General features: G+C 59.4%; 39 protein-coding genes and 1 riboswitch. Of the genes, 28 read left to right on the forward strand and 11 right to left on the reverse strand.

Features of this window, described 5'->3' with window-relative positions; genetic code table 11:
• The first annotated feature begins 130 nt into the window (after positions 1-130).
• Positions 131-1,291: a DUF2971 domain-containing protein gene (locus B5F98_RS09080; RefSeq protein ID WP_087371629.1), complete on the forward strand. Its 1,161-nt coding sequence runs from the start codon at positions 131-133 to the stop codon at positions 1,289-1,291.
• 84 nt (positions 1,292-1,375) lie between these two features.
• Positions 1,376-1,467: riboswitch (ZMP/ZTP riboswitch) on the forward strand.
• Positions 1,468-1,517: 50 nt separating this feature from the next.
• On the forward strand, positions 1,518-3,182 hold the full coding sequence (locus B5F98_RS09085) for a formate--tetrahydrofolate ligase (protein ID WP_206418106.1): 1,665 nt from the start codon (positions 1,518-1,520) through the stop codon (positions 3,180-3,182).
• Positions 3,183-3,237: 55 nt separating this feature from the next.
• Here B5F98_RS09085 and B5F98_RS09090 read toward each other — a convergent pair whose 3' ends face one another.
• Positions 3,238-4,314: a metalloregulator ArsR/SmtB family transcription factor gene (locus B5F98_RS09090; RefSeq protein ID WP_087371636.1), complete on the reverse strand. Its 1,077-nt coding sequence runs from the start codon at positions 4,312-4,314 to the stop codon at positions 3,238-3,240.
• Positions 4,315-4,567: 253 nt separating this feature from the next.
• On the opposite strand from B5F98_RS09090, the gene B5F98_RS09095 reads away from it, so the two are divergent.
• Positions 4,568-10,279, forward strand: coding sequence for a S8 family serine peptidase (locus B5F98_RS09095; protein WP_158099823.1), 5,712 nt, complete (start codon positions 4,568-4,570; stop codon positions 10,277-10,279).
• Between the two features lie 330 nt (positions 10,280-10,609).
• Here the strand turns inward: B5F98_RS09095 and B5F98_RS09100 are convergent, their stop codons facing one another.
• Positions 10,610-10,783: a 4Fe-4S binding protein gene (locus tag B5F98_RS09100; RefSeq protein WP_087231544.1), complete on the reverse strand. Its 174-nt coding sequence runs from the start codon at positions 10,781-10,783 to the stop codon at positions 10,610-10,612.
• Positions 10,784-10,950: 167 nt separating this feature from the next.
• Between B5F98_RS09100 and B5F98_RS09105 the strand changes: the two genes are divergently transcribed.
• From B5F98_RS09105 to B5F98_RS09160, 11 genes are all read left to right on the forward strand, one after another.
• Positions 10,951-13,029 carry an ATP-dependent Clp protease ATP-binding subunit gene (locus tag B5F98_RS09105; protein ID WP_242961642.1) on the forward strand — a complete coding sequence of 693 codons (2,079 nt, stop codon included), beginning with the start codon at positions 10,951-10,953 and terminating at the stop codon, positions 13,027-13,029.
• Between the two features lie 211 nt (positions 13,030-13,240).
• On the forward strand, positions 13,241-14,455 hold the full coding sequence (locus B5F98_RS09110; RefSeq protein WP_087371646.1) for an argininosuccinate synthase: 1,215 nt from the start codon (positions 13,241-13,243) through the stop codon (positions 14,453-14,455).
• 72 nt (positions 14,456-14,527) lie between these two features.
• Complete coding sequence (argH, locus tag B5F98_RS09115) at positions 14,528-15,916, forward strand: argininosuccinate lyase (protein WP_087371649.1); 1,389 nt, start codon at positions 14,528-14,530, stop codon at positions 15,914-15,916.
• A gap of 13 nt (positions 15,917-15,929) precedes the next feature.
• Positions 15,930-17,165: a bifunctional glutamate N-acetyltransferase/amino-acid acetyltransferase ArgJ gene (argJ, locus tag B5F98_RS09120; RefSeq protein ID WP_087371652.1), complete on the forward strand. Its 1,236-nt coding sequence runs from the start codon at positions 15,930-15,932 to the stop codon at positions 17,163-17,165.
• A gap of 20 nt (positions 17,166-17,185) precedes the next feature.
• Positions 17,186-18,043 (forward strand): acetylglutamate kinase, encoded by an 858-nt coding sequence (gene argB / locus B5F98_RS09125; RefSeq protein ID WP_087231560.1) that lies wholly within the window; start codon positions 17,186-17,188, stop codon positions 18,041-18,043.
• 14 nt (positions 18,044-18,057) lie between these two features.
• On the forward strand, positions 18,058-19,239 hold the full coding sequence (locus tag B5F98_RS09130; protein ID WP_087371655.1) for an acetylornithine transaminase: 1,182 nt from the start codon (positions 18,058-18,060) through the stop codon (positions 19,237-19,239).
• A gap of 25 nt (positions 19,240-19,264) precedes the next feature.
• Positions 19,265-20,176, forward strand: coding sequence for an ornithine carbamoyltransferase (argF, locus tag B5F98_RS09135; RefSeq protein WP_087371656.1), 912 nt, complete (start codon positions 19,265-19,267; stop codon positions 20,174-20,176).
• Positions 20,177-20,209: 33 nt separating this feature from the next.
• A complete protein-coding gene (locus B5F98_RS09140) occupies positions 20,210-20,695 on the forward strand; it encodes a hypothetical protein (protein WP_087371733.1) in 486 nt (161 codons plus the stop codon).
• A 40-nt stretch (positions 20,696-20,735) separates the two neighbouring features.
• The gene (locus B5F98_RS09145; RefSeq protein ID WP_087371659.1) at positions 20,736-21,278 is read left to right on the forward strand and encodes a hypothetical protein; all 543 of its coding nucleotides are present in this window, start codon (positions 20,736-20,738) and stop codon (positions 21,276-21,278) included.
• Positions 21,275-23,005, forward strand: a complete 1,731-nt coding sequence (locus tag B5F98_RS09150) for a hypothetical protein (protein ID WP_087371662.1) — start codon at positions 21,275-21,277, stop codon at positions 23,003-23,005. Before B5F98_RS09145 ends, B5F98_RS09150 begins: the two co-directional genes overlap by 4 nt.
• A 1,226-nt stretch (positions 23,006-24,231) precedes the next feature.
• Entirely contained in the window at positions 24,232-24,483 is a 252-nt protein-coding gene (locus B5F98_RS09160) for a DUF4368 domain-containing protein (RefSeq protein ID WP_087371668.1), read from the forward strand.
• Positions 24,484-24,579: 96 nt separating this feature from the next.
• On the opposite strand, the gene B5F98_RS09165 is transcribed toward B5F98_RS09160, so the two are convergent.
• From B5F98_RS09165 to B5F98_RS09190, 6 genes are all read right to left on the reverse strand, one after another.
• Positions 24,580-24,861, reverse strand: a complete 282-nt coding sequence (locus B5F98_RS09165) for a hypothetical protein (RefSeq protein WP_087371671.1) — start codon at positions 24,859-24,861, stop codon at positions 24,580-24,582.
• Between the two features lie 85 nt (positions 24,862-24,946).
• Positions 24,947-25,198, reverse strand: coding sequence for an IreB family regulatory phosphoprotein (locus tag B5F98_RS09170; RefSeq protein WP_087231569.1), 252 nt, complete (start codon positions 25,196-25,198; stop codon positions 24,947-24,949).
• 332 nt (positions 25,199-25,530) lie between these two features.
• Positions 25,531-26,907, reverse strand: a complete 1,377-nt coding sequence (locus B5F98_RS09175) for an SH3 domain-containing protein (protein ID WP_087371674.1) — start codon at positions 26,905-26,907, stop codon at positions 25,531-25,533.
• A gap of 25 nt (positions 26,908-26,932) precedes the next feature.
• Positions 26,933-27,223: a hypothetical protein gene (locus B5F98_RS09180; protein ID WP_087231574.1), complete on the reverse strand. Its 291-nt coding sequence runs from the start codon at positions 27,221-27,223 to the stop codon at positions 26,933-26,935.
• A 140-nt stretch (positions 27,224-27,363) separates the two neighbouring features.
• The gene (locus B5F98_RS09185) at positions 27,364-27,642 is read right to left on the reverse strand and encodes a DUF1294 domain-containing protein (protein ID WP_087371677.1); all 279 of its coding nucleotides are present in this window, start codon (positions 27,640-27,642) and stop codon (positions 27,364-27,366) included.
• Positions 27,635-29,233: an ATP-binding cassette domain-containing protein gene (locus tag B5F98_RS09190; protein ID WP_087371680.1), complete on the reverse strand. Its 1,599-nt coding sequence runs from the start codon at positions 29,231-29,233 to the stop codon at positions 27,635-27,637. The genes B5F98_RS09185 and B5F98_RS09190 overlap by 8 nt, the downstream gene beginning before the upstream one ends.
• A 379-nt stretch (positions 29,234-29,612) precedes the next feature.
• Here B5F98_RS09190 and rpoB point away from each other — a divergent pair, with 379 nt between their 5' ends.
• The 4 genes from rpoB (at position 29,613) to B5F98_RS09210 (ending at position 39,111) form a co-directional block, all read left to right on the forward strand.
• Positions 29,613-33,365, forward strand: coding sequence for a DNA-directed RNA polymerase subunit beta (gene rpoB, locus B5F98_RS09195; protein ID WP_087371683.1), 3,753 nt, complete (start codon positions 29,613-29,615; stop codon positions 33,363-33,365).
• Positions 33,366-33,383: 18 nt separating this feature from the next.
• Entirely contained in the window at positions 33,384-37,259 is a 3,876-nt protein-coding gene (rpoC, locus tag B5F98_RS09200) for a DNA-directed RNA polymerase subunit beta' (protein ID WP_087371686.1), read from the forward strand.
• A gap of 140 nt (positions 37,260-37,399) precedes the next feature.
• Positions 37,400-37,963, forward strand: coding sequence for a DUF3793 family protein (locus tag B5F98_RS09205; protein ID WP_087371690.1), 564 nt, complete (start codon positions 37,400-37,402; stop codon positions 37,961-37,963).
• Positions 37,964-38,679: 716 nt separating this feature from the next.
• Entirely contained in the window at positions 38,680-39,111 is a 432-nt protein-coding gene (locus B5F98_RS09210; protein ID WP_087371692.1) for a flavodoxin, read from the forward strand.
• A 51-nt stretch (positions 39,112-39,162) separates the two neighbouring features.
• On the opposite strand, the gene B5F98_RS09215 is transcribed toward B5F98_RS09210, so the two are convergent.
• Both B5F98_RS09215 and B5F98_RS09220 read right to left on the reverse strand, forming a co-directional pair.
• On the reverse strand, positions 39,163-39,831 hold the full coding sequence (locus B5F98_RS09215) for a response regulator (RefSeq protein ID WP_087371696.1): 669 nt from the start codon (positions 39,829-39,831) through the stop codon (positions 39,163-39,165).
• 5 nt (positions 39,832-39,836) lie between these two features.
• Positions 39,837-41,453, reverse strand: a complete 1,617-nt coding sequence (locus B5F98_RS09220; protein WP_087371700.1) for a sensor histidine kinase — start codon at positions 41,451-41,453, stop codon at positions 39,837-39,839.
• Between the two features lie 170 nt (positions 41,454-41,623).
• On the opposite strand from B5F98_RS09220, the gene B5F98_RS09225 reads away from it, so the two are divergent.
• From B5F98_RS09225 to atpC, 8 genes are read left to right on the forward strand one after another with little or no spacing between them, the layout of a single operon-like run.
• Positions 41,624-42,325, forward strand: a complete 702-nt coding sequence (locus tag B5F98_RS09225) for a F0F1 ATP synthase subunit A (protein WP_087371736.1) — start codon at positions 41,624-41,626, stop codon at positions 42,323-42,325.
• A 40-nt stretch (positions 42,326-42,365) separates the two neighbouring features.
• Positions 42,366-42,584 (forward strand): ATP synthase F0 subunit C, encoded by a 219-nt coding sequence (gene atpE / locus B5F98_RS09230; protein ID WP_087231601.1) that lies wholly within the window; start codon positions 42,366-42,368, stop codon positions 42,582-42,584.
• A gap of 14 nt (positions 42,585-42,598) precedes the next feature.
• Positions 42,599-43,087, forward strand: a complete 489-nt coding sequence (gene atpF / locus B5F98_RS09235; protein WP_087231604.1) for a F0F1 ATP synthase subunit B — start codon at positions 42,599-42,601, stop codon at positions 43,085-43,087.
• Positions 43,084-43,608 (forward strand): ATP synthase F1 subunit delta, encoded by a 525-nt coding sequence (atpH, locus tag B5F98_RS09240; protein ID WP_087371704.1) that lies wholly within the window; start codon positions 43,084-43,086, stop codon positions 43,606-43,608. Before atpF ends, atpH begins: the two co-directional genes overlap by 4 nt.
• A complete protein-coding gene (gene atpA / locus B5F98_RS09245) occupies positions 43,605-45,125 on the forward strand; it encodes a F0F1 ATP synthase subunit alpha (protein WP_087371707.1) in 1,521 nt (506 codons plus the stop codon). The genes atpH and atpA overlap by 4 nt, the downstream gene beginning before the upstream one ends.
• The gene (atpG, locus tag B5F98_RS09250; protein WP_087371710.1) at positions 45,113-45,991 is read left to right on the forward strand and encodes an ATP synthase F1 subunit gamma; all 879 of its coding nucleotides are present in this window, start codon (positions 45,113-45,115) and stop codon (positions 45,989-45,991) included. The genes atpA and atpG overlap by 13 nt, the downstream gene beginning before the upstream one ends.
• Before the next feature lie 36 nt (positions 45,992-46,027).
• Entirely contained in the window at positions 46,028-47,428 is a 1,401-nt protein-coding gene (gene atpD, locus B5F98_RS09255) for a F0F1 ATP synthase subunit beta (RefSeq protein ID WP_087371713.1), read from the forward strand.
• Positions 47,428-47,832 carry an ATP synthase F1 subunit epsilon gene (atpC, locus tag B5F98_RS09260; RefSeq protein ID WP_087371716.1) on the forward strand — a complete coding sequence of 135 codons (405 nt, stop codon included), beginning with the start codon at positions 47,428-47,430 and terminating at the stop codon, positions 47,830-47,832. The genes atpD and atpC overlap by 1 nt, the downstream gene beginning before the upstream one ends.
• A gap of 55 nt (positions 47,833-47,887) precedes the next feature.
• On the opposite strand, the gene sigK is transcribed toward atpC, so the two are convergent.
• Positions 47,888-48,577, reverse strand: a complete 690-nt coding sequence (gene sigK / locus B5F98_RS09265) for an RNA polymerase sporulation sigma factor SigK (protein WP_087371719.1) — start codon at positions 48,575-48,577, stop codon at positions 47,888-47,890.
• A 163-nt stretch (positions 48,578-48,740) separates the two neighbouring features.
• On the opposite strand from sigK, the gene B5F98_RS09270 reads away from it, so the two are divergent.
• Positions 48,741-49,751, forward strand: coding sequence for a Fic family protein (locus tag B5F98_RS09270; RefSeq protein WP_087371722.1), 1,011 nt, complete (start codon positions 48,741-48,743; stop codon positions 49,749-49,751).
• Positions 49,752-49,774: 23 nt separating this feature from the next.
• Entirely contained in the window at positions 49,775-51,028 is a 1,254-nt protein-coding gene (locus tag B5F98_RS09275) for a DUF4325 domain-containing protein (RefSeq protein ID WP_158099824.1), read from the forward strand.
• Positions 51,029-51,525 lie beyond the last annotated feature (497 nt).

Consider the following 51,525-nt stretch of genomic DNA (forward strand, 5'->3'; position numbering starts at 1 on the left):
TGTGCCTGCTTCCTCAAGCCTATTCTAACAAATTACGACTGGCTGCGTTAGAGGTACCGGGTTTCATATTCCTTTGGTGCCTTGGAGCGCAGCGGAAAGGAATGGTCATAAATATGAAAAATATGAATTAGTGGAACAGGTGCTCAACAGTGAGCGGGTATTTCCCCAGGAGCTGTGCGTGGAGGCCCTGGCAAGGCTGGCGGAGTATGTGGGAGATACAGGGGCAAGCTGCGTTCCCTTCTGTGCGCTGCGCCCCATGAAATGGGAAGCGGCTTCCCAGCAGGTGGAGGCTTTAGTGAATAGCACAAAGTTTCGAGAAATGTACAAAAAGCCAGAGTTAGGGAAAAAATTAGAGGTAGACAAAGAGCGGCAAGGGAAGCTGCTGGCCCATGTCTACCGCCTCCACCACACCATGGAGCAGATCAAAACGACCCTGCGCTTGAAACGAGAGGAGCTGAAGGAAAAACCATGCTGGCACTACACCCGGATGAGCACCATGCAAAAGCTACTCCTGGCCCAGGGGGAACAGCAGCCCAGGTTCCGCCTGTCCAATGTGGCATACATGAATGACTCGGCAGAAGGGGAGCCGTTTGGAACATTGCTGAAGCAGTGCGGGAGCGCCCCAGAGATGTTGCAGGCGTATGGGTTGCTGCCAGGCGGCGAAGTGCCCAACGCCTCCAGCCTGCGCAATGTCTACCTCACCAGCCTTTGTACCTCCGGGGACTACATCTACATGTGGGCCATCTACGCTGACAAGGGTACCGGGTGCAGCTTAAAGTTTGACGAGAACTTTTTTGATGTGAAGGATTCCTACCCCCAGGGCTATATTCCCTTTCACGAGGAGAAAAACAGCTACCCCCTCTACCGAATCGTATATTTACCGGATCAGGACAAGAAAATGGAGTTGGAGGAATCTCTAAAAGAATTAGTGGATGAATTAGTGGGTATTTTAGGGGAAATATATCAGGTGCTTCCAGAGGAGCAACAACAGTCTAAGGGGAAAATGCTGCGGGCCTATATCACTGCCATGCTGGACCAGGTGCGCTATCTCTTTAAGTATGATGAATATTCCAGTGAGAAAGAAGTTCGGTGCCTGGTGGTGACAAGAAAGCGCGAACTGGCGGCGGGAGAGGGTGACACCCCCTACTTATACACGGAGATCGACAAGGAGGTTCAATTGGACGAGGTGCGCTTTGGCCCCAAGGTATTCAAAAGCCCGGAAAAGGAGGCGTGGATGTACGCCACCGACCGGGTGAAAAAGGTGTCCTACTCCAACCGCCACTACCGATGACACAACGCCCCTGCATCCGTTTTGGACGCAGGGGCGTTGTGGGAGATTCCACCCTTGACGCTTTGGGGGGAAAATGGTAAGATAGACACGCTGTATGACTGACGGAAGTGGAGTGACCACGTGGAGTACAGCCGACGCCCATGTGCGCCGTATTGCCGACCGTCTGGGCGCACTCGAAATCAGTGCGCCCTTTTTTGTTTTTGAGGCGCAGGAAGGAGCATGGAAGATGAAAACAGACATTCAAATTGCCCAGGAGGCCCAGATGTTGCCCATCGGACAGGTGGCGTCCATGGCCGGGATGGACGAGAACCTGCTGGAGTATTACGGCAAGGTGAAGGCCAAGATCGACATCACCCCGTTGCGCAATGTGCCCCGGAAGGGCAAGCTGATTCTGGTTACCGCCATCAACCCCACCCCCGCCGGAGAGGGAAAGACTACCACCTCGGTAGGGTTAGCCGATGCCCTGCGCCGCATGGATAAAAACGTGATGCTCTGCCTGCGGGAGCCCTCTTTGGGCCCCGTGTTCGGCGTGAAGGGCGGCGCTGCCGGCGGCGGCTACGCCCAGGTGGTGCCCATGGAGGACATCAACCTCCACTTCACCGGCGACTTCCACGCCATCGGTGCCGCCAACAACCTGCTGGCCGCCATGCTGGACAACCACATTCAGCAGGGCAATGCCCTGGGCATTGACGTGAAGAAGATCACCTGGCGCCGCTGCGTGGACATGAACGACCGCCAGCTGCGCAACATTGTGGACGGCCTGGGTGGCCGGATGCAGGGCGTGCCCCGGGAGGACGGCTTCGATATCACTGTGGCCAGCGAGATTATGGCTGTGCTGTGCCTGGCCACCGGCCTGTCCGACCTGAAGGAGCGGCTGGGCCGCATGATCGTGGGCTACACCTACGACGACAAGCCCGTCACCGCCGCCGACCTGAAGGCCCAGGGTGCCATGGCTGCCCTCTTGAAGGACGCCATCAAGCCCAACCTGGTGCAGACCCTGGAGCACACCCCCGCTCTGGTCCACGGCGGCCCCTTCGCCAACATTGCCCACGGCTGCAACTCCGTCTCCGCCACCGACACCGCTTTGAAGCTGGCCGACTACGTGGTCACCGAGGCGGGCTTCGGCGCGGACCTGGGCGCTGAGAAGTTCCTGGACATCAAGTGCCGGGCTGCCGGGCTTACCCCCGACGCTGTGGTCATCGTGGCCACGGTCAAGGCCCTGAAGTACAACGGCGGCGTGCCCAAGACCGAGCTGGGGGCGGAAAACCTGGAGGCCCTGGAGCGTGGCCTGCCCAACCTGCTCAAGCACGTGGAGAACATCACCCGTGTGTTCGGCCTGCCCGCCGTGGTGGCCATCAACCGCTTCGCCAATGACACCGAGGCCGAGCTGAACCTCATCCGCACCCGCTGCCAGGAGCTGGGGGTCAATGTGGCCCTGTCCGAGGTGTGGGGCCAGGGCGGCGAGGGCGGCCTGGAACTGGCCCAGGAAGTGCTGCGCCTGTGCGACCAGCCCCAGGACTTCCACTACGCCTACGACCTGGACCTGCCCTTGAAGGACAAGATTCAGGCCATTGTGGAGAAGGTGTACGGCGGCGCTGGCGTACACTACACCGCCGCCGCTGCCAAGGAGCTGGCCCGTCTGGAGGCCATGGGCTTTGACAAGCTGCCTGTGTGCATGGCCAAGACCCAGTACTCCCTGTCCGATGATGCCACCCAGCTGGGACGGCCCGAGGGCTTCACCATCACCGTGTCCAAGGTGAAGGTGTCCGCCGGCGCTGGCTTCGTGGTGGTGCAGACCGGCGACATTATGACCATGCCTGGCCTGCCCCGTGTGCCTGCCGCCGAGAAGATCGACGTGGACGAAAACGGCGTCATCTCCGGCCTGTTCTGAGATATAAAATTCGTTTGGCGGCCATCCCCCCACGGGGATGGCCGCCATTTTTGCGTCATTTTTTGCCGAACAGCGCCGCCTGCCGCTCCAAAAACAGCTGGACCTGTTCTTCGTCCAGGGTGTAAAAGGTGCGGTTTCCGTGGATGGTGCACTGCACCAGGCCGCAGTCGGAGAGCTTGTTCATATGGTGGTGGATGGTGTTGCGGCTGAGAGAGAAGCGGGTGGACAGCTCCTGCACATAGGCGGTGCGCCCCCGCAGATAGCACAGAATGTCAAACCGGGTGGAGTCCCCCAACAGACGGTAGGTCTCGCACACCTGGTCCTGGGCGGAGGTACGGCCGCTGACCAGCTCCATGAGCTCCCGCCGCAGCACGCCGCCGTAGATGCGCACCTGGCCGGGGGCCTCGTCAAAGGTCAGGTTGGTGTCCGCCCCGAAGAGGAAGGGGTGAAGGGTGTAGGTGGTTTCCGGGGCGGGGCGCAGGTGGGACAGCTGGGTGAAAAACTCCAGCTGAGACAGGGGGGCGCACTGTTGGAGATAGGGGGCGGCCAGCTCTTCCAGCTGCGCCTGGTGTTCCTCCAGGTGGGCCACAATGGGGCGCAGGCACGCCAAGGCCCGCGCTCCCACCGCCCGGTGTTTGCGGGAGAGCTCCAGCAGGGCCACCTTGGTGGAGTCCGGGGCGTTGAGCCCCAGTACCAGGTCGGTGAAGACCTGGGCGTCCATCCGGCGCTGGTTAGGCAGGTCGTCCTCAAAGATGCTGGCAATGCCCCAGACCACCTCCTCCCGGTCCAGTCCGTCCACCAGCTGGGAGAAGGCCTCCCAATCCCCCTGAAATCGGTCCAGCAGGGGATAGAGGAGGAAGAAGGCGGGAGAGCTGGAGCCGATGGTGTTGTAGGGGAAGCCCTCCAGGTTGCCAAACAGCGCCTGGATTTCCTTTTCCTCAGCAGTGGCCACCCGGTCCAGCTGGTGGGTGAGGGCCTTGAGTCGCTCCAGAGCCTGGCACAGAGCGGGGCTGGGCAGCACCTTGCGCTGCTGAATGCGCTGCTCCATCTGGTCCCAGGTTTTGTTGCTGGCACGCCGTCCCAGATAGGCCAGTGCTTCCAGAATGAGGTTTGGTTTGTGTTGAATTATCATAGAAATTCCTTTCTGCCCCGGAGTTTCAGCTGATACGGTAAGATTGGCTGGGGCTTGCAGTTGACAATTTTTTGGAGAGTTGACAATTTCTCTTGACAAAGAGAATGGGTGGAGGTATCATTTGACCATGACATACGCCTATCGTACAAAATGAACGATGTCTATATGATAGCATGGCAGAGCCCTTTGGGCAATGGGGGTATGTGAGATTCAGATAGAAGGGAGAAGAACAATGGAAAAAGTCAGAAAAAGCATGGCAATGTTACTTGCCGTCATGATGCTGGCTGGCGCACTTCCTGGCGAGGCTTGGGCTGAGGGCACTCAGACCAATGAGCGCACGGTCCAGGCCCAGGAAGTGGAGTCCGAGTCCCGGGTGCAGTACCAGGACGCCCAGGACGACAGCCAGCCCCGATATGCAGAGGATGAGGTGGTAACCGTCATCGTGGAGATGGAAGCTCCTGCTGTGATGGATTACTACCAGGTCAGCAGCTACGCTGCCTCTGTGGGCGACGAGACCAGCGCTGGTGAGGCGGTGTCTGAGTACCTGGCCTCCGCCGATGCCCAGCAGACCACCCAGCAGCTGCTGGACGATCAGCAGGGCATCATCGACCAGGTGACCGCTCTGGCCGCTCAGCAGCCTGCGGTGACCGATGCCACCGAGGAAAACAGCGGTGAGCCGGTTGGTACCATTGTAGGCCAGTGGGCCACTCTGGTCAATGCCATGGCTATCCGGGTGCCCTACAGCGCTCTGGATGAAATTCGCAACCTGGACGGGGTCAAGCGGGCCTATGTGGAGCTGGTGTATGACCGGCCCGAAGAGACCAGCGGCACCGTGGACGGGGACAAGGCCTGGTACTCCTACAGCTATGATAAGGTAGGGGTGGAAGGTGTCTGGAGCCAGGGCTACACCGGTCAGGGTATGCTGGTGGCCGTGCTGGACACCGGCCTGGACCTGAAGTGGGGCGTGACCCAGAACGAGGATGGCACCCAGGGCCGCGGCGTGGTGCGGGTCCACGAGGCCTTCACCGACAACTCCTTTAAAAACGACCCCAGCGATGCCGAGAGCGGCTGGAATCTGCGCTACACCTCTGAGAGCCTGGCTGCCTTCCTGGAGGACAACCAGCTCAACTCCACCACGGGTGCCGATGGCGGCGTGATCGTGTGGGACTACAACGGTCTTTATAAGAACCTCAAGGTGCCCTACGCCTGTGACTACGCAGACGGCGACATCAACGTCCTGCCCACCTCCAGCGACCACGGCACCCACGTCTCCGGTACGGTGGCGGGCTATGCCGAGACCAGCGAGGGCGAGGTCATTTTCTCCGGCGTGGCCCCCGATGCCCAGATCATGATGATGAAGGTGTTCCCCGATCAGGACGGCGGCGCCCAGCAGTCTGTGACCCTCAACGCTCTGGAGGATGCTCTGGCCTTGGGCGCCGACGTCATCAACCTGAGTTTGGGTTCTGACAACGGCTTTGCCGACGACGACACCATGCAGAACGAGCTGTACGCCCGCATTGAGGAGGCCGGCATTGTGCTCATGACCTCCGCTGGCAACAGCAGCTACTCCTCTGCCAGCAACAACTATGGGGACAACCCCCTGACCTCCAACGTGGACACCGCTATGATGTCCTCTCCTGCCATTTACGACTCCAACCTGAGCATTGCCTCTCTGGAGAACTCCATCCAGGTACAGTCCTACCTGACCTGGACCAACGAGGACGGGGAAGTGCGGGAGATCTCCTACACCGACCCCTGGACCGTGGCCATGAAGGCCACCTTCGCCGACGGCAAGGAGTACCCCGTCTACCTGGTAGAGGGCACCGGTACCTGGAGCGACTACAACGCCGTGGGCTGGTACAATGAGTACTCCAATCAAAATGGCAAGACCGGCTTTGCCCTGGTCAAGCGCGGCGACCTGTCCTTTGCCGATAAGGTCACCAACGCCCAGTCCTTCTCCACTGTGGTCCACGGAGAGAAACGGGGCATTCTGGGCGTGCTGATCTATGACAGCGATCCCAATGCCACGGAACTGATCAACATCAGCGTGGAGAACACCAGCCTCACCAGCGCCTTTATCAACGGCCAGGACGGCGCTGCCATGGAGGCTGCCCTCAAGGCAGGTCAGTCCGTGAACATCGTGGTTCCCGAGGACGACAAGGCCGTGGAGAGCCCCACCGATGGTCAGATGTCCACCTTCTCCTCCTGGGGCGCCGGTCCCAGCCTGGAGCTGAAGCCTGAGATCACCGCCCCCGGCGGCAACATCTGGTCCACCATCATTGACCAGCTGAACACCGCCGACCAGGGCTACACCGGCAGCTACGGCATGATGAGCGGTACCTCCATGGCCGCCCCCCACATGACCGGTATTGCCACTCTGGTGCGCCAGTACGTGCAGTCCAGCGCAGCCTTTGCCGGCAAGGAGCCCGGTGAGGTGGGCGACATCGTCAACCAGCTGCTGGTGAGCACCGCCGTGCCTCAGACCGATACCAATGGCGTGTACTACTCTCCCCGTCAGCAGGGCGCCGGTCTGGTCAACGCCACCGCCGCCGTGGAGACCCCTGCCTACGTCACCGTGGACGGTCAGAACGTGGGCAAGCTGGAGCTGTTGGACGACCCCGACCGCACCGGCAGCTACGACATCACCTTTGATGTACACAACATTTCCGACAAGGCCGTGACCTACAATGTGGCCATCACCCTCATGCGCCCTGCCACCGAGACGGTGGACAGCGCCTGGGGTGAGCGGGACACCATGATGCACCAGGACGTGGTCATCAAGACTGTGGAGCTGGGCCAGGTCACCGTGGAGGCGGGCCAGACCGTCACCTTCTCCAAGACTGTGACCCTCACCGACAGTGAGAAGGCCCAGCTGGACCAGCTGTTTGAAAACGGCGTGTATGTGGAGGGCTTTGTCTCCCTCACCGACACCGCCGGCACCGCTCCTACCCTGGGCCTGCCCATGCTGGCCTTCTACGGCGACTGGACTGCCGCCCCCATCTTTGACCAGGGCGACTGGACCGACGAGGCCGAGGACGGCGAGAACGTGATGAACAACGAGTCCACCTGGGGCGTGTCCCTGATGGGCTGCACCATGATCAACTGGAGCTCCGGGGGGATCGTCGGCTACCTGGACCTGGGCCAGAATCCCTTTGACTCCGACGCTGTCATGAACCAGACCCTCTATCACGAGGAGAACATCACCATCTCGCCCAACGGAGACGAGTACTTCGACCGCATCGACGACTACATTCTCTATCAGCTCCGTGATGCCAAGATGATTGTGGTGCGGGTCACCGATGCCGAGACCGGTGAGGTGTACTTTGCCGACTGGAACTCTTACATCACTCGTACCCTGTACAACGCCTCTTACGCCACCGCCATTCCCCAGAGTGCCATGTACTACGGCCTCATTCCCACCTGGGACGGCACCGACCAGGAGGGCAACGTCCTGCCCAGCGGCACCCAGTGCAAGTATGAGATCATCGCCTATGGCGAGGGTGACTACGGCGACAAGGTGTACAACGAGGAAGTGGGCTATGACATCACCAACTTTGACGCCGTGGCCGCTGGGGAGCTCACTCCCACCTTCAACGGCCATGAGATGGACATGACCGGCGACGTGATCTCCTTCTCCGTCACCGTGGACACCGTGGCCCCCGAGCTGGAGAACAACACCGTCTCCATCTACGAGAAGAATGGCCGCACCTACATGACTGGCACCGTCTATGACGAGGACGGCTCTCTGGCCAATATCGAGGTCTCCCCCTATGTGGTCCGTACCTATAAGGACGGCTACGGCGATCCCAACTACTCCGAGGTGGGCGTGGATGCCACCAACGCCTTCCTGGTGGAGAACTTCTATGACCCCGCCGTGAAGACCCACACCTTCACCGTGGACGTCACCGAGTACGCCCACACCGTTGAGAGCTATCCCGGCGAGAACAGCTGCTATGACTTCGAGTGGACCGGCAACGTGCTGGTGTCCTGCGGCGACTACGGCGCCAATGACCGCAGCTATGCCATCACCGTGGATTCCACCCAGGGCCTGGTGCTGTCTCAGACCTCCGCTCTGCTCCATCCCGGCAGCACCTTCGACCTGAGTGTCATCGACAACACCGACCAGGAGGGCGCTATGACCCGTACCTCCAGCAACCCCGAGGTGGTCACCGTTGACGATTACGGCCATGTCACTGCGGTGGCTCCCGGCCAGGCCGTGATCACCGTGGCCAAGGGCGACGCCAGCGCTACCTGCGTGGTGGCGGTGGAGGAAGTGCCCACCGTGGTGGAAGACTTCGACCTATCCATCCAGAGCTTTGACGGCCTGAAGCCCGACGGCCAGGTGGTGGTGAAGGTGGAAAACCTCCAGCCCGCCAATGTGGATCTCTCCGAGATTCGCTGGACGGTGTGGGAGGATGAGGACTACGCCGAGGACTATGCTGAGGGTCTCATTGATGTGGACCAGTACACCAGCGATGGACTCTCCGGCGTGCTCTACCTCACCGTGTCCACCTCTCAGGAGGGCCTGGAGCTGCCCGAGGGCAACGGCCGCCTGGATGTGACCCTCAACGGTGTCACCCGTTCCATGGACATCAACTGGGACGACATCTACACCACTTCCGATCAGGACGACCTGGTCTCTGACATGGCCATGGGCGACCAGGTGGTATACGTGGATCAGGGCCAGACCGCCGAGCTGGTGGCCAAGTATCGCCAGAACAAGCTCCACGAGACCAGTGAAGTGCTCACCGAGCTCACCGGTCTGCAGCTGGACGGACCCGACTTCTACTATGTGGGCGGCACCTATGATGGCACCCTGGTCAACGAAGAGGGATATGAGCTGCCCGAGGAAATCCACCTGTACACCCGGTACAACTACGCCGACGGCTCCACCTACGATGTGGAAATCGTCAACTACAGCTGGTACCATGCCTATGACTATGACCCCGAGACCGGCGTGCTCCACGTCAATTACGCCCCCAACGGTGCCAACAACAACCTGGTAATCAAGGCAGAGGGTGTGGAATCCCAGGGCGCTGAGGCTGGCACCATGTCCGGCCAGACCTGGACCCGTCCCGATTCCCTGTATGGTCCCTTTGACTGGACCGTCACTTCCGGCAACGGCGAGCTGACTCAGGGTACGGTAGAGGACAACTGGGGCCAGGAGATCAATGCGGCTCTGTACACCCCCTCCGAGCCCGGCGTGAGCTACATCACCGCCACCACCAAGGACGGCCAGTACTCCGTCAATTTCGCCGTGGTATGCCAGGGCGTGATGGCTGATACCTTGGATTTGGACACCCACAGAATGGACCTGGAGGCTGGCCAGAGCCAGACCCTCACCGCCACTCTGAGCCCCGAGCCCACTCTGGCCGAGGATGCCCAGGTGCGCTACATCAGCTTCAACCCCGATGTGGCCTCTGTGGATGAAAACGGTGTGGTCACCGCCCACAAGGAGGGCTATGCCTACCTGAAGGTGGAGAGCGTGGCCGACAACCAGGTCACCAGCTACTGCGTGGTCAAGGTCACCGGTAACATGTATCAGGTGAAGTTCGTGGACGACACCGGCAACATCTACAAGCTGGTGGAAGTGGCCGAGGGCAGCTGCGTGTCCAAGCCCCAGGACCCCGTGCGGGAGGGTTACACCTTCGACGGCTGGTTTATGGACGAGGACGGCACCCAGGCCTACGACTTCAACACCCCTGTGGATGCTGACCTGACCCTGTACGCCCACTGGACCAAGGAGGACACCGAGCCCACCCCCAATCCCGGTGGTGACGGCGGCTCCCAGGGCGGCGGCAGCGGTACCGGCGACGGTTCCCAGACCGGGGGCAACACCAAGCCTGACGGCTCCGTCCCCGGCACCGGCGACGAGAGCAACCTGATTGTGCCCATGGCCACTCTGGTGTGCGCCATGGCAGGCGTGGCCGTGCTGAGCGTGGTACGCCGCAAGGAAGAGGACTAAAACCGAACTTCCAAAACGCATAAAGGCGGGGCCGGATTTTTCCGGCCCCGCCTTGTTTATGGTTGAAACAGCAGATTTTCTTTTGAATGATAAAAGCCCTCGGCAGAGTTTCCCCGCCCTGAGGGGCGGGGAAATAAAATGAAATCTGTTTTTTCCGGGGACATGCGCCTCGGGAAAAACACTTCTCAGCCCGCCAGTGTGGAATTGGGTCGCCCTTTGACCCAATTATGCATGCAGCGGGCTGCATCCCCTCGAAAAAATGCTGGCATTTTTTCGAAAAAGTAGGCCGCACAGCCAAAGCTGTGCGGCCTACTTTTTTGCAGACTGAAATTAGTCGGCGGGAGCGATGGCGCCCACGGGGCAGGTGCCGGCGCAAGCGCCGCAGTCGATGCAAGTACCAGCGTCGATCTGCATGTGATCGTCACCCATGGAAATAGCGCCCACGGGGCAAGCGGACTCGCAGGAGCCGCAGGACACGCAGGTGTCATTGATTGCATGTGCCATGTAAAATACACCTCCATCATTAGAGTTAGAACCATTCTCATTGTAGCATAACTGGCGAAAAATGCAACAAGGAATTTTGGGAAATGGACGAGGGAGAAAAATCTGGCCACAGGGGTATAAACTGGGGAAAAGCAACCCATGATTGGAGGGAAGACAGGAGGGATTCCATGGAAGACAGGAAGGAATGGAAGGAACGTTCCCCAGTGGGGAAGAAGGGCGGCCTGCCCCGGGATTCTGCGGGGTGGGGCGGAGAGATGCAAGCCACCCGGGCGGAACGGGCCAGAGTGCGGGAGGGTGGGGAGACCAAGCTCACCGACCGCTACTCCCGGGACCTCACCCGTATGGCGGCCATGGGTGCCCTGGACCCTCTCATTGGACGGGACGAGGAGGTGGGCCGGGTGGTGCAGATCCTCTCCCGGCGCACCAAAAATAACCCTGCCCTGGTGGGAGAGCCGGGGGTGGGCAAAACCGCTGTGGCTGAGGGACTGGCCATGCGCATGGCTTCCGGACAGGTGCCCCCGGTGCTGCGGGGCAAGCGACTTTTGTCCCTGGACCTGGTGTCCATGGTGGCGGGCACCAAGTACCGGGGTGAATTTGAAGACCGGGTGAACCAAATCCTGGCGGAGGTGCACCGGGCGGGCAACGTCATCCTCTTTTTGGACGAGCTGCACAACATTGTGGGTGCTGGCTCGGCGGAAGGGGCCATTGACGCCGCCAACATCTTAAAGCCCGCCCTGGGCCGGGGTGAAATCCAGGTGGTGGGTGCCACCACCCTGGAGGAGTACCGGAAGTATATTGAGAAGGACTCCGCCCTGGAGCGGCGGTTCCAGCCTGTGCGGGTGGGGGAGCCCACCCCGGAGCAGACCCTGGAGATCTTGAAGGGCATCCGCCCCCGGTATGAGGCCCACCACGGCATTGTCATCACCGACCGGGCCCTTCAGGCGGCGGTGGAGCTGTCCCGGCGCTACCTCCCCGACCGCTTCCTGCCGGACAAGGCGATTGACCTCATGGACGAGGGGGCGGCCAAGCTGCGGATGCAGGGGGAAGTGCCCCACTCCCTGCGGGGCCTCATGGGCCGCATTGAACAGGCCGCCCGGGAGCGGCGGGCAGCCGCAGCGGAGCAGAATTACGAGCGGGCCGCCATGCTCCGGGACGCCGAGTGGGACTTCCGGGGGGAGCTGGAGCGGAAGCTGGCCCGGAAGCAACTGGCCCCCCACCAGCAGCTGGAGCCGGAGCACATCGCCTCGGTGGTGGCCCAGTGGACGGGGATCCCGGTGGAGACGGTGACCAAGGGGGAGGCCCGGCGGTTGCTGGAGCTGGAGGACGAGCTGCGGGCCCGGGTGGTGGGCCAGGACCAGGCGGTGGCGGCGGTGTCCGCCGCCATCCGCCGCAGCCGGGTAGGACTCAAGGAGCCCAACCGCCCGGTGGGGGTGTTCCTCTTCCTGGGCCCCACCGGAGTGGGGAAGACCGAGCTGTGTCGGGCTCTAGCCGCCGCCCTCTTCGGCAGCGAGGAGGCCATCGTCCGTTTCGATATGTCCGAGTATATGGAGAAGCACTCGGTGTCCCGGCTGGTGGGTGCGCCCCCCGGCTATGTGGGCCACGAGGAGGGGGGACAGCTCACCGAGCGGGTGCGCCGCCGCCCCTGGTCGGTGGTGCTCTTTGACGAGCTGGAAAAGGCCCACTCCGATCTGCACAACATCCTGTTACAGGTCATGGAGGACGGGGTGCTCACCGACGGACTGGGGCGAAAGACGGACTTCCGCAACACCGTGGTGGTGATGACCTCCAACGTGGGGGCCCGCCACATGGTCAGCCACACGCCCCCCATGGGCTTTGCCGGGGGAGACCTGGACGCCTACCGCACCCGGGCCGTGATGGAGGAACTCAGACGCCAGTTCCCGCCGGAATTTCTCAACCGCCTGGACGAGGTGGTGCTCTTCCACCGCCTGGACCAGCCCCACTTGGAGCGCATCGCCGGGCGGCTGCTGGGTGGCCTGGAGGGCCGTTTGGCCGCCCTGGGGGTGGGCCTCAAGGCGGACGAGAAGGCGGTGTCCCTGCTGGCCAGCCCCATGGAAGAGCGGGAGCGGGACCAGGGGGCCCGCCCCATCCGCCGCTCGGTGCGCCGCCGGGTGGAGGAGCCCGCCGCCCAGATGCTCCTCTCCCGGGACCTGGAGCGGGGAGACGTGCTGTGCCTGGGGGTGGAAAAGGAGCAGCTGGTGCTCCACCGGGAGAAAAAGCAAATCTGAATGCGCAGCGGGCCGTCTCTCCAGTGAGGTGGCCCGCTGTCTTTGTATGAATATGCATATATACGTGAATAAACCCCGGATATTGTGGAATATTACCCATAGAATTTTGGGAACAATTGAATAGTTATGCAAATTTGGGGTTGCAATTTTCCAGGAGAAGGGGTATACTCTACTTCACTAAGACAGAGAAACGCATTGGAGGAATGCAACCATGGCAGAAGTGAAAAAAGTAGTGCTGGCCTATTCCGGCGGCTTGGATACATCCATCATCATCCCCTGGCTGAAGGAGAACTACGGCAACCCTGAGATCATCGCCGTGTCCGGCGACGTGGGCCAGGGCACCGAGCTGGACGGCCTGGAGGAGAAGGCCATCAAGACCGGCGCCTCCAAGCTGTACGTGGAGGACCTCACCGACGAGATGGTGGACGACGTGATCATCCCCTCCATGATGATGGGGGCCAAGTATGAGGACTATCTGCTGGGCACCGCCTTCGCCCGGCCCATCATCGCCAAGCGTCTGGTGGAGATCGCCAAGGCCGAGGGCGCCGACGCCATCTGCCACGGCTGCACTGGCAAGGGCAACGACCAGGTGCGGTTCGAGCTGGCCATCAAGCGCTTTGCCCCTGAGATGACCATCATCGCCCCCTGGCGGGAGTGGGACATCAAGGGCAGAGAAGAGGAGATCGCCTACGCCGAGGCCCACAACGTGCCGTTGAAGATCAGCCGGGAGACCAACTACTCCAAGGATAAGAACCTGTGGCACCTGTCCCACGAGGGCCTGGACCTGGAGGACCCCGCCAACGAGCCCCAGTACGACAAGCCCGGCTTCCTGGAGATGGGCGTGTCCCCCGCCATGGCCCCCGACCAGGCGACTTATGTGACCATCGACTTTGAGAAGGGCTGGCCCGTGGCGGTGGACGGCCAGAAGATGAAGGCCAGCGACATCATCCGCAAGCTCAACGAGCTGGGCGGGGCCAACGGCATCGGCCTGCTGGACATCGTGGAGAACCGTCTGGTGGGCATGAAGGACCGGGGCGTGTACGAGACGCCCGGCGGCACCATCCTCTACCGGGCCCACGAGGTGCTGGAGATGATCACCATCGACAAGGACACCAAGCACATGAAGCAGAAGCTGGCCATCGACTTTGCCGACCTGGTGTACAACGGCAAGTGGTTCACCCCCCTGCGGGAGGCGCTCCAGGCCTTCGCCGTCAAGACCCAGGAGTACGTCACCGGCACCGTGAAGCTGAAGCTGTACAAGGGCAACATCATCACCTCTTCCGTCACCTCTCCCTGTTCTCTCTACTCCGAGAACCTGGTGACCTTTGAGGAGAGCGACTACAACCAGGACGACGCCACCGGATTCATCAATCTGTGGGGTCTGCCTGACACCGTGCAGGCGCTGCGGGAGCAGGGCAAGCTGTAAATCAGAGTTACACGCAGGGGCGGTTATCCTCCGCCCCTGCTGTGGTTTATTTTTCCGAAAGGCTGTGTTATTATGAAACTATGGGCAGGACGCTTCCAGAAGGAAACGGATACACAGGTCAATGACTTCAACTCCTCCATCACCTTTGACGCCCGCCTCTATGAACAGGATATCCGTGGCTCCATTGCCCACGCCACCATGCTGGGCCGTCAGGGCATCATTGAAGAGCACGAGGCGGAGAAGATTGTGGAGGGTCTGAAGGCCATTTTGGAGGACATCGAGGACGAGAAGGTGGAGTTCTCTCTGGACAACGAGGACATCCACATGAACATCGAGGCCCTCCTCACCCAGCGCATCGGCCAGACGGGCAAGCGTCTGCACACCGGACGCAGCCGCAACGACCAGGTGGCCACCGACTTCCGCCTCTATGTGAAGGAGCAGATTCCCACCATCATCGACATGATTGTGGATTTGCAGAAGGTACTCATCAAAAAGGCCAAGGCCAACGTACATACCGTCATGCCCGGCTACACCCACTTGCAGCGGGCCCAGCCCACCACCTTCGGCCACTACATGATGGCCTACGCCAACATGCTGCGCCGGGATGTGACCCGGCTGGAGGACTGCCTGGAGCGCATGGACGAGTGCCCCCTGGGCGCTGGCGCCCTGGCCACCTCCACCTATCCCGTGGACCGCTTCCAGACCGCCGCCGCCCTGGGCTTCACTAAGCCCTGTGACAACTCCATGGACGCTGTGTCCGACCGGGACTACGCCATCGAGCTGCTGTCTGCCCTGTCCATCCTCATGATGCACCTGTCCCGGTTCTCCGAGGAGATCATTCTGTGGTGCTCCTGGGAGTTCAAGTTCGTGGACCTGGACGACGCCTATTCCACCGGCTCCTCCATCATGCCCCAGAAGAAGAACCCCGATGTGGCCGAGCTGGTCCGGGGCAAGACGGGCCGGGTGTACGGCTCCCTTATCACTCTGCTGACCGTGATGAAGGGTCTGCCCCTGGCCTACAACAAGGACATGCAGGAGGACAAAGAGCCGGTGTTTGACGCCATCGACACCGTGGAGCTGTGCGTGCCTGTGTTCGCTGCCATGCTGGACACCCTGACCGTGCGGCCCAAGAACATGTCCAAGGCGGCCTCCGGCGGCTTCATCAACGCCACCGACTGCGCCGACTACCTGGTGAAGAAGGGCATGCCCTTCCGGGAGGCCTATATGATCGTGGGCCGCCTGGTGAATATGTGCATCAAGTCCGGGGAGAGCCTGGACACCCTGCCGTTGAAGGACTTCCGCTCCATCAGCGCCCTGTTTGACGAGGACGTGTACGAGGCCCTCCAGCTCAAGACCTGTGTCAACGGCCGCACCGTGTACGGCGGCCCCTCGGAGGAGTCTGTCAACCAGCAAATTCAGCTCATGGAGGAGTTTGTCGCCCTCCACAGTCCAAAGCAATAAGGAGAGATTGCATATGAAAACCATTTCCGGCGGTGTCACCGCCCCCAAAGGCTTCCGGGCCGCTGGGGTGTACTGCGGGGTCAAGGCCAGCCATGCAGGGGTGCCCGGCACCCAAGGCAAGCCCGACCTGGCCATGATTGTGTCCGACTGCGAGTGTACCGCCGCCGCCACCTATACCCTCAACCGGGTGAAAGCCGCCCCTCTCTATGTGACCATGGGCCACCTGGAGGACGGGGTGTGCCGGGGCATTGTGGCCAACAGCGGCAACGCCAACGCCTGTGCCCCCCTCAGCCACGAAAACGCCGAGAAGATGTGTGAGCTGGCCGCCGCCGCCACCGGGCTCAAGCCCCAGGACTTCGCCGTGGCCTCCACCGGCGTCATCGGCCAGACCCTGAACATCGCCGCCATCGAAAAGGGAATGCCCATGGTGGCCGGGGAGCTGTCCTACGAGGGCTCCGACGCCGCCGCCCACGCCATCATGACCACCGACACGGTGAAAAAGGAGATCGCCGTCACCGTCACCATCGGCGGAAAGCCGGTGACAGTGGGCGCCATCGCCAAGGGTTCCGGCATGATTCACCCCAACATGGGAACCATGCTGTGCTTCATCACCACCGACTGCGCCATTACCTCCGAGATGCTCTCTGATGCCCTCCACGACATTGTGCCCCGCACCTTCAACCGGGTCACCGTGGACGGAGACACCTCCACCAACGACATGTGTGTGGTGCTGGCCAACGGCATGGCGGAGAACACCCAGATCGAGTGGAAGGACGACGACTACACCCTCTTCTACAAGGCCCTGTATCAGGTGTGCGAGACTATGGCTCGGTCCATCGCCGGAGACGGCGAGGGGGCCAGCCGCCTCATCACCTGCACCGTCACCGGGGCACGCAGCGAGGAGACCGCCGAGCGTTTGGCCAAGGCCGTGGTGGGCTCCTCCCTGGTGAAGGCCGCCATGTTTGGCGCGGACGCCAACTGGGGCCGGGTGCTGTGCGCCATGGGCTACTCCAAGGCCCCCTTCCGTCCCGAGTATGTGGACGTGTCCTTCTCCTCCGACCAGGGCGAGATTCTGGTGTGCCAGCATGGCACCGGGGTGGACTTTGACGAGGACCTGGCCAAGAAGATTCTGAGCCAGGACGAGGTGGTTATCGCCGTCAACCTCCACGAGGGAGACGACCAGGCCACCTGCTGGGGCTGCGACTTGACCTATGAGTATGTAAAAATCAACGGAGATTACCGCTCCTGATAAAAACGAAGGTGCTGAACATGGCTTATACACTGGCAGACCGGGCCCAAGTGCTGGCTGAGGCTCTGCCCTACATTCAGAAATACAACGGCAAGACCATTGTGGTGAAGTACGGCGGCAACGCCATGATCTCTCAGGAACTGCGCTGCGCCGTCATTTCCGACATCATCCTCCTGTCCCTGGTGGGCCTCCACGTGGTGGTGGTCCACGGGGGCGGCCCCGAGATCAACCAGATGCTCAAGCGCCTGGGCAAAGAGGGGAAGTTCGTGGACGGCCTGCGCTACACCGACGAGGAGACCATGGACGTGGTGCAGCAGGTGCTGTGCGGCAAGGTGAACAAGGACCTGGTGGCCACCCTCAACCGTATGGGTGGCCGGGCCCTGGGGCTGTGCGGCATGGACGCCCAGCTGTTCCAGGCGGTGCAGCTGGACGAGAAATACGGCCTGGTGGGTGAGATCACCGGGGTGGACCCCAAGGTGGTGCAGGACGCCCTGGCCCAGGGATATATCCCTGTGGTGTCCACCGTGGCCCAGGGTACCGACGGCAACACCGCCTACAACATCAACGCCGACACCGCCGCTGCCAAGTTGGCGGTGGCTCTGGGGGCGGAGAAGTTGGTGCTGCTCACCGACGTGCGGGGCCTGCTGCGAGACCCCAAGGATGAGTCCACCCTCATCCATTCCGTGGGGGTGTCTGAGATTCCCGGCCTCATCAAGGACGGCATCATCAGCGGCGGCATGATTCCCAAGATCGACTGTGCCGTGGAGGCGGTGCGCTCGGGGGTCAACTCCACCGTCATCCTGGACGGACGCATTCCCCACTCTATTTTGATCGAATTGCTCTCCGACGACGGAGCGGGCACCATGCTGGTGCGATAAAGGAGGAGAAACCCATGAACACTCAACAACTGATGGACTTGGACCATCAATACCTGGTACAGACCTATGGCCGCAACCCCATTGCCCTGGACCACGGGCTGGGGGCCACCATGTATGACTTGGAGGGGAAGGAGTACATCGACTTCGCCTCTGGCATCGGCGTGCTGTCTCTGGGCACCGCCCACCCCAAGTGGCTGGCGGCGGTGACCATGCAGGCGGCCAAGCTGGGCCACGCCTCCAATCTGTACTACACCCAGCCCTATGCCCAATTGGCGGAGAAGCTGTGCACCCGATCCGGCATGTCCGCTGCCTTCTTCGGCAACTCCGGCGCCGAGGGCAACGAGGGCATCATCAAGCTGGCCCGCAAGTATTCCTTTGACAAGTACGGCAAGGGGAGAGGCACCGTGATCACCCTCAACCGCTCCTTCCACGGCCGCACCATCACCACTCTGGCCGCCAACGGCCAGGAGGTATTCCACCAGTATTTCTTCCCCTTCACGGAAGGATTCCGCAGCGCCGACCCCACCATGGAGGCCATCCAGGAGGTGGCGGGCCACGACGTGTGCGCGGTGCTGCTGGAGCTGGTGCAGGGCGAGGGCGGCGTGCTGCCCATGGACAAAGAGTTTGTCCAGCAGCTGGCCCAGTTGTGTGAGAAGCGGGACTGGCTGCTGCTGGTGGACGAGGTGCAGACGGGCATTGGCCGCACCGGCACCCTCTTTGCCTTCCAGCAGTACGGCATTCAGCCCGATGCCTGCTCCTTTGCCAAGGGCATCGCCGGGGGCCTGCCCATGGGCGGCTTCCTGGTCAACGAGAAGTGCCGCAACATTCTGGGCCCCGGCACCCACGGCTCCACCTTTGGTGGCAACCCGGTGAGCGCCGCCGCTGGCTGCGCTGTGCTGGAGGTGCTGGACGACGCCACCATCGCTCAAGTCAAGGAGAAGGGCGCTTACATTCGCCAGTCCATTGAGGATATGCATCTGCCCTGCCTGGGTAAGACCCGGGGCCTAGGGCTGATGATTGGCATTGATGTGGCGGAAGGCTACAACAACAAGGAGCTGTGCGCCAAGCTCAACGTGGGGGGCTTGCTGACCCTCACCGCCGGAACCGGGCTGCGGTTCCTGCCCCCGCTGCTCATCACCCAGGAGGAGATGGACAAGGGCCTGAGTGTGTTCCACGACGTGCTGTCCAAGGTATAATATGGTTCCCAGGGAGGTTCGAAGAATGAAAAAGGATTTACTCAAGCTGTTGGATTTGAGCGGGGAGGACATCAAGGAGATTCTGGACACCGCCGACCAGATGAAGTACAGCCAGAAGCATGGCATTCCCCACGATGCGCTGCGGGGCAAGACCCTGGCCATGATCTTTGAGAAGAACTCCACCCGCACCCGTGTCTCCTTTGAGGTGGGCATGTACCAGCTGGGCGGCCACGCCCTGTTCCTCTCCGGTAAGGAGAGTCAGATTGGCCGAGGCGAGCCCATTGAGGACACTGCCCGGGTGCTGGCCCGCTACTGCGACGGCATCATGATTCGAACCTACTCCCAGGAGGAGGTGGAGGCCCTGGCCAAGTACGCCTCCATCCCCGTCATCAACGGCCTCACCGATTTTGCCCACCCCTGCCAGGTGCTGGCGGACCTGATGACCATCCGGGAGAAGATGACCCGGCTGGAGGGGCTGAAGATGGCCTTCATTGGGGACGGCAACAACATGGCAAACTCCCTCATTGTGGGCGGCCTCAAGTGCGGCATGGATGTGTCCGTGGCCTGCCCCCAGGGGTACGACCCGGACCCCCGGGTGCTGGACTTTGCCGCCACCGTGGAGGGGCCCAAGTTCCAGCTGTGCCGCAAGCCGGAGGACGCCGTGGTGGACGCCGATGTGGTGATCACCGACGTGTGGGCCTCCATGGGCCAGGAGGAGGAGCGGGCAGAGCGGGCAAAGGCCTTTGCCGGGTACTGCATTGACGACAAGCTTCTGTCTCTGGCCAAGCCCGGGTGCATGGTGCAGCACTGTCTGCCCGCCCACCGGGGGGAGGAGATCACCGCCGAGGTGTTCGAGGCCCACGCCGACGAGATCTTCGAGGAGGCGGAGAACCGGCTCCACGCCCAGAAGGCGGTTATGTACCTGCTGATGAAATAAAAAAATTTGTCCGATTGGCCTTTTCGTAAAAGTATGAAAACAATCCGACAGATTGCCACGGAATGCGGCGTGTCTGAACAGGCGGTGCGGGCATGGAGCAGGCGAAACAATGTTGCGAAAGATGCGAAAGGAAGTTTCGCAATCGATGAAAGCGTAAAAACCGCTATTTATCAGCATTATCGGGTAGTTGAGGGAAACGAAGTTTCGCAACCTGCGAAAGAAAGTTGCGAAACTTGCGAAACCTCCGAAACGGTCTTGATTGCCATGATTCAAAAGGAATTAGACCTGAAAAGTGAGCAGCTCGCCGTGAAGGACAAGCAGATTGAAGAACTGAATGCAAGGCTGGCAGAGAGCAATGCCGCCCTTGTCGCTGCACAACAGACCGCACAGGCGGCACAGGCGCTTCATGCGGGGACAATTCAGAAACAGCTTGTCGAAGGCAGTGCGGCCTGTGCAGATCAATCCGAACAGGAGCCGCAGGAAAAAAGAAAATGGTGGAGCAAGCTGTTCAAAGGTTAAACGGATAGGAAAATAGAAAATCCAATTTAGGAGGGGCTATATGAAACGATACATAAGCGTGTTCTTGGTTCTTCTCTTATGTTTTTCTTTTTCAGGCTGTGGAAATAAGAGTGAAGAACTGTTTTCCACCTGGATCGTCGGCAATGCGGAATTTTCCGTTCCCATTGACAGCATGCCCATGAACATGAGGGAGGAGGGTGTGGAATACTGCGGGTTTCAGGCCGGAGAGCTGTATGTTCTGGTGAGTGCCGTTCCTCTGAGGGGGCTGTTTTCCCTGTCAGATTTTGATAAGGAGGACGCGGACGCCTATCTGGAGGAGTTGAAGGCGCCGGATAAATACGGATACGCGCCGGTGACAGCGGAGCTGATCATCGCCGGGGAGCTTCCCTATTATCTGCTGGGCTATTCCTACGAGGATACGGGAAGCTGGGTTGTCTTTCATACCATCCTGGATGGTATGGCCTACGATTTCTGCGGTTGGCGGCCCGGAGACCGGATCGTGGAGGAGGATATAGAATTCTTGTGGGGAACGGCTTCGACCTTAGAATCGATTCCGTTGGAAATGGAGGAGACGGAAGAATGAAAAGAACAGGAAAGATGAGAAACAGGAAAAAGTGGATTTCTGCCTTTCTGTCAGTTGTTTTATTGTTGTCCACTCCTGGAATGCAGGCGGGAGCGACGGAGGCGTCCTCCGAGACAATAGAGGAACCGGGGCAGATAACTGGGGTGGAAGATGCGCAGGAAGTTCCGGCGGAGGAACCAGCGCCGGAAACGCCGGCAGAGGACCCGGTTTCGCCTTCTGCCGGAGCGCCTGCGGATCAGTTTGCCCCGCCGGAGCCGGACCCTAATCTTCCGGCCAACACTCCGGCAGAACTGCTTCCGGTGCGGTACCTAAATCCGGGGTCCGCCGATCTGGATGATATATGTTCAACGGTAACTTTGAGCGATGGCCAAAAAGTATCCTTGACAGACAATGCATACGGGTATTATTTGGGAAATGGTATGTATTTTTTCCTGAGTATCAATTCGAGCAACAACTATGGAGTCAAGTCCCCGGACAGTCCTTATGACGATGGCGAAGTAGACGAACTGATCGATATGGCGATGCAAACCGGAATCGTGACGCCAAGAATGCTGTGCGCAAATCCGGAGGAACTGGCGGTTTATCAAATGTATGTGGGAGAAGATACCGCAATCGTAGGCGCTAAGTACATTGCCAGTTGGTATCATGATGGAAGAGATAATGATGGAGCGTCTTTTAATCAGGAGCTGGGCACAGATGTAGGGCCTGGGAATGATGTTCTCTATGATGACGGCATGATCAAAAGAACTTCTTTCGTAGGAGAATACACAACGGACCGGGTTGGACTACAGGATATGCAGGTCTTTGGGTATGACGCGTCATGGGAGGTTGATTACGAGCAGTACAAATTTTTGTTCGGCGCAGAGCCGCCCTTGCCGCCGGGCTGGCGCTACGGCACCGAGGAAGAACTGAAAACTGCGTGGCTGGAAGCCAATAGCGTTATGTACCAGGTACAGGATCTGGGAATCCCCTCTGTAGAGCGTGAACTGTTGGAAAGTAGGCTTAGACTCATCAATTATAAACTGAAAAACAAGCCGGAAGACTGGTCCCAGGAAAAATGGGAGGCTTTTCAGGCCGCCAGGGAGAACGCGCAAAGAGTGAGCCAAAAGGAGAACGCCACGGCGGAGGAGTATTCCATCGCCAGGGAGGCGCTGGACAACGCGTACGCGGATGCTGTGTACGAGGGCTCCGAAGAACAGATAAGGAGCGGAAAAGCCGGGGTCACGGAAGAGCAGAAGGAGAATTACCGGAATATGGTAAGGGACTATCTTGATAAGCTGAGGAATCCAAGAAGCGACGAATTTAAAGCGGTGTCAGGTAAATTTGGCGTTTCCGGACGGAAGGTGGACGCGACTGCGACAGCGACCGAAACGGTGGGGGCGCTCTACAATGTGAGCCAGACGCGCCCGGCTACTCAGGAGAATGCCCAGGCGATCATTGATTTCAGCAGCAAGATGGTAGAACTGTTCGGAGAGGGCTGGTCCGCCCTTGTGGGGATATTTACGAAGCCGCTTCACCCCTTTGTGGGGGACAAGATCAACGCCGGTGCGGATTACGTTGTTGAGACAAATACTGCGGGAGTTGCTACGGTCCAGCAGGGGATACTCAATAAGCACACCACGTCAGCCCGGGTGGATCAGTGGCTGAACGAGAACCCGGGGGCGATTGATGGGGTCAATGATATTATGGTTCCAGAAGGTGTGCGGCAGCAAAACGGTGGAAGATAAAGAATTGGAATAAGATAGCGAAAAGGCGTTGAGAATGATGTGCTCAACGCCTTTTCTGCGTTTGTTTTCGGCTGTATCAGGGAAAAAATAACGGTTTACCCGTTTATATTATGAACGGGTAAACCGTTATAAGTAAAGTAGTTTGTATATGTTATTGACTTATTCGGTGCTTTGTGGTAAAAGAACAGCATTCCAAAATCTCTATTTGAGAAGTCAAAACAGGCTTGATACACCTGTATGATGTGCGGACTTGCCCCAGTAGCCTTTGCGAAATCGTGGGAAAGCACATCATTGACCGGGCATGAGTAATCCTTTTGAAAGTGCCTGTAAGGAAAATGTATCGTGAATGTAGCCGACATACTGACAAAGTGCCGGAGAGCTGGTTCCTCTAAAAAGAACCCGACAGATCTTCCACTGCTCGTAGAAAGGGAATAAAGGGAGCTGCACACATAAGCAGTAAAAAAGTGTTTGGGGAGCAATCCCAACAGTCACACATAAGACTATAAAAAGTGTATTTGCCGAATGCCGTGTCCCGATGGGCGGGCAGGAGGCGGCTCAGCTTCAACGAAAATCAAAATATGAGGGAGGCGGTTTTCTTGGGAAGAAGAAACAAGGAGTATTCCAAAACCCTGCACCAGCAGGCGTATGACTGCCTGACTGGTATGCAAGCCTTTGGCGAAAGCAAAAGGGAAGCAAAGGACACGGAAACGGATAGGGAGAAAATTTTTTCTTACCGAGGACGAAATGAATCGTATCAATGCGCTTGACAGGAATGAAAAGCACGATTGGTATTAAAATGGTGGAAAGCAGTTTTTTGTAAACTGAATAAATAAAGTAGTATGTCCAGCTTTCTGAAAAATATACAAAAATTTATTTAGGAAATATTGACAAACAGTTATTCTATCAAGTATAATAAAATACTCTCGCAGGAGAGGAATAACTGAATATCTTTCTTCACAGATTTTGGATAGACGGCTTTCAGCCGGACAACGCCTGCGGTATGCTAAGAGAAAATACCGCCGCTTCTGAAACTGCTTTGGACTGTCGGCAGTCGGAAAAGCGTAAAGGACAGTTTCGACTTTGAATTTCAAAGCCGGTTACATGAATGTGAAGCCACCACCGCAAGGGATAGGTCTATCCTTTTGCGGGAAGTCGGCACGCATTTGTGTGCCGGCTTTTTTGTTGCCCGAAAGCCGGTTACAACTGAATGACCGGCTGGATGGGATATGGATTTAAGGCTGCTGCTCCGAACACTTCGTGAAATGACCGACATAAATGAACTTACTCCAATGCTTGTAAACTCGTTGATTGAGCGTATTGAAGTTCACAACAACGATAAGTCAGGCGGTCACTGCTATGTGAAGGTGGATATTTACTTCACGGCGGCAGGGATGATAGACATTCCCACCGAACAGGAAATCCTTGCTATGATGAAGGAAATACGGGAAAACCCGCAGGACTTCCGCTTTGTAGCATAACAAAAGAATACGGTGCAACCCATTTTACTGAGTTACACCGTACCTACTACATAAATACTTCCTTATCTGGCCTTGGCATTAGGGAAAGCCTATTTTTTATTTGCGGTATAGGTAAATCCACTGATAGCCCAGATAGCTGAGCGAGCCCGACCGGATGGGCACTCGCAGGGGGTTAAACGCCCGGTAGGGCTCCCCCAGGCGGCAGACGTAGGTCACACCATCCACCTCAATCACCGGCTCCATGCCCGGCTCCAGCAGGGTGACCCCCTTGCCCTCCTGGGTGAAGTGGAGAATCAGCTGGTGAGAGAACTCTCCGGGGGTGGTGATGGGGTCGGTGGGCTCAATGTACATGTCGTGGTTGTAAGGCAGTAGTTTCATTGCAATACCTCCCGGCCATGGCACAACGAAAAAACCCGCAAAAAAGGTGTGGCCCTTTCTTGCGGGTTTGCGTACAGGGCTCAGCTCAAATGCCCAGATAGCTCTTCAACAGCGTCTGCAACAGCTCGTCCCGGTCCAGCTTGCGAATCAGAGCCCGGGCGTTGTTGTGGTTGGTGATGTAGGTGGGGTCTTCACTGAGGATGTAGCCCACCAGCTGGTTGATGGGATTGTAGCCCTTCTCCTGCAAGGAGGCGTAGACGGAACTGAGGATGGAGTGAATCTCGTCGTCCTTGTTCATATTGACGCTGAACTTGCGGGTATAATCAATATCATTCATTGGGAGCACCCCCGATAAAAATCTTCCAATCCGATTCATCGGATGAAAGTATTGTACCCCAAACGGGGCGAATTGTAAAGAGGGAGGAGGAAAAAACCCGTGGCAACCCAGGAAATGGATTGCCACGGGAAATAACTTGAAAACGCTTTTTGTGTAAAAAGCCTCGCAGAGTTCCGTCGCCCGCAGGTGACGGAATAAATTGAGATTTCGTATTTTCCCAGGACATGTGCATGGGAAAATACACTTCTCAGGCCGCAAACGTGCGAGCGCAAGCGAGTGCGATGCAGCGGACTGCAACTCTCTCACGAAAATGCTCGCATTTTCGTGAAGCGTCAGCCCATACGCTTGACTGCCACCACGTAGTTGCTGTAATAGCCGCCGAACAGAGTGTCGGTGCGCACGGTGTTGCTGGTGGTAGAGGCGTGGAGCACGGTGTTGTCGCCGATGTACATCAGCACGTGGGTGGTGGGCAGGGTGCCGCCAGAGTAATCGTACTTGGAGTCGAAGATGTACACCAAGTCGCCGGGCTGCATCTCGTCCACGGAGACGAACCGACCGCTGTTGTAGTACTGGCTGGAGGAAGTGCGGGCGATGGACACGCCCAGCTGGTTGAACACGTAGTAGAACAGGCCGGAGCAGTCAAAGCTGTTGGGGCCGGCGGCCCCGTACACGTAGGGCTTGCCCAGCTGCTGCTTGGCCAGGGCCACAGCCTGCTCCCCGATGGAGGAGGTGGAGCTGTTGCCGCCGTCGTTGTTGCCGCCATCCTTGATGGAGACGTACTCAGCGCTGACGTAGCCCACGCCGTTCTTGTAGGAGATCTTGTACCAGCCGTTGCTGCTGCCCAGGATGGTCACAGAGTTGCCCTTGTACAGCAGGCCCAGACGGGAGTAGCCGGTGCCAGCACCGGAGCGCACGTTCAGGGCGTCGGCGGTGATGGTGCCGATGGACTGGGTGTCGTTGCTGCCGGAATCGGAGCCGCCGGAATTGCCGGAGTTGCCGTCATTCCAGGTGATGTACTCAGCGCAGACAAAGGCGCTGCCGCTACCGTAGGAGATCTTGTACCAGCCATTGCCGCAGTCGGCCAAAATGGACACGGAGTTACCGTTGTACAGGTAGCCCACACGGGAGTAGCCGGTGCCAGCGCCGGAGCGCACGTTCAGGCAGGCGGTGTTGACGGTGCCGGTGCCAATGGGGCTGGAACTGCCGGAGTCGGAGCCGCCGGAGCTGCCGGACACCTTCACCCACTCAGCGGACACGTAGCCGGAGTAGCCGGCGCCGGTGATCTTATACCAGCCGTTGCCGCAGTCCTCCTGGATGATCAGAGTGGTGCCCTTGTACACCAGGCCCTTGCTGGCGTAGCCAGTGCCGGCGCCGGAGCGGACATGGAGGGCGTCGGCAGTGACGGTGCACTGACCCACCACAGCCTCGCTGCCGGTGAGGGTCACGTCCAGCCAGTCGGCGGACATGTAGCCCACCTGATCGCCGTACTCCACCTTGTACCAGCCGTCCAACTCCTCCAGGAGGGTGACGACGCTGTTGTGGGGGGCCAGGGTGAGAATGCTGGAGTTGGTGTTGGCCTGGCTGCGCAGGCGCAGGGCATCTGCCGTCACGGTACCGGTGCCAATGGAAGCCATGGCAATGCCGGTGGTCATGACCAATGCAAGGCCGGTGATGGCGGCGACCTTGATCAGTCCCTTCTTACTGTGCATGGGTTTCAGCCTCCTGTTGGTTTGGTTATTTTCCAGACAGAGCACGCATCAGCCAGATGGAGCCCATGTCGATGGCAGAGAACAGATCGGGGAGATCGGACTTCTTCACCACACGGTCCCGGCTCTTCAGGTCGGGGTCGGTGAGCTGAAGCTCCAGATGGACCTTGTCGGCAATCTCCAGATCGCCGGACTTGGTGGTGCTCATCACCTGGATCATAATGATATACTTATCCGCCATGGACCCGTAGTAGATCAGGTTGTCCTTGCGGCGCAGGGGATGTCCCTTGTACATGAGAGTGCTGGATTTATCAGCCATGATAGCCTCCTTAGAAGTATGCGAAAGATTCATTGTAACCAATTTGTAACTATTGTAACTCTTTGTTTCCCCTTTGTCAACCATAGATATTGTCGAAAAAGGCCCTCCTGCCACTTTTTTCAGGGCAGAAGGGCCTTTTATCAAGTTCGCATCAGAACCACGGCGAAAAGCACCGCATCCAGGATAACCAGCAGGGGGACTGTCACATAGAACTTGGGCTTTCGGATTTTGTGGTGAAACAGGTACATGCCTACAAGCCCCCCCACGGCCCCGCCCGCCAGGCAGGCAAAGAGGAGGGAGGCCTCGGGAATGCGGCGGCGGCCCAGCTTGGCCATGAGCTTGTCCCAGCCGAAGAGGAGCAGGGTGAAGGCGGAGAGTACCCCCAGCCACACCAGCACCAAGTAGACAGGCTTAGTCATGGTGGAGCTGAGACTCCAGGTAGTCCTCATAGCTCATGCGCTTGTCAATGAGCTTGCCATCGGGGGTGAAGTCGAAGATCCGGTTGGCCACGGTCTGCACCAGCTGGTGGTCGTGGGAGGACACCAGCACGTTGCACTTGACGGACTCCAGGCCGTTGTTCAAAGCGGCGATGGACTCCAGGTCCAGGTGGTTGGTGGGCTGGTCCAGCAGCAGCACGTTGGCTCCGGACAGCATCATGCGGGAGAGCATGCACCGCACCTTCTCGCCACCGGAGAGCACCTTCACGGGCTTGAAAATGTCGTCCCCGGAGAAGAGCATCCGGCCCAGGAAGCCCCGGAGGTAGCTCTCGTGCTGGTCCTCGGAGAACTGGCGCATCCAGTCCAGGATGTTCAGGTCACAGTCGTTGAAGAAGGGGGAGTTGTCCTTGGGGAAGTAGGAGAAGGTGGCAGTCTGGCCCCACTTCACGGTGCCCTCGTCGGGCTCCCACTCGCCGGTGAGAATCTTAAAGAGGGCGGTGTGGGCGTTCTCGTTGTCGCCCACGAAGGCGATCTTGTCCCCGTGGCCCACGATGAAGGACACCTTGTCCAGCACCTTCACGCCGTCCACGGTCTTGGACACATCGGTGACGAAGAGAATGTCCTTGCCCACTTCCCGGTCGGGGGAGAAGCCCACCCAGGGATAGCGGCGGGAGGAGGCGGGCAGCTCCTGCACGGTGAGCTTGTCCAGCAGCTTGCGCCGGGCAGTGGCCTGCTTGGACTTGGACTTGTTGGCGGAGAACCGGGAGATAAACTCCTGCAACTCCTTGATCTTGTCCTCGTTGCGCTTGTTCTGCTGCTTGATGAGGTTCTGCACCAGCTGGGAGGACTCGTACCAGAAGTCGTAGTTGCCCACGTACATCTTGATCTGGTTGTAGTCAATGTCCACGATGTGGGTGCACACGGTGTTGAGGAAGTGACGGTCGTGGCTGACCACGATGACGGTGCCGTCGTAATCCAGCAGGAAGTCGTTGAGCCACTCCACGGCGGCAATGTCCAGGTTGTTGGTGGGCTCGTCCAGCAGCAGGATGTCGGGGTTGCCGAACAGGGCCTGAGCCAGCAGCACCTTCACCTTGAGACGGGCGTCCAGGGTCTCCATGTTGTAGTCGTGCAGGTCCACCCCAATGCCCAGGCCCTGGAGAATGCGGCTGGCGTCGGACTCGGCCTCGTAGCCGCCCATCTCGGCGTACTCTGCCTGGAGGTCCGCGGCCCGCAGGCCGTCCTCGTCGGTGAAGTCCTCCTTCTCGTAGAGGGCGTTCATCTCCCGGCCAATCTCGTACAGGGTCTGGTTGCCCATGATGACGGTATCCAGCACGGTGTAGGCGTCATAGGCGTTCTGGTCCTGCTTGAGCACGGACATGCGCACCTTGGGCAGGATGGACACCGAGCCGCTGGTGGGCTCCAGCTGGCCGGAGAGGATTTTCAGAAAGGTGGATTTACCAGCGCCGTTGGCGCCGATGATGCCGTAGCAGTTGCCCCGGGTGAACTGCAGGTCCACGTGGGAGAACAGGGGGGCGCCCTGATAGCTCAGGGACAGATCAGAAACAGTAATCATGTGGGACTCCTTTATGGTAATTCAATGGTTTGTAGACACACTCCTCTACATCCTACCATATGTAACGGGAAAATGGTAGAGTGAATTTTAAGGGATTCCGGAGGGAATCGGGGAAAAGAGACAAAAAACAAGCGGGGATTTCTCCCCGCTTGTGGCTTTTGTTCATGTGTCAGCCCTTGACAGATGCGCAATCCTATGGTATCATTAATTGCTTTTAACATATGGTCAAAAGCCCGGAGAATACTCCCCCAGGCTAAGCACAGTATACCAGACCATACCAGGAAATGCAAGAGCGAATTTTCCAATTGTGACAACAACCCCGGGTGTGCGCGACTGCGCCCACCTGCAAAATTCTTACGAAGTGGAGCGTGATCAGCAAATGGCAAGAGCGGTCAAAGACGTCTATTACGGCAAGACCTTGCGCAAGAGCTTCGCCCGCAGCGAGGAGATTCTGGAGATGCCCTACCTGCTGGAGATCCAGAAGTCTTCCTACAAGTGGTTCTTTGAGACCGGGCTGCAGGAAGTGTTCAACGACGTGGAGGCCATCACCGACTATGCCGGGAACCTGGAGCTGAGCTTTATCGGCTTCTCCATGGACGACCCCCCCAAGTACACCATTGAAGAGTGCAAAGCCCAGGACGCCACCTATGCCGCCCCCATTAAGGTGCAGGTGCGTCTGCGCAACAAGGAGACGGGCGAGATCAAGGAGCAGGAAATCTTCATGGGCGATTTCCCCCTGATGACCGATGCTGGCACCTTCGTCATCAACGGCGCTGAGCGTGTTATCGTCTCCCAGATCGTGCGTTCTCCCGGCGTGTACTACGCCAAGAACGCCGACAAGGCCGACAACATCACCTACGCCTCCACCGTGATTCCCTATCGCGGCGCCTGGCTGGAGTATGAGACCGACCTGTCCGATGTGTTCTATGTGCGCATCGACAAAAACCGCAAGCTGCCCATTACGTGCCTCATCCGTGCTGTGGGTCCCAAGACCGACGCCGAGATTCTGGACATGTTCGGCGAGGACCCCCGTATTCTGGCCACTCTGGAGAAGGACTCCTGCAAGACCTATGAGGAGGCCCTGCTGGAGATCTACCGCAAGATGCGGCCCGGCGAGCCCCCCACGGTGGACTCCGCCGAGAGCCTGCTCAATGCGCTGTTCTTCGATCCCCGCCGCTACGACCTGTCTGCGGTGGGCCGCTATAAGTTCAACAAGAAGCTGACCATGTGGACCCGTCTGTCCGGCCAGAAGCTGGCCGCCCCCGTGGCCGACCCCTCCACCGGTGAGATCGTGGCCGAGGCTGGCGAGGTTCTGACCCGCGAGCGTGCTATGGAGCTGGACCGCCTGGGCGTCAACGAGGCCTTTGTGGAGGTGGAGGACCTGCACACCGGCACCCACATCGTCAAGGTGTTCTCCAACGGCATGGTCAACATGGCCGACTTCGTGGACTTCGACCCAGAGACCGTGGGCGTGTCCGAGAAGGTGCGCTTTGTGGTGCTCAAGGAGCTGCTGGCCAAGCGAGACGAAGAGGGCCTCTCTCAGGAGGACTTCGCCGACCTCATCCGGGAGCGCATGACCGACCTCATCCCCAACCACATCATTGTGGATGACATGATGGCCTCCATCAACTACCTCAACTGCCTGGCCTTCGGCGTGGGCACCCCCGACGACATCGACCACCTGGGCAACCGCCGTCTGCGCTGCGTGGGCGAGCTGCTGCAGAACCAGTTCCGCATCGGCTTCACCCGCATGGAGCGTGTGATTCGGGAGCGTATGACCATCCAGGACCTGGACATCGTCACGCCCCAGTCCCTCATCAACATCCGTCCCGTCACCGCCGCCATCAAGGAGTTCTTCGGTTCCAGCCCCCTGTCTCAGTTCATGGACCAGACCAACCCCCTGGCCGAGCTGACTCACAAGCGCCGTCTGTCCGCTCTGGGCCCCGGCGGTCTGAGCCGTGACCGCGCCTCCTTCGACGTGCGAGATGTTCACTACAGCCACTATGGCCGTCTGTGCCCCATCGAGACGCCCGAAGGTCCCAACATCGGCCTGATCTCCTACCTGGCCTCCTACGCCCGCATCAACCGCTACGGCTTCATCGAGGCCCCCTACCGCAAGGTGGAGCGTATCTATGACGAGAACGGCAAGTGCGTGGCCGCCCGGGTCACCGACCAGGTGGAATACATGACCGCCGACGTGGAGGACGAGTTCAACGTGGCCCAGGCCACCGAGCCCGTGAACGAGGATGGCACCTTCATCAACCGCCGTGTGGCCTGCCGTCACCGCAACGAGATCATCGAGGTGGACTTCAACCAGGTGGACTACGTGGACGTGTCCCCCAAGATGATGGTGTCCGTGGCTACCGCCATGATCCCCTTCCTGCAAAACGACGACGCTAACCGTGCTCTGATGGGCGCAAACATGCAGCGTCAGGCCGTGCCTCTGCTGACCACCCAGGCCCCCATCGTGGCCACCGGTCAGGAGTACAAGAACTGCCAGGACTCCGAGGTGGTTGTGCTGGCCGAGGGCGACGGCGTGGTCACCAAGGTGGACGCCACCGCCATCACTGTGCGCTACGACGCCGGTGAGACCAAGACCTACAAGCTCACCAAGTTCCTGCGCTCCAACCACGGCACCTGCATCAACCAGCGTCCCATCGTCTCCGTGGGCGATCGGGTGAAGGCCCGGGACACCCTGGCCGACGGCCCCTCCACCTGCGACGGCGAGATCGCCCTGGGTAAGAACATCCTCATGGGCTTTATGACCTGGGAAGGTTACAACTACGAGGACGCCATTCTGCTCAACGAGCGGATGGTGAAGGAGGACGTGTTCACCTCCATCCACATTGAGGAATATGAGACCGAGGCCCGTGACACCAAGCTGGGCCCCGAGGAGATCACCCGTGACATCACCAACGTGGGCGAGGACGCCCTGAAGGACCTGGACGAGCGCGGCATCATCCGCGTGGGTGCCGAGGTCCACGCTGGCGACTACCTGGTGGGTAAGGTCACCCCCAAGGGCGAGACCGAGATGACCGCCGAGGAGCGCCTGCTCCGGGCCATCTTCGGTGAGAAGGCCCACGAGACCCGCGACACCTCCCTGAAGGTGCCCCACGGCGAGTGCGGCATCATCGTGGATGTGAAGGTGTTCACCCGTGAGGAGGGCGCTGAGCTGGCTCCCGGCGTCAACCAGGTGGTCCGCGTCTACATCGCCCAGAAGCGTAAGATCAGCGTGGGCGATAAGATGGCCGGTCGTCACGGTAACAAGGGTGTTGTGTCCCGCATCCTGCCCCAGGAGGATATGCCCTTCCTGCCCGACGGCACCCCCCTGGACATCGTGCTGAACCCCCTGGGCGTGCCTTCCCGAATGAACATCGGTCAGGTGCTGGAGGTCCACCTGGGCTACGCAGCCAAGGCTCTGGGTTGGAAGGTGGCCACCCCCATCTTCAACGGCGCCGACGAGAAGGACATTGCCGATACCCTGGAGCTGGCTGGCCTGCGCCGGGACGGCAAGAGCTACCTGTACGACGGTCGTACCGGCGAGCGGTTTGACAACCCCGTCACCGTGGGCTACGTGTACTTCCTCAAGCTCCACCACCTGGTGGACGATAAGATCCACGCCCGTTCCACCGGCCCCTACTCTCTGGTCACCCAGCAGCCCTTGGGCGGCAAGGCCCAGTTCGGCGGCCAGCGCTTCGGCGAGATGGAGGTGTGGGCTCTGGAGGCTTACGGCGCTGCCTACACCCTGCAGGAGATCCTCACCGTCAAGTCCGACGACGTCACCGGACGTGTGCGCACCTACGAGTCCATTGTCAAGGGCTTCAACGTGCCCAAGCCCGGCGTGCCCGAGTCCTTCAAGGTTCTGGTCAAGGAGCTCCAGGCCCTGTGTCTGGACATCCAGGTCCTGGACGAGCACGGCAACCAGATCGAGCTCAAGGACGAGGACGAGGATACCTATCAGCCCGGCCGCTTCAAGGAGGATTACGACCGCTACCAGGATTATGGCAGCGAGAGTGACTTCGCCCAGGCTGGCTTTACCATGAAGGAGACCAGCGACGACGACGATCTGTCCGTGGCCATCAATGAGAATGATACCGCCGACCAGGATGACTCCTACGGCGATGAAGACTAAGAAAGGGAGGTTGAGGTAATGAGCTACGCTGAATTTAACGCCATCCGCATTGGCATCGCCTCCCCAGAGCAGATCCGGGAGTGGTCCTACGGCGAGGTCAAGAAGCCTGAGACCATCAACTACCGCACCCTGAAGCCGGAGCGGGACGGTCTGTTCTGCGAGCGCATCTTTGGTCCAACCAAGGACTGGGAGTGCCACTGCGGAAAGTATAAGAAGATTCGTTTCAAGGGCAAGGTGTGTGACCGCTGCGGCGTGGAGGTCACCCGGGCCAAGGTGCGCCGTGAGCGCATGGGCCACATTGAGCTGGCCGCCCCCGTGTCCCACATCTGGTACTTTAAGGGCATCCCCTCCCGGATGGGCCTGCTGCTGGATATCAGCCCCCGCATCCTGGAGAAGGTGCTGTACTTCGCCTCCTATATCGTCACCGATCCCGGCCCCGACTACACCCATCTGACCAAGAATCAGATTCTGTCCGACGCCGAGTACCGCAAGCTGCGGGAGTACTACGAGGACGACTTCCAGGCTGGCATGGGCGCTGAGGCCGTCAAGAAGCTGCTGCAGGACCTGGATCTGGAGCAGCTGTCCGAGACCCTGCGGGCCCAGCTCAAGGACGCCACCGGCCAGAAGAAGGCCAAGATCGTCAAGCGTCTGGAAGTGGTGGATGCCTTCCGCCTGTCCGGCAACAAGCCCGAGTGGATGATCATCGACGTGCTGCCCGTCATTCCCCCCGAGCTGCGCCCCATGGTGCAGCTGGACGGCGGCCGTTTCGCCACCTCCGACTTGAACGACCTCTACCGTCGTGTCATCAACCGTAACAACCGTCTCAAGCGCCTGATCCAGCTCAACGCCCCTGACATCATCGTGCGCAACGAAAAGCGCATGCTCCAGGAGGCCGTGGACGCCCTCATTGACAACGGCCGCCGCGGCCGTGCCGTCACCGGCGCCAACAACCGGGCTCTGAAGTCCCTGTCCGACCTGCTCAAGGGTAAGCAGGGCCGTTTCCGTCAGAACCTGCTGGGTAAGCGTGTGGACTACTCCGGCCGTTCCGTTATCGTGGTTGGCCCTGAGCTGAAGATCTACCAGTGCGGCGTGCCCAAGGAGATGGCCATTGAGCTGTTCCGCCCCTTCGTGATGAAGAAGCTGGTGGAGGACGGCCACGCCAACAACATCAAGTCCGCCAAGAAGATGGTGGATAAGGCCTCTCCCGCCGTGTGGGACGCCCTGGAGTTTGTCATCAAGGAGCACCCCGTTATGCTCAACCGTGCTCCTACCCTCCACCGTCTGGGCATCCAGGCCTTCGAGCCGGTGCTGGTGGAAGGCCGCGCCATGAAGCTCCACCCCCTGGTGTGTACCGCCTTTAACGCCGACTTCGACGGCGACCAGATGGCTATCCACGTGCCCCTGTCCGCTGAGGCCCAGGCTGAGGCCCGCATCCTGATGCTGGCTGCCAACAACCTGTTGAAGCCCTCCGACGGCGGCGCTGTGGCCGTGCCCACCCAGGATATGGTGTTGGGCTCCTACTACCTGACCTACGAGAAGGACCCCGAGCACGATCCCGACTGTGCCTATGAGACCACCGCCGACGCCGCTGCCGCTCTGGAGCGGGGCGAGGTGGGCATCAACGACCGCATCTGGGTGCGGGATGAGGAGCTGGGTCGCTGGTACCGTACCACTCCCGCCCTGTGCGCCGAGGCTGTGGACGGCAAGGCCCGTGAGGTCTACCAGACCTTCGAGAACGACCAGGCCGCCAAGCTGGCCTATGACGAGGGCGAGCTGGACCTCCACGAGCCCATCCTGGTGCGCCGCACCGCCGAGCTGGACGGTGTGACCCAGGAGAAGATGGTGCGCACCACCGTGGGCCGCCTGATCTTCAACGAGGGCATTCCCCAGGACCTGGGCTTTGTGGACCGCAACGACCCCGAGAAGGCCTTTGATCCTGAAATCAACTTTGTCTGCGGCAAGAAGCAGCTGGGCAAGATCGTGGACAGCTGCATTGCCAAGCACGGCTTCACCGTGTCCGCCACCGTGCTGGACATCATCAAGGCCCGGGGCTATAAGTTCTCCACCCGCGGCTCTCTGACCGTGGCCATCGCCGACATGACCGTGCCTCCCCAGAAGAAGGAACTGATCGCCAACACCGAGAAGGAAGTTGTGAAGATCGAGAACCAGTACAAGCGCGGCTTCCTCACCAACGAGGAGCGGTACCGCTTGGTGGTGTCCGCCTGGGAGAAGACCACCGCCGACGTGTCCGACGCCCTGCAAAAGGGTATGGACCGCTACAACCCCATCTTCATGATGGCCGACTCCGGCGCCCGTGGTTCTGCCGCTCAGATTCGTCAGCTGGCTGGTATGCGTGGTCTGATGGCCGATACCTCCGGCCGTACCATCGAGATCCCCATCAAGGCCAACTTCCGTGAAGGTCTGTCCGTGTTGGAATACTTCATCTCATCCAGAGGCGCTCGAAAGGGCATGGCCGATACCGCTCTGCGTACCGCCGACTCTGGTTACCTGACCCGCCGTCTGGTGGACGTCTCCCAGGAAGTCATCATCCGGGAGGAGGACTGTGGTACCCACGACGGTATCACCGTGTTCGAGATCAGCGAGAACGGCCAGGTCATCGAGCCCCTCAACGAGCGTCTCCGGGGCCGCTACCTGTGCGAGGACTTCAAGGACTTCCGCACCGGCGAGGTCCTGGTGGGCCACCACGAGATGGTCAGCGCCGACCAGGCCAAGCTCATCGAGGCCAAGCTCCGGGAGCAGGCCGAGGCCGAGGGCGATCCCGACCGCAAGGTGTCCATCCGGGTGCGCTCCGTGCTCACCTGTGAGGCCCGCAACGGCGTGTGCGCCAAGTGCTACGGCATGAACATGGCCTTCGGCGAGCCCGTGGGCCAGGGCGAGGCCGTTGGTATCATCGCCGCTCAGTCCATCGGTGAGCCGGGTACTCAGCTGACCATGCGTACCTTCCACACCGGCGGCGTGGCCGGCGGCGATATCACTCAGGGTCTTCCCCGTGTTGAAGAGCTGTTCGAGGCCCGCAAGCCCAAGAAGATGGCCCAGCTGGCCGAGATCTCCGGCACCGTCTCCATGGAGGAGGCCAAGCGTGCCACCCTGTGCAACGTCACCATCACCGCCGACGACGGCGAGGTGGTCACCTACGCCATCCCCTACAGCGCCGGTATCCGGGTCAAGGCCGGAGACCGTGTGGTCAAGGGTCAGGAGCTCACCGACGGTGCTCTGTCCCCCCACGACGTGCTGCGGGTACGTGGTGTGGACGCCGTTCACAACTACCTCATTCAGGAAGTTCAGAAGCCCTACCGTCAGCAGGGCGTAGATATCAACGACAAGCACATCGAGGTCATCGCCCGTCAGATGATGCGCAAGGTGCGTGTGGAGGACGCCGGGGATTCCACCCTGCTGTCCGGCTCCACCGTGGATATCATCGAGTACAAGGACGCCTACAAGGCCGTGGAGGCCCGCATCGCCGCTGGCGAGAAGCAGGAGACCGGCGAGGACCTGCGCCTGCCCACCTGCACCCGTCTGCTGCTGGGTATCACCAAGGCCTCTCTGGCCACCGAGTCCTTCCTGTCCGCCGCCTCCTTCCAGGAGACCACCAAGGTGCTCACCGAAGCCGCCATCAAGGGTAAGGTGGACCACCTGCTGGGCCTGAAGGAGAACGTCATCATCGGTAAGCTGATCCCCGCCGGTTCCGGCCTGGCTGCCTACCGCAAGTATGACAAGATCGAGGACGAGATGCCTCAGGAGGAGAGCCGCTTTGACGCGGTCAACGCCGCCGCTGAGGCCGCCCGGGACGCCGAAGAGCCCGTGGACAACGCTCCCGAGGAAGTGGAGGAGGACGAGATTCTCTCCATCTCCATTGAGGGCGACGAGGAGTAAGCTTCCATTCCATTCAATTAAGATTCCCACCGCTGTACACGCAGCGGTGGGAATTTTTTTGTCTCTGGGGCCTTGACAAACTCGTTAGCCTGTGCTAACTTATAGGCAGTTAGCAAGAGCTAACCAAAGGAGGACCCACCATGCAACCATCTCTGGATCAACTGTTTGCCACCCACTGTGCCCCGGCCTTGGCCGGTGTGGTCCCCGCCAACCTCATCTCTCTGCGGCGTGGAGATGTTCCACACTTGGAGGAAGAGCTGCGGAAGTATCAGCAGGCCTTTGCCCGCCGGGGTGTGAAATTTGACCGCCTGTGCTCCTGCACCAACCGGGAGCTGATTTTGGTCTATCGGCCCCAGCTCATGGCCCAGGCCTTGAAGCGAGACGGGGTAGAGGAGATTCTCACCCCCTGTGGCTACGACCTGAGCCGTCCGGTGGAGGAGATTTTGGCCCACCTGGGCCAGCGGGTCCGGCAGGGCGGCTCCTTTCCCCACGAGATTGGCCTCTTCCTGGGCTATCCGGTGGAGGATGTGGTGGGCTTTATTGAGAATCAAGGGCAGAACTTCAAACTGTGCGGCCCGTGGAAGGTGTACGGGGATGTGGAAGCTGCCCAGCAGTGCTTTACCCGGATGCAGAAGGTGAGCCAGAAGATTCGGGAGCGCATGGAGCAGGGGAATACCTTGTTTCAGGTGTTTGCAGTGGCATAAACTTCGAGAGCTTAGCCTACTCCAGTTTCCAGGAGCAGGCTTGCCAGCCTGGTGGGGACGCTACCCGCTGGGGGTTTCTTTTGAGCGGGCAAAAGAAACCAAAACCCGCTTAGGGCGTTCCCCCCTAAGTACCCTCCTGGGGTACGAGGCTGGGCGTGCGTCAAGACTAGGTTCGGCCCGTCACTCTTATTGTGGCTCCTGTTTCTGCCACCACACCAGGTCACCCTGGGAAGCTGGCCCTACAGCCAGGTGGTTTTCACAGCCGGGCCTACCCTGGAGAAGCGGCGTTCCCGCCGCCGGGAGCCAGACCACCAACCGCTGAGAACAGCGGCTCACCAGGGTAAGACTCTGGTGAGAGAAGCATAGTTTTGCAGAGAAGCAGGTACATTCTGTAGTATTGCCATGCTATCTATGTGACCCCACCAAGCCAAGGGCCGAGAAGAGAAGAACGCAGGGGCTCCCAGTACCGCGGGGTGGATTCCACAAGGCGGGGGAAGGCCCCGCCTTTGGCGATTCTTTCCCCGATTTCTCATCGGGGAGAAATCGGGCATAAGCGGAGCGTCCCCGGCTGGGGCGCTGGGTTTTGCCTGAGAAATCGGAGAAGAGCAAGCCTTCACCCCAAGCCCTGACGGACTGCATCTCTCCCAGAGGGAGCGGAGAAACATATTCACTCAACGAGTCATATCAAATCATATATCTTTTAGGAGGTCTTACACATGAGCAAAGTAGCTGTGATTTATTGGAGTCAGACCGGGAACACCCAGCAGATGGCCCAGGCCATCGCCGACGGTGTCACCGGAGCCGGGGCGGAATGCGACCTGATGGAGGTGTCCGCCGTCACCCCGCAGCAGGCCCTGGAATATGACAAGCTGGCCCTGGGCTGTCCTGCCATGGGGGCGGAGGTGCTGGAGGAGTCCGAGTTCGAGCCCTTCTTCACCCAGCTGGAGGGCCAGCTGGGCGGCCACACCGTGGCCCTGTTCGGCTCCTATGGATGGGGCGACGGCCAGTGGATGCGGGACTGGGTGGAGCGCACCCAGAGCACCGGAGCCAACCTGCTGGATGAGGAGGGCCTCATGGTCAACGAGACCCCCGACGCCGAGGCCCTGGAGGTGTGCAAGAACCTGGGCGCCCGACTGGCCAACGCATAACAAAGAAAAAAGACGTGCCGTAGAGGAATGAACTTCTACGGCACATCTTTTTTACTTTTTCAGCTGATACAGGCGGCAGGGACGGCCCCCCGTGTCATAGTTGACGGTGGAGCAGGCCTCCCCACGCTCCACCAGGTAGTTGGCGTAGCGGCGCACCGTGACCACCGACAGGTTGGTCTGCTTGGAGATGGCCTCGCTGGGCAGCCCCTGGGCGGGGGCGGCGTGGAGACAGTCCCGAATGAGCTTCAGGGTGCTCTCCTGGAGCCCCTTGGGGGCGGAGCGATCCCCGCTGTCCGGGGGCGCAAACAGCTTGTCCAGCTCTCCCTGGGTCACCGCCTGGCCGTGGACGGCCTCTTTGTGGCGGCAGAAGGTATCCAGGGCCTGCTGGAACCGCTCATAGGTGAAGGGCTTGACCAGGTAGTCCACCACCCCCATCTTTAAAAGGGTGTCCACCGAGGCGGCGTCGTTGGCCGCGGTGACCATGATGGCGTCCACGGGGATGGCCTGGGCCCGCAGAGCCCGCAGCAGCTCCACTCCGGTGCACAGGGGCATGTACACGTCCAGAATCACCAGGTCGGCGGGGTTGTGGCTCAGCCACTCCAGGGCCGCCCGGCCATCCGAGCAGGTCTGCACCACGTGGAACCGGGAGTCCTTCTCGGTGAATGTGCGGTTTAACAGGGAGACCATGGGGTCATCCTCTACAATGACGACTCGATACAAGGGGTTCACTCCTTCTCTCCGGGCAGTTCCTCCCGGCAAAAGCTGATGAAAAATGAGGTGCCCACGCCGCTCTCCGACTCCACCCGGATGTCCCCGTGGTAGGCCTCCACCACTTCCTGCACCAGGGACAGCCCGGTACCCCGGTGGCGGCCCTTGGTGGAGGCCCCCCGCTGGAACATGGTGTTGCGCAGTACGGTGGGGATGCCGGGTCCGGTGTCCTCCACGCACAACAGCAGGCTGTCCGGGTTCTCCCGGATGCTGACGAAAATCTCCTTGGTGGCGCTGCGGGACTGGTTGAGCACCTCAATGGCATTCTCAATGAGGTTGCCCAGGATGGTCACGTAGGCGTCCGGGGGCAGCCAGTCGCTGTCTTCGCTCAGTCCGCTCTCCCGGTCCAGGGTCAGGCGGATGCCCAGCTCGTTGGCCCGGCTGGTCTTGCCCACCAACAGGGCGGCCACCGACGGCTCATGGAGCTGGTTCATGATGCGGTTCACCGCCTCCCGGTGGATTTGGGTGGTGTCCATGATGTACTGCTGGGCCTTTTCCGGCTCCCCGATTTGCAGCAGACCCAAAATCACGTGGAGCTTGTTCAAAAACTCGTGGGTGTAGGCCCGCATGGCGTCCACCATGTGGCGCACACCGGTGAGGTCGTCGGCCATCCGGGCCAGCTCGGTGCGGTTGCGGAAAATGCTCACCGCTCCGTTGAGCTGGCCGTCCTCATACAGGGGCAGGCGGTCAGCCAGCACCCGTACATGCTTTAAAGAGTTGATGCTCACGTTGTACTCCGGCTTTCCCGTGCGGAGAATGCGGTCCAGGGTGGAGCGGGGGTAGAAGTCCGCCAGGGACTTGCCCAGCACCTCGTCCCGGTTGAGGGAGAACATCTCAGCGGCGGCGGTGTTGAGGAAGATCAGCTTTTTGTCCCGGTCAATGGCCATGATACCCTCCTCCAGGGCATCCATGATGTCCTCCCGCTGGTGGAAGCGGTGGACGAAGGCGTCGGGCTCATAGCCCATGAGGGAGTCCTTGATGCGCTTGGACAGCCGCAGGGCCAGGGTGGAGCCCACCACCGCTGCGGCCAAACCCACCACCGACAGGACAACCACGGTGTGGCGGGTGAGCTGGGCCATGCTGCGGAAGTACACGCCTACGATGATAAAGCCGATGATGTTGCCGTCGTCGTCCCGGACGGGGGCGTAGGCGGAGTGCTCCGAGCCCATGGGGCCGGTCTCGTCGGAGGTGTAGGGGGCGGCCCCTGCCAGGGCATCGGTCTGGGCGGTGCCGGAGTAGGGGGTGTCCACCAGATCGTGGTCCGGGGCGTAGAGCAGGTTGGACTGGGTGTCGCCCACCAATATGAGGTCAATGTCCCGGGTGTTCTGGGTGGCCTCATCCAAAAACTCCGCCAGCTCCTGGGTGGAGCGCGTTCCCTCCAGGGCCTCTTGAATCAGGTCAATCCGGGAGAGGATGGAGGCGGAGTTGACTAGGGTGCTGTCTAAGGCGTCCTGACTGTTGTGGAGGGTGAAATACAGGTTTCCCGCCGTGGACAGGACGATGGAGACGATGACGACAATGAGATTCATTCGGGTCATGCGGGCCCGAATGGAGGCCCCGGACGGTGTGGACATGAAAACTCCCCCTTTTCTATCAGTATAGTAAAAAGGGGGAAGACTGTCAAACCAAACCCTGGGAGAGAACGGTAAGAAACACATTCGCTGTTTTTCTTACTTTTTTTACTTTCGTAAGCCTTACGGGAAGGGGGGGAGTGGGGTACAATGGCACACGCGAAAACGAGGTGATGTGTTTGGATGCATTCAAGGAAATGCTGCTGGAAGAGCTGGGGACACCCACGGCATTCACCATCCCGCTGCTTGGGGGCATTGAGGTGTCCCAGTCGGTGGTGGTATCGTGGATCGTCATGGCGGTGCTCATCTTGGCCGCTGTGTGCCTGACCCGGAATTTAAAGGTAGAGAACCCGGGCAAGGTGCAGGTGGCCCTGGAGAGCGCGGTGGAGTTTCTCAATGGCTTTGTCAAGACCAACATTGGGGAACACTGGAGACCCTTTGCCCCTTGGCTTGGTACCGTAGCGCTGTACATCGGCTTTGCCAACATCATCGGCATCTTCGGCTTTGCCCCGCCCACCAAGGACGTGAGCGTCACGGCGGGTTTGGCCATTTTGAGTATGCTGCTGATCTACGGCTCCCAGTTTCGATACAACGGACTGGTGGGCGGCCTGAAACGGTTTGCCGAGCCCATGCCCCTGCTGCTGCCCATCAACCTGATGGAGGTGGCCATCCGGCCCCTGGCACTGTGTATGCGACTGTTCGGCAACGTGCTGGGCGCCTTCATCATCATGGAAATGCTGAAATTTGTGGCCCCGATTCTGTTCCCGGCGGTGTTCAGCATCTATTTCGACCTGTTTGACGGGTTGATCCAAACCGTTGTCTTTGTGTTCCTGACCACCCAGTTTGTGGGCGAGGGCATCAAAGAGGAAGAGTAAATCTATCAACAAAACATGGAATTAACAGGAGGAACTTATTATGTCTATCGGAATCATTGCTGCAGCTCTGTCTGTGTTCACTGGAATCGGCGCTGGTATCGGCATCGGCGTTGCCACTGGTAAGGCCAGCGAGGCCATTGCCCGTCAGCCCGAGGCCTCCGGCAAGATCAACAGCGCCCTGCTGCTGGGCTGCGCTATGGCAGAAGGTACCGCCATCTTCGGCTTCATCACCGCTCTGCTGATCATCTTTATGGGTTAAGGGGGGAGCCTCCCATGCTGGAGTTCCATCTTTCCACCATCATCTTTACCATCATCAACCTGCTGGTGCTGTACGTCATCCTGCGCAAGGTGCTCTTTGGCAAGGTCAATGCCGTGCTGGAGCAGCGGGCCCAGCTGGTGCAGCAGGAGATTGACGCCGCTCAGGCGGGCAACCGCCAGGCCCAGGAGCTGAAGGCCCAGTACGAGGGCCAACTCCAGGACGCCCACCAGGAGGCGGCCAAGATCGTCTCCGACGCCCAGACCCGTGCCCAGCGGGTGTACGACGGCACCGTGGCCGAGGCCCAGAGCGAGGCCCAGCGGCTACACCGTGAGGCCCAGGCCCAGATCGCCACGGAGCGGGAGACCATGCTCCGCAGCGCCCGTCAGGAGGTGGCCTCTCTGGCCCTGCTGGCCGCCGCCAAGGCCGCAGGCCGGTCCATGGACGGCAACGACGACAAGGCCTTTGTGGACGAATTTCTTTCGGAAGTAGGTGAGCAGGCATGAGTGAGTTGGCCCGCCGTTATGCCCAGGCCCTCTATGGGATTTACCCCAACGAGGGTACCCTGGACCTCACAGCCCAGCGGCTGATGGAGAACCAGGAGCTGTGGGAGAGCCTATGCTCTCCTGCGGTACAAGCAGAGGAGAAGGAGCGTGTTCTGGCTCGGCTGCCCATGCTGGACGGACACCGGATTCTGCTCAGCTTCTATTCTCTGCTGGCAGACAAGGGCCGCATGGCTCTGCTGCCCCAGATCGTGGAGGCATTCCACGACATCGCCCTGGAGGACCGGGGTGCGGCCCGCTGCCGCCTGACCTGTGCCCGAGTGCCCCAGGAGGAGGAGCTGGAAAAGCTCAGAAAGACCCTGTGTCATCTGCACCGCAAGAAGGATGTGGTCTTTGACATCCACACCCAGCCCGACCTCATCGGCGGCTTCGTGCTGGATATCGAGGGCGTGACCTATGACAAGAGCGTCCAGGGGACGCTGACCGGCATGTTCCGGCAACTGGAAGAGAGGCGAATGGCATGAAAACCAACCCCGAAGAGATCGTCTCCATCCTGCGGGAGGAGATTCAAGGATACGACACCCGAGTGCGCCGGGACGAGACCGGCACCGTGCTGGAAGTGGGCGACGGCATCGCCACCGTCTACGGCCTGGACAGGGCGGTGTACGGTGAGCTGGTGGAGCTGGACACCGGCGTCAAGGGCATGGTGATGAACCTGGCCCGGGACAGCGTGGGCGTGGTGCTGCTGGGCAGCGAGCGAGGGGTAAAGGAAGGCACCGTGGTGCGCCGCACCGGACGTGCTGCCGACGTGCCCGTGGGCGACGCCCTGGTGGGCCGTGTGGTCAACGTGCTGGGCCAGCCCATCGACGGCCTGGGCCCCATTGAGACCACCGAGACCCGCCCCATCGAGCATGAGGCCAGCGGCGTGGTCACCCGTGAGCCCGTCAACGTGCCCATGCAGACCGGTATCCTGGCCATTGACGCCATGGTGCCCATCGGCCGTGGCCAGCGTGAGCTGATCATCGGCGACCGCCAGACGGGCAAGACCGCCATCGCCGTGGACACCATTCTGAACCAGAAGGGCCAGGATGTCATCTGCATCTATGTGGCCATCGGCCAGAAGGCCTCCACCGTGGCCCGCATCCAGGACACCCTGAAAAAGCACGGGGCTATGGACTACTCCATCATTGTCTCTTCCACCGCCAGCGAGTCTGCTCCTCTGCAATACATCGCCCCCTATGCCGGTGCGGCCATGGGCGAGTACTTTATGAGTAAGGGCAAGGACGTGCTCATCGTCTACGACGATCTGTCCAAGCACGCCGTGGCCTATCGTACTCTGTCTCTGCTGCTCAAGCGGTCCCCCGGCCGTGAGGCTTACCCCGGCGACGTGTTTTATCTCCACTCCCGTCTGCTGGAGCGGGCCTGCCGCCTGACCAAGGAATATGGCGGCGGCTCCATGACCGCCCTGCCCATCATCGAAACCCAGGCCGGCGACGTGTCCGCCTACATCCCTACCAATGTTATTTCCATCACCGACGGTCAGATCTATTTGGAGAACGACTTGTTCTTTGCCGGCCAGCGCCCCGCCGTCAACGTGGGTCTGTCCGTGTCCCGTGTGGGCGGCTCCGCCCAGACCCGGGCCATCAAGAAGACCGCCGGTACCCTGCGTATCGACCTGGCCCGCTTCCGGGAGCTGGAGGTATTCACCCAGTTCGCCTCTGACCTGGACCCCGCCACCCAGCAGGCCCTGGACCACGGTCGCCGTCTGCTGGAGCTGCTCAAGCAGCCCCTGTACCACCCTCTGCCTGTGAGCCGTCAGGCCGTCATCCTCTATGTGGCCACCAACGGCCTGGTGGACGACGTGCCTCTGGACAAGGTCCGGGATTTCGTTATGGACTTCGCCCAGGAGATGGAGCAGGAGCACGCCGATGTCATGGACGAGATTCAGTCCACCGGAAACCTCAGCGGTCCTGCCATTGAGACCATCCGCGGGGTGCTGGAGGACGCCAAGAAGCGGGTGAGCGCCACATGGCAAGCATAAAGGAAATCCGTACCCACATCAAAAGCGTGGAGCAGACTCTGAAGATCACCAACGCCATGTTCCTCATCTCTTCCTCGAATCTTCAGAAAGCCCGCAAGCAGCTGTCTGATGTGGAGCCCTACTTTCAGAAAATCGGCACCACCATCTCCGATATTCTCCACCACTCCCCGGAGATCAACCATGTCTTCTTTGATAAGCGTCCCCACATTCCGGCGGAGAAGCGGAAGATCGGCTACATTGTCATCACCGGAGACAAGGGCCTGGCCGGTGCCTATAACCATAACATTCTCAAGCTGGCGGAGGAGAAGCTGCGCCAGTCTGCCAACACCAGCCTGTTTGTGGTGGGCCAGGTGGGACGCTCCTACTTCATGGAGCACGGCATTCCCATTGATGTCGAGTTCCTCTACACCGCCCAGAACCCCAACGTGGGCCGGGCCCGGGATATGTCGGAGACCATGCTGGAGCTGTTCCGTAGGGAACAGCTGGACGAGGTGTACGTCATCTTCACCCGCATGGTCAACTCCTTCCAGATGGAGCCCACCATCCACAAGCTGCTCCCCCTGGACCCGGACGCCTTCCCCCAGGAGGAGGAGACCAGTTCCTATAACCGGGACGTGGCCTATGTGCCCTCGGTGAAGGCGGTTATGGACCGCCTGGTCCCCGGCTATGTGAAGGGCGACCTGTTCGGCGCCCTGGTGCAGTCCTACTGCTCGGAGCAAAACGCCCGCATGACCGCCATGAAGTCGTCCAGCGACAACGCCCGGGCCATGCTGCAAACCCTGAACCTGTCCTACAACCGTGCCCGCCAGACCGCCATCACCCAGGAGATCACCGAGGTGGTGGGCGGCGCTCAGGCGGCCCAGTAACCCCACGAAATCATGACACCCGAAAGGTGAGACGATATGAAGGAAAATAGAGGAACCATTGTACAGGTCATGGGACCTGTGGTAGACGTGGCCTTTGGCGGCGGCGTCCTGCCCGAGATCAAGGAAGCCCTTGAGGTGGAGCTGGACGGGAAGCGTCAGGTCATGGAAGTGGCCCAGCACATGGGCGGGGACACCGTGCGGTGCATCATGCTCTCCCCCAGCGAGGGCCTGGGCCGTGGCATGACCGTCACCGCCACCGGAGCCCCCATCTCCGTGCCTGTGGGCAAGGGCGTCCTGGGCCGTATGTTTAACGTCCTGGGCGACACCATCGACGAGAAGGGCCCCGTGGACGCCAAGGAGGCCTGGTCCATCCACCGTCAGCCCCCCGCCTTCGAGCAGCAGCGCCCCGTGGTGGAGGTGTTCGAGACCGGCATCAAGGTCATCGACCTGCTGGCCCCCTACGCCAAGGGCGGTAAGATCGGCCTGTTCGGCGGCGCCGGCGTGGGTAAGACTGTTTTGATTCAGGAGCTCATTCACAACATTGCCACCGAGCACGGCGGCTACTCCATCTTCACCGGTGTGGGCGAGCGTACCCGTGAGGGCAACGACCTGTGGCGGGACATGACCGACTCCGGCGTCATTGAGAAGACCGCCCTGGTCTTCGGTCAGATGAACGAGCCCCCCGGAGCCCGTATGCGTGTGGCCCTCACCGGCCTGACCATGGCCGAGTATTTCCGGGACCAGGAGAAGCAGAACGTGCTGCTCTTCATCGACAACATCTTCCGCTACATCCAGGCTGGTTCTGAGGTCTCCGCTCTGATGGGCCGTATGCCCTCCGCCGTGGGCTATCAGCCCACCCTGGCCAACGAGCTGGGTGCTCTCCAGGAGCGTATCACCTCCACCAAGGACGGCTCCATCACCTCCGTCCAGGCTGTGTACGTCCCCGCCGACGACCTCACCGACCCCGCCCCCGCCACCACCTTCGCCCACCTGGACGCCACCACCGTGCTGTCCCGTAAGATCGTGGAGCAGGGCATTTACCCCGCCGTGGACCCCCTGGAGTCCACCTCCCGCATCCTGGAGCCCGACGTGGTGGGCCAGCGGCACTACAAGATCGCCCGCGGCACCCAGGAGCTGCTGCAGCGCTATCGGGAATTGCAGGACATCATCGCCATTCTGGGTATGGAAGAGCTCAGCGAGGACGACCGCCGCACCGTGGAGCGGGCCCGCCGCATTCAGCAGTTCTTCTCCCAGCCCTTCTCCGTGGCTGAGCAGTTCACCGGCCTGGAGGGCCGCTATGTGAAGCTGGAGGACACCCTCCGCTCCTTCGAGGTGATTCTGGGCGGCGAGCTGGATAAGTACCCCGAGGTTGCCTTCAGCAACGTGGGCAACGTGGACGAGGTCGTGGCCAAGGCCAAGAAGATGGGGGCGGTATAATGGCAGAAGCCAATACCTTCTACCTGGAGATCATCACCCCCGAGCGGCAGTTCTACATTGGACCCGCCCAGGCCCTGATCTTCCCCGCTGTGGACGGCCAGATGGGCGTCTATGCAGGCCACGCCCCCACGGTTACCGCCATTGAGCCCGGCGAGCTGCGCTACAAGGTGGACGGCGTGTGGGAGCCCGCCGCCGTGGGTGCTGGCTTTGCCGAGATCAAGCCCGACTATGTGATCCTGCTGGTGGGCTTTGCCGAGCACCCCGAGGAGATCGACCGCAAGCGTGCCGAGGCCGCCAAGCTGCGTGCCGAGGAGCGTCTGCGCCAGAAGCAGAGCATCCAGGAGTACTACCACTCCAAGGCCGCTCTGGCCCGGGCCATGGCCCGCTTGAAGACCCGGCGATAACAGAATATAGGTAAAAGCGCATGTCTCACCCCGAGACATGCGCTTTTTTGCGCGCTCAATGGCTTTCGTAGGCCTGGCGCAGCTTTTCCAGGGCCTTTTTCTCAATGCGGGAGACGTAGGAGCGGCTGATGCCGCACAGGGTGGCGATTTCCCGCTGGGTGAGGGGGGCTTGCTGGTTGAGGCCGTAGCGCAGCTTGATGATGTGGGCTTCCCGGGGGGTGAGGCAGGTGTCCACGCACTCCCGCACCCGCTGGCAGGAGTCCCGCAGGTCCAGGTCTTCCAGCATGGTGTCGTCCACGCACACCACGTCCATCAGGGACAGGGAATTGCCCTCCGGGTCTCCGTCCAGGCTGTCGGAGAGGGACAGCTCTCCCTGGGTTTTCCGCTGGGAGCGGAAGTACATGAGAATTTCGTTTTCAATGCAGCGGCTGGCGTAGGTGGCCAGGCGCACATTTTTGTCCCCTTTGAAGGTGGACACCCCTTTGATGAGCCCGATGGTGCCAATGGAGATGAGATCGTCCTGATCTCCCGTCTGTGTGTAGTATTTTTTCACGATATGAGCCACAAGCCTCAAATTGTGCTCAATGAGTTTGTCCCGGGCGTCGCTGTCCCCCTGGGCCATGCGTGTTAAGCAGTCCTGTTCCTCTTCCCGGGTCAGGGCCCGGGGGAAGGACCCAGTGTTGTTGGCCAGCCGCAGGGTGAAAAAGAGTCCGTTGAGCATTAACAAGAGCCATGCCGTCCACATGGTCACCACCTCCATGGGGAAGTGTATGCATGGGCGGCGTGTCCCTATGGCTGGGGATGGTGAGAAAACGGCGGGGCATCCATCATTGGAACATCCATTTTGATTGATGAAATGAGGGATGGATGGTATAATAAATAAAGTGATATCTAAGTGAGGTGTGGGTATGAAAAATCAAAAGCCGCCATTTGAAATTACCAATCAAATCATCAGTGATGTAGCGGAAATTGCGGAACTGATGGGAAAATTCAGCGTAACAAATCAGCTTTCCACAAACCCCACCTTGCGCCGCAGCAATCGCATTCGCACCATCCATGGGTCCCTGGCCATTGAGCAGAATACCCTATCGCTGGAACAGGTAACCGCTGTTCTCGATGGAAAACAGGTCCTTGCCCCGCCCAAAGACATTGCGGAGGTCAAGAACGCCTATGAGATATACGAGCGGTTGGACCAGTTGGACCCCTATTCTGTGGATGATCTGCTGACCGCCCACGGCATTCTCACCCGGGGGCTGGTGGAAGAATCCGGCCAGTTCCGTTCCCGCCCTGTGGGGGTGGTGGACAGCCAGGGCAATATCCTGCACTTTGGGACCCTTCCCCAGTATGTGCCGGACTTGGTGATGGAACTGCTGGACTGGGTGAAAACCAGCCAGGTACACATGCTGATTCGCAGCTGTGTGTTCCACTATGAACTGGAGCTGATTCATCCCTTTGCCGACGGAAACGGGCGTGTAGGCCGACTGTGGCACACCCTGTTGCTGTCCCGGTGGAATCCTGTTTTTGCTTGGCTTCCGGTGGAGTCTATCATCCATGACCGCCAACAGGAATACTATGCCGCCATCAACGCCTCCAACGATGCGGGGGAGTCTACGGTATTTATCGAGTTTATGCTCTCCGCCATCAAAGCATCTATCACCGAGGCCATGGAAGTGAGTGATGAAATGATGGATGAAATGAGCGATGGAAAGATGGATAAGGCCACCCAGCGTTGGAAGAAGATTGAGGCGTATTTGAAAAACCACGACTATATTATGAATGCCGATGTGCGGGAGTTGTGCGGGGTGTCATCGGCGACGGCGAATCGGATATTAGCGGAATTGGACGCAGAAGGAAAGCTTGTAAAATACCGCCAAGGTGGACATTGGGCATATAGATTAACATTGAAAATGTGCACTTGAGAACTATGACAGGAGATAAGATCATGGAAAAGAACGCCTCTAAAAAAGAGTTAAGAGTTACACGAAAAAACAATCGTATCACAATTCATAGAATGAACCACCCTTCCTGTGTCTCTTCTTTTCTTAGAGCATTACAGCGCGGAATTGCCAAAGGTTATCGTGCCTTTAGCGTTGAGTGGATAGGAGATCTGGTATTCCCCGATGCATGCGTCCCCATCGCAGGAATTATTGCATACTATAAAGAAAACCGGCATATAGACTTTTCGTACGTTTTGTCGGAGGACTCCTATCTATATCACTGTGGCTTTACTGAGCCTTTTATTGAAACTGCCGAAGTGATTGAAAGTGAGCCATATCCGTTCGATAAGCTATACCGATACAACAACTCAAGTCAAGTCGCCGCTCTTACGCAGGCATACATAAATTGTATCAGTCGCCAGACTGAGTGCTCAGACGGTGTAATCACTGGCCTTATCTGGTGTCTTAATGAAATAATGGATAATGTTTTGGTTCATAGCGAATCAGGGTGCGGATACGTAATGGCACAATATCATCAAGCAAAAAAAGTAATTGCAATATGTGTTTATGATAATGGTATTGGAATTTATAATTCTCTTAAAAAGTCGCCTCATCGCCCACGCACCCCTATAGATGCAATTAGTCTTGCGATTCAAGAAGGTGTAGGAGATGGCAAGGGTCAAGGAAACGGACTTTTTGGTCTTTATCAAATTGTTACAGAGAATAACGGCGGCCTTAATATTACGTCTGGCTCTGCATCAATGATGTGGTCTTCAGACGGAGAGATGAAAAAATATGAAAACCTACCTTACATTACCAGGGACTATAATGCAACCGCCATTGATTATAGGCTAAATTTGGGGCATGATATCAATATTCAAAAAGCTTTTAAATCGATAGGAGGTTTTGATGGATTTGATATTAGGCTAGATTATATGCTTCAAGATGATAACACAATTAAGTATGACATTTTTTCAAATAGTATGGGGACGGCTACACGTGAATCTGGTGCATTTCTTAGAAATGATATACTAAATATTCTTACACGAATGAACACAGGAATTATTCTTGATTTTGCAGGAGTTAAAACCGTTAGTTCTTCATTTGCAGATGAGTTAATAGCAAAACTTGTTTTGCGACTTGGAATAATCAAGTTCAACCAAGTTATCCGCATAATTAACATGAACGAAAATGTAAAGTTTTTGTGTGAACGTTCAATATATATGAGAATTCATGAAGCATGGAAAGCGTTACAGTAATCTATGCTTACATAATAGCAAATTATCAAATGATATGGTAAACTGATGAACAGTTGCGTATCTTCCTAAGATTCTTACAACTTACAATAACTGCGGTGCTCCCCCAGTTACGTACGAAACCCGGAAAGACATACTCTACAAGGTATTCCGGACTTCGTTTGTATTAGTGGTGTTATTATACATGGGAGTGGCTAATGCCGTACATGGTGGCGATTTCCCACTGTATGAGGGTAGGCGGATGTTTGTGCACATTGCGGAGAAAAAGCTGCATGTGGAGCGGGAAGCTCGTAATCGCAGGTGAGGCGAGACGTTCTCTTGATGTAGGCTCCCAAAAAGCTAAAAAGACGAAGCAGAATCTGTTCTGCTTCGTCTTTTTTTATGGTGCGCCCGGCATGGGCAATAACTTGGTGGTGAAAGTCCACTACAGACTTGGCAGTAGGAACTGTTAGCCGAAGGCAAGGGTGTCCATCGTGAGGTGGAATCTGAAGGAAGCTGGA

The sequence above is a fragment of the Pseudoflavonifractor sp. An44 genome, assembly GCF_002161675.1.
Classification (GTDB): Bacteria; Bacillota; Clostridia; order Oscillospirales; family Oscillospiraceae; genus Enterenecus; species Enterenecus faecium.

Coding starts and splice junctions, on each gene's coding strand:
- sigK (WP_087371719.1), bottom strand. CDS start 48,577: ATGTGGACGGCATGGCTCTTGTTAATGCTCAACGGACTCTTTTTCACC.
- B5F98_RS09275 (WP_158099824.1), top strand. CDS start 49,775: ATGGAAAAGAACGCCTCTAAAAAAGAGTTAAGAGTTACACGAAAAAAC.
- B5F98_RS09090 (WP_087371636.1), bottom strand. CDS start 4,314: ATGATAATTCAACACAAACCAAACCTCATTCTGGAAGCACTGGCCTAT.
- rpoB (WP_087371683.1), top strand. CDS start 29,613: ATGGCAAGAGCGGTCAAAGACGTCTATTACGGCAAGACCTTGCGCAAG.
- B5F98_RS09160 (WP_087371668.1), top strand. CDS start 24,232: ATGGATTTAAGGCTGCTGCTCCGAACACTTCGTGAAATGACCGACATA.
- atpE (WP_087231601.1), top strand. CDS start 42,366: ATGTCTATCGGAATCATTGCTGCAGCTCTGTCTGTGTTCACTGGAATC.
- B5F98_RS09110 (WP_087371646.1), top strand. CDS start 13,241: ATGGCAGAAGTGAAAAAAGTAGTGCTGGCCTATTCCGGCGGCTTGGAT.
- B5F98_RS09190 (WP_087371680.1), bottom strand. CDS start 29,233: ATGATTACTGTTTCTGATCTGTCCCTGAGCTATCAGGGCGCCCCCCTG.
- B5F98_RS09270 (WP_087371722.1), top strand. CDS start 48,741: ATGAAAAATCAAAAGCCGCCATTTGAAATTACCAATCAAATCATCAGT.
- atpC (WP_087371716.1), top strand. CDS start 47,428: ATGGCAGAAGCCAATACCTTCTACCTGGAGATCATCACCCCCGAGCGG.
- B5F98_RS09185 (WP_087371677.1), bottom strand. CDS start 27,642: ATGACTAAGCCTGTCTACTTGGTGCTGGTGTGGCTGGGGGTACTCTCC.
- argH (WP_087371649.1), top strand. CDS start 14,528: ATGAAACTATGGGCAGGACGCTTCCAGAAGGAAACGGATACACAGGTC.
- B5F98_RS09150 (WP_087371662.1), top strand. CDS start 21,275: ATGAAAAGAACAGGAAAGATGAGAAACAGGAAAAAGTGGATTTCTGCC.
- atpD (WP_087371713.1), top strand. CDS start 46,028: ATGAAGGAAAATAGAGGAACCATTGTACAGGTCATGGGACCTGTGGTA.
- atpA (WP_087371707.1), top strand. CDS start 43,605: ATGAAAACCAACCCCGAAGAGATCGTCTCCATCCTGCGGGAGGAGATT.
- B5F98_RS09170 (WP_087231569.1), bottom strand. CDS start 25,198: ATGAATGATATTGATTATACCCGCAAGTTCAGCGTCAATATGAACAAG.
- B5F98_RS09085 (WP_206418106.1), top strand. CDS start 1,518: ATGAAAACAGACATTCAAATTGCCCAGGAGGCCCAGATGTTGCCCATC.
- B5F98_RS09180 (WP_087231574.1), bottom strand. CDS start 27,223: ATGGCTGATAAATCCAGCACTCTCATGTACAAGGGACATCCCCTGCGC.
- atpG (WP_087371710.1), top strand. CDS start 45,113: ATGGCAAGCATAAAGGAAATCCGTACCCACATCAAAAGCGTGGAGCAG.
- B5F98_RS09205 (WP_087371690.1), top strand. CDS start 37,400: ATGCAACCATCTCTGGATCAACTGTTTGCCACCCACTGTGCCCCGGCC.
- B5F98_RS09220 (WP_087371700.1), bottom strand. CDS start 41,453: ATGTCCACACCGTCCGGGGCCTCCATTCGGGCCCGCATGACCCGAATG.
- atpF (WP_087231604.1), top strand. CDS start 42,599: ATGCTGGAGTTCCATCTTTCCACCATCATCTTTACCATCATCAACCTG.
- B5F98_RS09100 (WP_087231544.1), bottom strand. CDS start 10,783: ATGGCACATGCAATCAATGACACCTGCGTGTCCTGCGGCTCCTGCGAG.
- argB (WP_087231560.1), top strand. CDS start 17,186: ATGGCTTATACACTGGCAGACCGGGCCCAAGTGCTGGCTGAGGCTCTG.
- B5F98_RS09210 (WP_087371692.1), top strand. CDS start 38,680: ATGAGCAAAGTAGCTGTGATTTATTGGAGTCAGACCGGGAACACCCAG.
- B5F98_RS09095 (WP_158099823.1), top strand. CDS start 4,568: ATGGCAATGTTACTTGCCGTCATGATGCTGGCTGGCGCACTTCCTGGC.
- atpH (WP_087371704.1), top strand. CDS start 43,084: ATGAGTGAGTTGGCCCGCCGTTATGCCCAGGCCCTCTATGGGATTTAC.
- argF (WP_087371656.1), top strand. CDS start 19,265: ATGAAAAAGGATTTACTCAAGCTGTTGGATTTGAGCGGGGAGGACATC.
- B5F98_RS09165 (WP_087371671.1), bottom strand. CDS start 24,861: ATGAAACTACTGCCTTACAACCACGACATGTACATTGAGCCCACCGAC.
- B5F98_RS09175 (WP_087371674.1), bottom strand. CDS start 26,907: ATGCACAGTAAGAAGGGACTGATCAAGGTCGCCGCCATCACCGGCCTT.
- B5F98_RS09145 (WP_087371659.1), top strand. CDS start 20,736: ATGAAACGATACATAAGCGTGTTCTTGGTTCTTCTCTTATGTTTTTCT.
- B5F98_RS09105 (WP_242961642.1), top strand. CDS start 10,951: ATGGAAGACAGGAAGGAATGGAAGGAACGTTCCCCAGTGGGGAAGAAG.
- B5F98_RS09130 (WP_087371655.1), top strand. CDS start 18,058: ATGAACACTCAACAACTGATGGACTTGGACCATCAATACCTGGTACAG.
- argJ (WP_087371652.1), top strand. CDS start 15,930: ATGAAAACCATTTCCGGCGGTGTCACCGCCCCCAAAGGCTTCCGGGCC.
- B5F98_RS09140 (WP_087371733.1), top strand. CDS start 20,210: ATGAAAACAATCCGACAGATTGCCACGGAATGCGGCGTGTCTGAACAG.
- rpoC (WP_087371686.1), top strand. CDS start 33,384: ATGAGCTACGCTGAATTTAACGCCATCCGCATTGGCATCGCCTCCCCA.
- B5F98_RS09225 (WP_087371736.1), top strand. CDS start 41,624: ATGTGTTTGGATGCATTCAAGGAAATGCTGCTGGAAGAGCTGGGGACA.